The 57,671-nt window shown below is 70.9% G+C and carries 54 protein-coding genes; 48 read left to right on the top strand and 6 right to left on the bottom strand.

Annotated features, from left to right (window positions below; all coding sequences use genetic code 11):
• Positions 1–35: 35 nt before the first annotated feature.
• From pgsA to ACWGKJ_RS31170, 15 genes are all read left to right on the top strand, one after another.
• Positions 36–767, top strand: a complete 732-nt coding sequence (gene pgsA, locus ACWGKJ_RS31240; protein ID WP_385031474.1) for a phosphatidylinositol phosphate synthase — start codon at positions 36–38, stop codon at positions 765–767.
• Entirely contained in the window at positions 764–1,666 is a 903-nt protein-coding gene (locus tag ACWGKJ_RS31235; RefSeq protein ID WP_385031472.1) for a phosphatidylinositol mannoside acyltransferase, read from the top strand. The genes pgsA and ACWGKJ_RS31235 overlap by 4 nt, the downstream gene beginning before the upstream one ends.
• On the top strand, positions 1,663–2,823 hold the full coding sequence (locus ACWGKJ_RS31230) for a glycosyltransferase family 4 protein (RefSeq protein WP_385031470.1): 1,161 nt from the start codon (positions 1,663–1,665) through the stop codon (positions 2,821–2,823). Before ACWGKJ_RS31235 ends, ACWGKJ_RS31230 begins: the two co-directional genes overlap by 4 nt.
• A gap of 137 nt (positions 2,824–2,960) precedes the next feature.
• On the top strand, positions 2,961–3,518 hold the full coding sequence (locus ACWGKJ_RS31225; protein WP_385031467.1) for a hypothetical protein: 558 nt from the start codon (positions 2,961–2,963) through the stop codon (positions 3,516–3,518).
• A 302-nt stretch (positions 3,519–3,820) separates the two neighbouring features.
• Positions 3,821–4,669 (top strand): pyridoxal 5'-phosphate synthase lyase subunit PdxS, encoded by an 849-nt coding sequence (gene pdxS / locus ACWGKJ_RS31220; protein WP_385031489.1) that lies wholly within the window; start codon positions 3,821–3,823, stop codon positions 4,667–4,669.
• On the top strand, positions 4,669–5,259 hold the full coding sequence (gene pdxT / locus ACWGKJ_RS31215; RefSeq protein ID WP_385031464.1) for a pyridoxal 5'-phosphate synthase glutaminase subunit PdxT: 591 nt from the start codon (positions 4,669–4,671) through the stop codon (positions 5,257–5,259). The genes pdxS and pdxT overlap by 1 nt, the downstream gene beginning before the upstream one ends.
• Positions 5,260–5,321: 62 nt before the next feature.
• Complete coding sequence (locus tag ACWGKJ_RS31210; RefSeq protein WP_385031461.1) at positions 5,322–6,074, top strand: YebC/PmpR family DNA-binding transcriptional regulator; 753 nt, start codon at positions 5,322–5,324, stop codon at positions 6,072–6,074.
• Between the two features lie 216 nt (positions 6,075–6,290).
• Positions 6,291–6,824, top strand: coding sequence for a crossover junction endodeoxyribonuclease RuvC (ruvC, locus tag ACWGKJ_RS31205; RefSeq protein WP_385031459.1), 534 nt, complete (start codon positions 6,291–6,293; stop codon positions 6,822–6,824).
• On the top strand, positions 6,821–7,441 hold the full coding sequence (ruvA, locus tag ACWGKJ_RS31200) for a Holliday junction branch migration protein RuvA (RefSeq protein WP_385031456.1): 621 nt from the start codon (positions 6,821–6,823) through the stop codon (positions 7,439–7,441). Before ruvC ends, ruvA begins: the two co-directional genes overlap by 4 nt.
• A 14-nt stretch (positions 7,442–7,455) precedes the next feature.
• A complete protein-coding gene (gene ruvB, locus ACWGKJ_RS31195; protein ID WP_385031453.1) occupies positions 7,456–8,547 on the top strand; it encodes a Holliday junction branch migration DNA helicase RuvB in 1,092 nt (363 codons plus the stop codon).
• A 166-nt stretch (positions 8,548–8,713) separates the two neighbouring features.
• On the top strand, positions 8,714–9,202 hold the full coding sequence (gene yajC / locus ACWGKJ_RS31190; protein ID WP_385031450.1) for a preprotein translocase subunit YajC: 489 nt from the start codon (positions 8,714–8,716) through the stop codon (positions 9,200–9,202).
• Positions 9,203–9,351: 149 nt separating this feature from the next.
• Complete coding sequence (gene secD / locus ACWGKJ_RS31185; RefSeq protein WP_385031447.1) at positions 9,352–11,094, top strand: protein translocase subunit SecD; 1,743 nt, start codon at positions 9,352–9,354, stop codon at positions 11,092–11,094.
• A gap of 1 nt (position 11,095) precedes the next feature.
• Complete coding sequence (gene secF, locus ACWGKJ_RS31180; protein WP_385031444.1) at positions 11,096–12,214, top strand: protein translocase subunit SecF; 1,119 nt, start codon at positions 11,096–11,098, stop codon at positions 12,212–12,214.
• Positions 12,211–12,759: an adenine phosphoribosyltransferase gene (locus ACWGKJ_RS31175; RefSeq protein ID WP_385031441.1), complete on the top strand. Its 549-nt coding sequence runs from the start codon at positions 12,211–12,213 to the stop codon at positions 12,757–12,759. The genes secF and ACWGKJ_RS31175 overlap by 4 nt, the downstream gene beginning before the upstream one ends.
• Before the next feature lie 183 nt (positions 12,760–12,942).
• A complete protein-coding gene (locus tag ACWGKJ_RS31170) occupies positions 12,943–15,507 on the top strand; it encodes a RelA/SpoT family protein (RefSeq protein WP_385031438.1) in 2,565 nt (854 codons plus the stop codon).
• A 144-nt stretch (positions 15,508–15,651) separates the two neighbouring features.
• On the opposite strand, the gene ACWGKJ_RS31165 is transcribed toward ACWGKJ_RS31170, so the two are convergent.
• Together ACWGKJ_RS31165 and ACWGKJ_RS31160 are read right to left on the bottom strand one after the other, a co-directional pair.
• Positions 15,652–16,881, bottom strand: a complete 1,230-nt coding sequence (locus ACWGKJ_RS31165; protein ID WP_385031435.1) for a DUF349 domain-containing protein — start codon at positions 16,879–16,881, stop codon at positions 15,652–15,654.
• A 182-nt stretch (positions 16,882–17,063) separates the two neighbouring features.
• Positions 17,064–17,846: a peptidylprolyl isomerase gene (locus ACWGKJ_RS31160; protein ID WP_385031432.1), complete on the bottom strand. Its 783-nt coding sequence runs from the start codon at positions 17,844–17,846 to the stop codon at positions 17,064–17,066.
• A gap of 171 nt (positions 17,847–18,017) precedes the next feature.
• On the opposite strand from ACWGKJ_RS31160, the gene ACWGKJ_RS31155 reads away from it, so the two are divergent.
• From ACWGKJ_RS31155 to ACWGKJ_RS31140, 4 genes are all read left to right on the top strand, one after another.
• Positions 18,018–18,704: an MBL fold metallo-hydrolase gene (locus tag ACWGKJ_RS31155; RefSeq protein ID WP_266858932.1), complete on the top strand. Its 687-nt coding sequence runs from the start codon at positions 18,018–18,020 to the stop codon at positions 18,702–18,704.
• Between the two features lie 11 nt (positions 18,705–18,715).
• Positions 18,716–19,978: a histidine--tRNA ligase gene (hisS, locus tag ACWGKJ_RS31150; protein ID WP_385031428.1), complete on the top strand. Its 1,263-nt coding sequence runs from the start codon at positions 18,716–18,718 to the stop codon at positions 19,976–19,978.
• Between the two features lie 521 nt (positions 19,979–20,499).
• Positions 20,500–21,126 carry a vitamin K epoxide reductase family protein gene (locus ACWGKJ_RS31145; RefSeq protein ID WP_385020012.1) on the top strand — a complete coding sequence of 209 codons (627 nt, stop codon included), beginning with the start codon at positions 20,500–20,502 and terminating at the stop codon, positions 21,124–21,126.
• Between the two features lie 78 nt (positions 21,127–21,204).
• Positions 21,205–22,572, top strand: coding sequence for a replication-associated recombination protein A (locus tag ACWGKJ_RS31140; protein WP_385020009.1), 1,368 nt, complete (start codon positions 21,205–21,207; stop codon positions 22,570–22,572).
• Between the two features lie 64 nt (positions 22,573–22,636).
• On the opposite strand, the gene ACWGKJ_RS31135 is transcribed toward ACWGKJ_RS31140, so the two are convergent.
• On the bottom strand, positions 22,637–23,317 hold the full coding sequence (locus tag ACWGKJ_RS31135) for a DUF2470 domain-containing protein (RefSeq protein ID WP_385020149.1): 681 nt from the start codon (positions 23,315–23,317) through the stop codon (positions 22,637–22,639).
• Positions 23,318–23,503: 186 nt separating this feature from the next.
• Here ACWGKJ_RS31135 and rpsD point away from each other — a divergent pair, with 186 nt between their 5' ends.
• Positions 23,504–24,118 carry a 30S ribosomal protein S4 gene (gene rpsD / locus ACWGKJ_RS31130; RefSeq protein ID WP_164265384.1) on the top strand — a complete coding sequence of 205 codons (615 nt, stop codon included), beginning with the start codon at positions 23,504–23,506 and terminating at the stop codon, positions 24,116–24,118.
• On the opposite strand, the gene ACWGKJ_RS31125 is transcribed toward rpsD, so the two are convergent.
• A complete protein-coding gene (locus ACWGKJ_RS31125) occupies positions 24,106–26,265 on the bottom strand; it encodes an ATP-binding protein (protein ID WP_385020006.1) in 2,160 nt (719 codons plus the stop codon). The genes rpsD and ACWGKJ_RS31125 overlap by 13 nt on opposite strands.
• A gap of 169 nt (positions 26,266–26,434) precedes the next feature.
• On the opposite strand from ACWGKJ_RS31125, the gene ACWGKJ_RS31120 reads away from it, so the two are divergent.
• The 6 genes from ACWGKJ_RS31120 to ACWGKJ_RS31095 all read left to right on the top strand — a co-directional run bounded on the left by ACWGKJ_RS31120 (position 26,435) and on the right by ACWGKJ_RS31095 (position 33,192).
• A complete protein-coding gene (locus tag ACWGKJ_RS31120) occupies positions 26,435–26,863 on the top strand; it encodes a DUF948 domain-containing protein (RefSeq protein WP_385020003.1) in 429 nt (142 codons plus the stop codon).
• A gap of 7 nt (positions 26,864–26,870) precedes the next feature.
• Positions 26,871–27,185 (top strand): hypothetical protein, encoded by a 315-nt coding sequence (locus ACWGKJ_RS31115; protein WP_385020000.1) that lies wholly within the window; start codon positions 26,871–26,873, stop codon positions 27,183–27,185.
• Positions 27,185–29,854 carry an alanine--tRNA ligase gene (gene alaS / locus ACWGKJ_RS31110; protein WP_385019997.1) on the top strand — a complete coding sequence of 890 codons (2,670 nt, stop codon included), beginning with the start codon at positions 27,185–27,187 and terminating at the stop codon, positions 29,852–29,854. The genes ACWGKJ_RS31115 and alaS overlap by 1 nt, the downstream gene beginning before the upstream one ends.
• On the top strand, positions 29,854–30,318 hold the full coding sequence (gene ruvX / locus ACWGKJ_RS31105; protein WP_453315878.1) for a Holliday junction resolvase RuvX: 465 nt from the start codon (positions 29,854–29,856) through the stop codon (positions 30,316–30,318). The genes alaS and ruvX overlap by 1 nt, the downstream gene beginning before the upstream one ends.
• A 101-nt stretch (positions 30,319–30,419) precedes the next feature.
• Positions 30,420–32,372, top strand: coding sequence for an endolytic transglycosylase MltG (gene mltG / locus ACWGKJ_RS31100; RefSeq protein WP_385019990.1), 1,953 nt, complete (start codon positions 30,420–30,422; stop codon positions 32,370–32,372).
• The gene (locus ACWGKJ_RS31095) at positions 32,350–33,192 is read left to right on the top strand and encodes a shikimate dehydrogenase (protein WP_385019987.1); all 843 of its coding nucleotides are present in this window, start codon (positions 32,350–32,352) and stop codon (positions 33,190–33,192) included. Before mltG ends, ACWGKJ_RS31095 begins: the two co-directional genes overlap by 23 nt.
• Positions 33,193–33,316: 124 nt before the next feature.
• Here the strand turns inward: ACWGKJ_RS31095 and ACWGKJ_RS31090 are convergent, their stop codons facing one another.
• Positions 33,317–33,691, bottom strand: coding sequence for a hypothetical protein (locus tag ACWGKJ_RS31090; protein ID WP_385019984.1), 375 nt, complete (start codon positions 33,689–33,691; stop codon positions 33,317–33,319).
• 267 nt (positions 33,692–33,958) lie between these two features.
• Between ACWGKJ_RS31090 and aroC the strand changes: the two genes are divergently transcribed.
• The 9 genes from aroC to ACWGKJ_RS31045 all read left to right on the top strand — a co-directional run bounded on the left by aroC (position 33,959) and on the right by ACWGKJ_RS31045 (position 42,153).
• The gene (aroC, locus tag ACWGKJ_RS31085; protein WP_385019981.1) at positions 33,959–35,143 is read left to right on the top strand and encodes a chorismate synthase; all 1,185 of its coding nucleotides are present in this window, start codon (positions 33,959–33,961) and stop codon (positions 35,141–35,143) included.
• Positions 35,140–35,697: a shikimate kinase gene (locus ACWGKJ_RS31080; RefSeq protein ID WP_453315877.1), complete on the top strand. Its 558-nt coding sequence runs from the start codon at positions 35,140–35,142 to the stop codon at positions 35,695–35,697. Before aroC ends, ACWGKJ_RS31080 begins: the two co-directional genes overlap by 4 nt.
• On the top strand, positions 35,694–36,788 hold the full coding sequence (gene aroB, locus ACWGKJ_RS31075) for a 3-dehydroquinate synthase (protein WP_385019978.1): 1,095 nt from the start codon (positions 35,694–35,696) through the stop codon (positions 36,786–36,788). Before ACWGKJ_RS31080 ends, aroB begins: the two co-directional genes overlap by 4 nt.
• Complete coding sequence (gene aroQ / locus ACWGKJ_RS31070) at positions 36,785–37,225, top strand: type II 3-dehydroquinate dehydratase (RefSeq protein WP_385019975.1); 441 nt, start codon at positions 36,785–36,787, stop codon at positions 37,223–37,225. Before aroB ends, aroQ begins: the two co-directional genes overlap by 4 nt.
• A 111-nt stretch (positions 37,226–37,336) precedes the next feature.
• Entirely contained in the window at positions 37,337–38,185 is an 849-nt protein-coding gene (locus tag ACWGKJ_RS31065) for a Pro-rich N-terminal domain-containing protein (RefSeq protein WP_385019972.1), read from the top strand.
• 102 nt (positions 38,186–38,287) lie between these two features.
• A complete protein-coding gene (locus ACWGKJ_RS31060) occupies positions 38,288–39,394 on the top strand; it encodes an aminopeptidase P family protein (protein ID WP_385019969.1) in 1,107 nt (368 codons plus the stop codon).
• A gap of 51 nt (positions 39,395–39,445) precedes the next feature.
• Positions 39,446–40,012 carry an elongation factor P gene (gene efp / locus ACWGKJ_RS31055; RefSeq protein ID WP_164264558.1) on the top strand — a complete coding sequence of 189 codons (567 nt, stop codon included), beginning with the start codon at positions 39,446–39,448 and terminating at the stop codon, positions 40,010–40,012.
• A 2-nt stretch (positions 40,013–40,014) separates the two neighbouring features.
• Positions 40,015–40,443, top strand: coding sequence for a transcription antitermination factor NusB (nusB, locus tag ACWGKJ_RS31050; RefSeq protein ID WP_385019965.1), 429 nt, complete (start codon positions 40,015–40,017; stop codon positions 40,441–40,443).
• Between the two features lie 339 nt (positions 40,444–40,782).
• Complete coding sequence (locus ACWGKJ_RS31045) at positions 40,783–42,153, top strand: pyridoxal phosphate-dependent decarboxylase family protein (protein WP_385033295.1); 1,371 nt, start codon at positions 40,783–40,785, stop codon at positions 42,151–42,153.
• A 112-nt stretch (positions 42,154–42,265) separates the two neighbouring features.
• Here the strand turns inward: ACWGKJ_RS31045 and bldD are convergent, their stop codons facing one another.
• Positions 42,266–42,766 carry a transcriptional regulator BldD gene (bldD, locus tag ACWGKJ_RS31040; RefSeq protein WP_014157378.1) on the bottom strand — a complete coding sequence of 167 codons (501 nt, stop codon included), beginning with the start codon at positions 42,764–42,766 and terminating at the stop codon, positions 42,266–42,268.
• Positions 42,767–42,983: 217 nt separating this feature from the next.
• Here bldD and pyrR point away from each other — a divergent pair, with 217 nt between their 5' ends.
• The 13 genes from pyrR (at position 42,984) to metK (ending at position 57,615) form a co-directional block, all read left to right on the top strand.
• The gene (pyrR, locus tag ACWGKJ_RS31035) at positions 42,984–43,574 is read left to right on the top strand and encodes a bifunctional pyr operon transcriptional regulator/uracil phosphoribosyltransferase PyrR (protein WP_385033298.1); all 591 of its coding nucleotides are present in this window, start codon (positions 42,984–42,986) and stop codon (positions 43,572–43,574) included.
• A gap of 174 nt (positions 43,575–43,748) precedes the next feature.
• Positions 43,749–44,726, top strand: a complete 978-nt coding sequence (locus tag ACWGKJ_RS31030; RefSeq protein ID WP_385033301.1) for an aspartate carbamoyltransferase catalytic subunit — start codon at positions 43,749–43,751, stop codon at positions 44,724–44,726.
• 2 nt (positions 44,727–44,728) lie between these two features.
• A complete protein-coding gene (locus ACWGKJ_RS31025; protein ID WP_385033304.1) occupies positions 44,729–46,015 on the top strand; it encodes a dihydroorotase in 1,287 nt (428 codons plus the stop codon).
• A 29-nt stretch (positions 46,016–46,044) separates the two neighbouring features.
• Positions 46,045–46,662, top strand: coding sequence for a PH-like domain-containing protein (locus tag ACWGKJ_RS31020; RefSeq protein WP_385033319.1), 618 nt, complete (start codon positions 46,045–46,047; stop codon positions 46,660–46,662).
• Positions 46,659–47,852 carry a glutamine-hydrolyzing carbamoyl-phosphate synthase small subunit gene (gene carA, locus ACWGKJ_RS31015; RefSeq protein WP_385033307.1) on the top strand — a complete coding sequence of 398 codons (1,194 nt, stop codon included), beginning with the start codon at positions 46,659–46,661 and terminating at the stop codon, positions 47,850–47,852. The genes ACWGKJ_RS31020 and carA overlap by 4 nt, the downstream gene beginning before the upstream one ends.
• Positions 47,845–51,156: a carbamoyl-phosphate synthase large subunit gene (carB, locus tag ACWGKJ_RS31010; protein ID WP_385033310.1), complete on the top strand. Its 3,312-nt coding sequence runs from the start codon at positions 47,845–47,847 to the stop codon at positions 51,154–51,156. The genes carA and carB overlap by 8 nt, the downstream gene beginning before the upstream one ends.
• A 127-nt stretch (positions 51,157–51,283) precedes the next feature.
• On the top strand, positions 51,284–52,396 hold the full coding sequence (locus tag ACWGKJ_RS31005) for a quinone-dependent dihydroorotate dehydrogenase (protein WP_385033313.1): 1,113 nt from the start codon (positions 51,284–51,286) through the stop codon (positions 52,394–52,396).
• A complete protein-coding gene (pyrF, locus tag ACWGKJ_RS31000; RefSeq protein WP_453315876.1) occupies positions 52,393–53,241 on the top strand; it encodes an orotidine-5'-phosphate decarboxylase in 849 nt (282 codons plus the stop codon). Before ACWGKJ_RS31005 ends, pyrF begins: the two co-directional genes overlap by 4 nt.
• A 301-nt stretch (positions 53,242–53,542) precedes the next feature.
• Entirely contained in the window at positions 53,543–53,866 is a 324-nt protein-coding gene (locus ACWGKJ_RS30995) for an integration host factor (RefSeq protein ID WP_164264567.1), read from the top strand.
• Positions 53,867–53,904: 38 nt separating this feature from the next.
• Entirely contained in the window at positions 53,905–54,498 is a 594-nt protein-coding gene (gmk, locus tag ACWGKJ_RS30990) for a guanylate kinase (protein WP_385033967.1), read from the top strand.
• A gap of 25 nt (positions 54,499–54,523) precedes the next feature.
• The gene (gene rpoZ, locus ACWGKJ_RS30985) at positions 54,524–54,796 is read left to right on the top strand and encodes a DNA-directed RNA polymerase subunit omega (protein ID WP_164264569.1); all 273 of its coding nucleotides are present in this window, start codon (positions 54,524–54,526) and stop codon (positions 54,794–54,796) included.
• A 153-nt stretch (positions 54,797–54,949) separates the two neighbouring features.
• Positions 54,950–56,155 (top strand): bifunctional phosphopantothenoylcysteine decarboxylase/phosphopantothenate--cysteine ligase CoaBC, encoded by a 1,206-nt coding sequence (gene coaBC, locus ACWGKJ_RS30980; protein WP_385033971.1) that lies wholly within the window; start codon positions 54,950–54,952, stop codon positions 56,153–56,155.
• Between the two features lie 239 nt (positions 56,156–56,394).
• Positions 56,395–57,615, top strand: a complete 1,221-nt coding sequence (gene metK / locus ACWGKJ_RS30975) for a methionine adenosyltransferase (protein ID WP_385033974.1) — start codon at positions 56,395–56,397, stop codon at positions 57,613–57,615.
• The last annotated feature ends 56 nt before the right edge of the window (positions 57,616–57,671 follow it).

Raw genomic sequence — 57,671 nt, 5'->3', positions numbered from 1 at the left:
GGGCCCGGCGGTGGAGGTCCGCGGTCCTGGCTACGATGGGCCCGCCGGGTGGCCAGCGGGGCCGCGCGGCCCACCGACCCCCCGGGAAGGCCATGCTGAACAAGTACGCGCGTGCATTCTTTACGCGTGTCCTCACGCCGTTCGCCTCATTTCTGCTCCGGATCGGCGTCAGTCCCGACGCGGTGACGCTGACCGGTACGGCCGGGGTGATGGCGGGTGCGCTGGTCTTCTTCCCCAGGGGAGAGTTCTTCTGGGGCACGGTCGTCATCACGCTCTTCGTCTTCTCCGACCTGGTCGACGGCAACATGGCGCGCCAGGCCGGGGTTTCGAGCCGCTGGGGGGCCTTCCTCGACTCGACTCTCGACCGTGTCGCGGACGGGGCGATCTTCTCCGGCCTCGCCCTCTGGTACGCGGGCACCGGCGACAACAACCTGATGTGCGCGGTCACCCTCTTCTGTCTCGCCAGCGGCCAGGTGGTCTCCTACACCAAGGCCCGCGGTGAGTCGATCGGTCTGCCGGTCGCGGTGAACGGGCTGATCGAGCGGGCCGAGCGACTGGTCATCTCGCTCGTCGCCGCCGGTTTCGCGGGGCTGCACAAGTTCGGGGTGCCCGGGATCCAGATCCTGCTGCCGATCGCGCTGTGGATCGTGGCGGTGGGCAGCCTGATCACCCTGGTGCAGCGGGTCGTGACCGTACGCAGGGAGTCCGCCGAGGCCGACGCGGCGGCCGCCGCCGAAGCCTCCGCGCACGGCAGCGGGGCGGTATGAGGGAGCGGCTGACGGACGCCCTGTACGGACTCGGCTGGGGCGCGGTCAAGAAGCTGCCGGAACCGGTCGCCACCGGGCTCGGCCGGCGGATCGCGGACACGGTCTGGAGGCGGCGCGGCAAGAGTGTGCTGCGGCTTGAGTCCAATCTGGCCCGGGTGGTGCCGGAAGCCGGTCCTGCCCGGCTCGCCGAGCTGTCCCGGGCCGGGATGCGGTCGTACATGCGGTACTGGATGGAGTCCTTCCGGCTGCCCGCCTGGAGCCCCGGCCGGATCCGCGGCGGCTTCGACCCCGAGGGCCTGCACCATCTGACGGACGGGCTCGCCGCGGGCAAGGGCGTGATACTCGCCCTGCCGCACATGGGCAACTACGACCTCGCGGGCGCCTGGGTCACCACCAAGTTGGGGGTGCCCTTCACCACGGTCGCCGAGCGGCTCAAGCCGGAGACCCTCTACGACCGGTTCGTCGCCTACCGCGAGGGCCTGGGCATGGAGGTCCTGCCGCACACCGGCGGCTCCGCCTTCGGCACGCTGGCCAGGCGGCTGCGGGACGGTGGTCTGGTCTGCCTGGTCGCCGACCGCGACCTCTCCGCGTCGGGCGTCGAGGTCCGGTTCTTCGGCGAGGCGACCCGGATGCCCGCGGGCCCCGCCCTGCTCGCCCAGCAGACCGGGGCGCTGCTGCTCCCGGTCACCCTCTGGTACGACGGTTCACCCGTCATGCGCGGCCGTGTCCACCCGCCCGTCGACGTACCCGCCGCGGGCACGCGTGCCGAGAAGACCTCGGTGATGGCGCAGGCGCTCGCCGACGCCTTCGCCACCGGAATCGCCGAGCACCCCGAGGACTGGCACATGCTCCAGCGCCTCTGGCTCGCCGACCTGGAGCCCCGTCAGGAGCCCTCGTGAAGATCGGCATTGTCTGTCCGTACTCCTGGGACGTCCCCGGCGGTGTCCAGTTCCACATCAGGGACCTCGCGGAACACCTGAACGGCCTGGGCCACCAGGTGTCCGTACTGGCCCCCTCCGACGACGAGACCCCGCTGCCGCCGTACGTGGTCTCCGCGGGCCGGGCCGTCCCCGTCCCGTACAACGGCTCGGTCGCCCGGCTCAACTTCGGCTTCCTGTCCGCGGCCCGGGTGCGGCGCTGGCTGCACGACGGCACCTTCGACGTGATCCACATCCATGAGCCCACCTCGCCCTCGCTGGGGCTGCTCACCTGCTGGGCCGCGCAGGGGCCGATCGTGGCGACCTTCCACACCTCCAACCCGCGCTCCCGGGCGATGATCGCCGCGTATCCGATCCTGCAGCCCGCGCTGGAGAAGATCTCGGCCCGGATCGCCGTGAGCGAGTACGCGCGCAGGACCCTGGTCGAGCATCTGGGGGGCGACGCGGTCGTCATCCCCAACGGCGTCGACGTCGGGTTCTTCGAGCGGGCCGAGCCCAAGGCCGAGTGGCAGGGAGCGACCATCGGTTTCATCGGGCGGATCGACGAGCCGCGCAAGGGGCTGCCCGTGCTGATGCGGGCGCTGCCGAAGATCCTCGCCGAGTGCCCGGACACCCGGCTGCTGGTCGCCGGGCGGGGTGACGAGAAGGAGGCGGTCGCCTCGCTGCCCGAGGAGATGAGGCGGCGGGTCGAGTTCCTCGGCATGGTCAGTGACGAGGACAAGGCCCGGCTGCTGCGCAGCGTCGATGTCTATGTCGCGCCCAACACCGGTGGCGAGAGCTTCGGGATCATCCTCGTCGAGGCGATGTCGGCGGGTGCCCCGGTGCTCGCGAGCGACCTGGACGCGTTCGCCCAGGTCCTGGACCAGGGCGCCGCGGGCGAACTCTTCGCCAACGAGGACGCGGACGCGCTGGCCGCGTCCGCCGTGCGGCTGCTGGGCGACCGCGAGCGCCGGGAGGGGCTGCGCCGGCGGGGCAGCGCACATGTGCGGCGCTTCGACTGGTCGACGGTCGGGGCGGACATCCTGGCGGTGTACGAGACGGTGACCGACGGCGCCGCGTCGGTCGACACCGACGAACGGGTCGGCCTGCGCGCCCGGTTCGGCCTCGCCAGGGACTGACGGGGGCCGGGCCCGGACGCACCTGACGGGCCGTCAGGTTCGGTCGGCGTCGTGCGATGCCGTGGGATCCGGCTGAGCTCCCGCCGCCTCCGCCGGGGCGGGCGTCCGGGTGCGGCGGACCGGTAGCCTTTCGGCCCGTGACCGTATCCCTGATCATCTGGATCGTCCTCGCGTTCGTCGCTGTCGGTCTGTACCTGAGCTGGACCGCCGGGCGGCTCGACCGGCTGCACGCACGGATCGACGCCGCGCGCGCAGCCCTCGACGCACAGCTGCTGCGCCGCGCGTCGGTGGCCCAGGAGCTGGCCACGTCCGGGGTGCTCGACCCCGCGGCCTCGATCGTCCTCTACGAGGCGGCGCACGCGGCCCGGCAGTCCGAGGAGGAGCACCGCGAGGTGGCCGAGAGTGAACTCAGCCAGGCGCTGCGGGCCGTCTTCGGTGAGACGGCGCAGGTCGGGGCCGTACGGTCGGCGCCCGGCGGTGAAGAGGCGGCCGATGAGCTGGCCGCCGCCGTCCGGCGGGTGCCGATGGCCAGGCGCTTCCACAACGACGCGGTGCGGGCCGCCCGGGCCCTGCGCACCCACCGTAAAGTCCGCTGGTTCCGGCTCGCGGGGCACGCGCCGTTCCCGCTGGCCTTCGAGATGGACGACGAGCCCCCGGCGGCGCTGGCCGACCGGCCGGGCAGCCAGGCGTACTGACGCGCGGCGTCGCCGGCGCGGCCGGCGGGCGGACGGCCGGGCGCGGTGTGGCACGGCAGCAGGCTTCCGGACAGTCCGGTCCACGGCACGTACTCCTCATGGCGCGTACTTTTCACTGAACGTTCTTGTGGAACGATCCACCGGCTGCTCATTGGCCCTTGCAGTGGACTGGTCCCCAGGGGTTACCTCACTGGAGCAAGAACTCTCTTCCCCGAGTGAGGTAGCCCGTGTCCAGCAGTACGCACTCCACCACTTCCCCCGCCGAGACCCCGGCGACCGGCACCGCGCGCGTCAAGCGCGGTATGGCCGAGCAGCTCAAGGGCGGCGTGATCATGGACGTGGTCGACGCCGAGCAGGCGAAGATCGCCGAGGACGCCGGCGCCGTGGCCGTCATGGCCCTGGAGCGGGTTCCCGCCGACATCCGCAAGGACGGCGGAGTGGCCCGGATGTCCGACCCGAACATGATCGAGGAGATCATCTCGGCCGTCTCCATCCCGGTCATGGCCAAGTCGCGCATCGGCCACTTCGTCGAGGCCCAGGTGCTGCAGTCGCTCGGCGTCGACTACATCGACGAGTCCGAGGTGCTGACCCCGGCCGACGAGGTCAACCACAGCGACAAGTTCGCCTTCACGACGCCGTTCGTCTGCGGTGCCACCAACCTGGGCGAGGCCCTGCGCCGGATCGCCGAGGGCGCGGCCATGATCCGCTCCAAGGGCGAGGCCGGCACCGGCAACGTCGTCGAGGCCGTCCGTCACCTGCGCCAGATCAAGAACGAGATCGCCCGGCTGCGCGGCTACGACAACAACGAGCTGTACGCGGCGGCCAAGGACCTGCGCGCCCCGTACGAGCTGGTCAAGGAGGTCGCCGGGCTCGGCAGGCTGCCCGTCGTGCTCTTCTCGGCGGGCGGCGTCGCCACCCCGGCCGACGCGGCGCTGATGCGTCAGCTCGGCGCCGAGGGCGTCTTCGTCGGCTCCGGCATCTTCAAGTCCGGTGACCCGGCCAAGCGGGCCGCCGCCATCGTCAGGGCCACCACCTTCTTCGACGACCCGAAGGTCATCGCCGACGCCTCGCGCAACCTGGGCGAGGCCATGGTCGGCATCAACTGCGACACCCTGCCCGAGACCGAGCGTTACGCGAACCGGGGCTGGTGATGGACGTTCCCGTCATCGGTGTCCTCGCTCTCCAGGGCGATGTACGGGAGCACCTGGCCGCGATCGCCGCAGCGGGCGCCCGGGGCACCCAGGTCCGGCGCCCCGATGAGCTCGACGCGGTCGACGGCCTGGTCGTCCCGGGCGGCGAGTCCACCACCATGTCCAAGCTGGCCGCCCTGTTCGGCATGGTGGAGCCGCTGCGCGAGCGGATCGCGGCCGGGCTGCCGGTGTACGGGACCTGCGCCGGGATGATCATGCTCGCCGACAAGATCCTCGACCCGCGCTCGGGCCAGGAGACCTTCGGCGGGATCGAGATGATCGTCCGGCGCAACGCCTTCGGACGCCAGAACGAGTCCTTCGAGGCGGCCGTCGAGATCCCCGAGATCCCGGGCGGGCCCGTCGACGGCGTCTTCATCCGGGCCCCCTGGGTCGAGTCGGTGGGCGCCGGGGTCCAGGTGCTCGCGGAGCACGGCGGCCATATCGTCGCGGTGCGCCAGGGCCGCGTCCTGGCCACGTCGTTCCACCCGGAGCTGACCGGCGACCACCGGCTGCACCGGTACTTCGCGGACATGGTGCGGGACGCCGGGTGACCGGCGCCCGGTAGGATCTCTGGCGTTCGTCCAGGAAATGGTTACGCGAAGGAGACAGGCAGATGTCCGGCCACTCTAAATGGGCTACGACGAAGCACAAGAAGGCCGTGGTTGACGCCAAGCGCGGCAAGCTCTTCGCGAAGATGATCAAGAACATCGAGGTCGCGGCCCGCACGGGCGGCGCCGACGTGTCCGGCAATCCGACCCTCTTCGACGCCATCCAGAAGGCCAAGAAGAGCTCGGTGCCGAACAAGAACATCGACTCCGCGGTCAAGCGCGGCGCCGGTCTCGAAGCCGGTGGCGCCGACTACGAGACGATCATGTACGAGGGCTACGGACCGAACGGCGTCGCGGTGCTCATCGAGTGCCTCACGGACAACCGCAACCGCGCCGCGTCGGACGTGCGCGTCGCGATGACCCGCAACGGCGGCAGCATGGCCGACCCGGGCTCCGTGTCGTACCTGTTCAACCGCAAGGGCGTCGTGGTCGTCCCCAAGGCCGGGCTCACCGAGGACGACGTCCTGGGGGCGGTGCTCGACGCCGGAGCCGAGGAGGTCAACGACCTGGGCGAGGCCTTCGAGGTGCTCTCCGAGGCCACCGACATGGTCGCGGTCCGCACCGCGCTCCAGGAGGCGGGCATCGACTACGACTCGGCCGAGGCCAACTTCATGCCGACCATGCAGGTCGAGCTGGAGGAAGAGGGCGCCCGCAAGATCTTCAAGCTGATCGACGCGCTGGAGGACAGCGACGACGTGCAGAACGTCTTCGCCAACTTCGATGTCTCGGACGAGGTCATGGAGAAGATCGACGCCTGACGGGCGTTCAGCACCACGGTACGTACGGACGGGCCGCCGGGGACACACCCCCGTCGGCCCGTACGTGTTCCCTCTGTTGTCGGTGCCACCCGATAGCCTGCGACAACGCAGGAACACATGGTCGAACGGCGCTGTTTGTTCGGCAGGCAGCAGCCAGGCAGCAGCCAGGCAGCAGGCATGGCGGCAGGCATGAGGGAGCATGAAGGAGGGGGCACCGTGCGGGTACTCGGCGTGGACCCGGGGCTGACACGCTGTGGCGTCGGCGTCGTCGAGGGGGTGGCGGGCCGCCGGCTGACCATGCTCGGGGTGGGGGTCGTCCGGACGCCCGCCGATGCCGAGCTGGGGCCGCGGCTGGTCGCCATCGAGCGCGGCATCGAGGAGTGGCTGGACGAGCACCGGCCCGAAGTCGTCGCCGTGGAGCGGGTGTTCAGCCAGCACAACGTCAGCACGGTGATGGGCACCGCACAGGCCAGCGCGGTCGCGATGCTCTGTGCGTCCCGTCGCGGCATCCCCGTCGCGCTGCACACCCCCAGCGAGGTCAAGGCCGCCGTCTCCGGCAGCGGCCGGGCCGAAAAGGACCAGGTCGGGGCGATGGTGACCCGGCTGCTGCGGCTGGACGCGCCGCCCAGACCGGCCGACGCCGCCGACGCGCTGGCACTCGCCATCTGCCACATCTGGCGGGCCCCCGCCCAGAACAGGCTCCAGCAGGCCGTCGCCGCCCACCGCACGCTGAAAGGCCGTACCGCATGATCGCCTTCGTCTCCGGACCTGTGGCCGCCCTGGCCCCGGCCACCGCCGTCATCGAGGTCGGCGGGATCGGTATGTCGGTCCAGTGCACCCCGGACACCCTGTCCACGCTGCGCATCGGCCAGCAGGCCAGGCTCGCCACCTCGCTCGTGGTGCGGGAGGACTCCCTCACGCTCTACGGCTTCGCCGACGACGACGAACGTCAGACCTTCGAGCTCCTCCAGACCGCGAGCGGCGTCGGCCCCCGGCTCGCCCAGGCCATGCTCGCGGTGCACTCGCCGGACGCCCTGCGGATCGCCGTGGCCGGCGGTGACGAGAGAGCGCTGACCGCCGTCCCCGGCATCGGCAAGAAGGGCGCCCAGAAGCTCCTCCTCGAACTCAAGGACCGGCTCGGAGCCCCGCTCGGCACCAGCACCGCCCACCTCGCAGCGCAGCGCACCGCATCCGGACCCGCGCCGTGGAGCGAGCAGCTGCACTCGGCGCTGGTCGGCCTCGGCTACGCGCCGCGTGACGCGGAGGAGGCCGTCGCCGCCGTCACCCCGCAGGCCGAGGCCACCGGCGAGCCGAACGTGGGCGCACTCCTCAAGGCCGCCCTGCAGACCCTCAACCGCGCCCGCTGATCGAGAGACCCGCCATGCTGCCTCCCCAGAACGAGTGGGACGACACCGCCCCCGGCGCCGAAGAGCGCCTGGTGGGAGCCGCCGCCGACGGTGAGGACCAAGCCGTCGAGGCCGCGCTGCGCCCCAAGGGCCTGGACGAGTTCGTGGGACAGGAGAAGGTCAGGCTCCAGCTCGACCTGGTCCTGCGGGCCGCCAGGCAGCGCGGCGCCACCGCCGACCACGTCCTGCTCTCCGGCGCCCCCGGCCTGGGCAAGACCACTCTTTCGATGATCATCGCCGCCGAGATGGGCGCTCCCATCCGGATCACGTCCGGCCCCGCCATCCAGCACGCCGGAGATCTCGCGGCGATCCTCTCCTCCCTCCAGGAGGGCGAGGTCCTCTTCCTCGACGAGATCCACCGGATGTCCAGGCCGGCCGAGGAGATGCTCTACATGGCGATGGAGGACTTCCGGGTCGACGTCATCGTCGGCAAGGGCCCCGGGGCCACCGCCATCCCGCTGGAACTGCCGCCCTTCACCCTGGTCGGCGCCACCACCAGGGCGGGTCTGCTCCCGCCGCCGCTCCGCGACCGCTTCGGCTTCACCGGGCACATGGAGTTCTACGAACCGGCCGAGCTGGAGCGCGTCGTCCACCGCTCGGCCCGGCTGCTCGACGTCGAGATCGGCGAGGACGGCGCAGCCGAGATCGCCGGACGCTCCCGGGGCACCCCCCGGATCGCCAACCGGCTGCTGCGCCGGGTCCGCGACTACGCCCAGGTCGAGGCCGACGGAGTGATCACCAGAGAGATCGCCCGTACGGCGCTCGCGGTGTACGAGGTTGACGCCCGCGGGCTCGACCGGCTGGACCGGGCGGTGCTCCAGGCCCTGCTCAAGCTGTTCGGCGGCGGGCCGGTGGGGCTCTCCACCCTGGCCGTCGCCGTGGGCGAGGAGCGTGAGACGGTCGAGGAGGTCGCCGAGCCGTTCCTGGTCCGCGAAGGGCTGCTGGCCCGCACCCCGCGCGGCCGGGTCGCCACCCCGGCGGCCTGGGCGCATCTGGGACTCGTACCCCCGCAGGGGGGCGCGGGAGGCGCCCCGGGAAAGGGACAAGCGGGTCTGTTCGGGACGTGAGAAGACGCGGGGATGCCCGGAGCGGAACCCGGGTGCCATGCTGGGCGTTGTTCCATTGATGCGGACTCGCTTAGACTCCGCCGATGCCGCCCTTCCAGGACGGCATGCCCCGCCCCCGAAGATCAGGCCGCGATCCAGCGCGGTCGTGCGAAGGAAGTTCCCTCCCGTGAGTCTCGTGACCCTCCTCCCCTTCATCGTGCTCATCGGGGCCATGTTCCTGATGACCCGGTCCGCCAAGCGGAAGCAGCAGGCGGCTGCGACGATGCGCAATGAGATGCAGCCCGGCACCGGCGTCCGGACGATCGGGGGCATGTACGCCACCGTCAAGGAGATCAACGAAGACTCGGTCCTCCTGGAGATCGCGCCCGGCGTCCACGCCGTCTACGGCAAGAACGCGATCGGCGCGGTCCTCGACGACGCCGAGTACAACCGCATCGTCCACGGTGAGACCGCCATCGTTCCCGACGACGCCTCCTCGCTGACCGAGCTCGACGACGCCAAGGTCGACCTGGGCAAGCACGAGACCCCGGACACCGACGCCGACGCGTCCGACGACACCGACGAGGCCGCCGCCGCGTCCGAAGGCAAGGCCGACAAGGCCGGCGAGAGCGACAAGTCCGAGAAGAAGAACGACGGCGAGGGCGAAGCGAAGTAGCACCGACGGGGACCGCCGGTGGAGCCCGCGGGCTCCACCGGCGATCCCCGAGACCGTGCACTGCTACAGCGGAGCAGGTCCCCCCATCACTTCGTGGCCGCTCACAGCGCATACCCGGCGCGGGCGGTAGGACAGGGAGAATCGACAAGGTGGCAGCACCGAACAAGGGCCGAAGGCAGACGGGAGCCCAGGGCAAGCCCGGGCGGTCCCTGGCCCTGATCCTGATCGCCATGGTTGCGCTCGTCGGCGGGATGTTCTGGTCGAAGCAGGTCACGCCGCGTCTCGGCATCGACCTCGCGGGCGGTACGAGCATCACGCTCCAGGCGAAGCCCCAGCCGGGCAAGCCCAACGCGATCAACCAGAAGAACATGAACACCGCGGTCAGCATCATCGAGCGCCGTGTCAACGGACTCGGCGTCTCCGAGGCCGAGGTCCAGACGCAGGGCAAGGACCACATCGTCGTCAACATCCCCAAGGGGACGAACGAGAAGCAGGCGAGGCAGCAGGTCGGCACCACCGCCCAGCTGTACTTCCGCCCTGTGGTCACGGTCGCCGCCGGGAAGCCGACGCCCGCGGGCAAGCCCTCCACCACGCCCTCCCCGAGCGCCTCGTCGAAGGCCAAGGACAAGTCGTCCTCGTCCTCGAAGAACACCGCTTCGCCCTCCTCATCCACCCAGGGCCGTGCGGTCACCGACGCGCTGAAGTCCGGGCCCACGCCCGACCCGTCGTCGTCCAAGTCCACGTCCGACGCCACCCCGTCGCCCGCCGACACCGCGGCCGCCGCCAAGCTCCAGAAGAAGTTCGCGGCGCTGGACTGCTCCACCAAGGCCGGACGTGCCAAGGCCGGCGGCGACAACGTCAAGCCCAGCGACCCGACCGTGGCGTGCAGCGACACCGGTGACGCGAAGTACATCCTCGACGCAGCGGCCGTCGACGGCACCGACGTCTCCGGTGCCAAGGCGGTCATCGACCAGCAGCAGGGCCAGTGGATCGTCCAGATGGACTTCACCGGCAAGGGCTCGAAGAAGTTCCAGGCGATCACCAGCAAGCTCTCGAAGCAGCAGCAGCCGCAGAACCAGTTCGCCATCGCGCTCGACGGCTCCGTGGTCTCCGCGCCCAGCGTGAGCCAGACGCTCAGCGGCAGCGCCCAGATCTCCGGCAGCTTCACCCAGCAGTCGGCCGAGGACCTGGCCAACGTGCTCTCCTACGGTGCGCTCCCGCTCTCCTTCAAGGAGGAGACCGTCACCACGGTGACCGCGGCGCTCGGTGGCGAGCAGCTCCAGGCCGGCCTGATCGCCGGTGCGATCGGCCTCGCGCTGGTCATCGTCTACCTGGTGGCCTACTACCGCGGCCTCTCGTTCATCGCGATCCTCAGCCTCCTGGTCTCCGCGATCCTCACGTACACACTGATGGCGCTGCTCGGCAAGGGCATCGGCTTCGCACTCAACCTGCCCGCGGTGTGTGGTGCGATCGTTGCGATCGGTATCACCGCGGACTCGTTCATCGTCTACTTCGAACGCATCCGTGACGAGATCCGCGAAGGCCGTACCCTGCGGCCCGCCGTCGAGCGCGCCTGGCCGCGCGCCCGCCGCACCATCCTGGTGTCGGACTTCGTGTCGTTCCTCGCCGCGGCCGTGCTGTACATCGTGACCGTCGGCAAGGTGCAGGGCTTCGCGTTCACGCTGGGTCTGACCACGCTGCTCGACATCGCGGTGGTCTTCCTCTTCACCAAGCCGGTCATGACCCTGCTGGCCCGGAGGAAGTTCTTCTACAGCGGCCACCCGTGGTCCGGCCTCGACCCGAAGCGGCTCGGCGCCAAACCCCCGCTCCGCCGCTCCCGCGGTGGTTCCACCGCCGCCTCCTCCGCTCCCACCGACCCGAAGGAGGCGTGACATGTCGCGACTCGGCAGCATGGGCGCCCGGCTGTACCGCGGCGAGGTCGGCTACGACTTCGTGGCCAAGCGCAGGATCTGGTACGGCATCTCCATCCTCATCACCATCACGGCCATCGTCGGCCTGGCGGTACGGGGTCTGAACCTGGGCATCGAGTTCCAGGGCGGCGCGGTCTTCACCACCACCCAGAGCACCAGCGTCTCCGTGGAGCACGCCCAGGACTCGGCGGAGAAGCTCTCCGGACATGACGCGACCGTCCAGAAGCTGGGCAACGGCGGTATCCGGATCCAGGTCTCCGGGATCGGCACCGGCACGGCCGACAAGATCCACGACTCGCTCGCCAAGGAACTGAACCTCCCGGTCGACAAGATCGCCGCCGATGTGGTCGGCCCCAGCTGGGGCGAGACGATCGCCAACAAGGCCTGGGAGGGCCTGGCGATCTTCATGGTGCTCGTCGTGGTCTATCTGGCCATCGCCTTCGAGTGGCGGATGGCCCTCGCCGCCCTGGTCGCCCTGATCCACGACCTCACCATCACGGTCGGGATCTACGCGCTCGTCGGCTTCGAGGTCACCCAGGGCACCGTGATCGGACTGCTGACCATCCTCGGTTACTCCCTCTACGACACCGTCGTCGTCTTCGACGGTCTCAAGGAGGCATCGAAGGACATCAGGAAGCAGACCCGCTTCACCTACAGCGAGATCGCCAACCGCAGCCTCAACGGCACCCTGGTGCGTTCCATCAACACCACGGTCGTCGCCCTGCTCCCGGTGGCGGGCCTGCTCTTCATCGGCGGCGGCTTCCTCGGCGCCGGCATGCTGAACGACATCTCGCTCGCCCTGTTCGTCGGTCTCGCGGCCGGTGCGTACTCCTCGATCTTCATCGCCACCCCGCTCGTCGCCGACCTCAAGGAACGCGACCCGGCGATGAAGGCCCTCAAGAAGCGCGTGCTCGCCAAGCGGGCCGCCGCAGCCAAGGCCGACCCGGCCGGCCGGGACGGCGACGGCGCGGAGCCGCAGGACGACGTCCCCGGCACCCCGGCCCCGGCCGGCGCCGTGGCCGGCAGCCGGCGCCCGCCCGCCCCGCGGGGCCGCGGCCGCACCCAGGGGAAGCGACGATGACCAGCACGGAGAGTCTCCAGGACCTGCTGCTCAGCAGGATCAGGGATGTGCCGGACTATCCGCAGCCGGGAGTGGTGTTCAAGGACATCACCCCGCTCCTCGCGGATCCGGTGGCCTTCACGGCGCTGACCGGCGCCCTCGCGGAGCTCTGTCTGCGCCACGGCGCCACGAAGATCGTCGGCCTTGAGGCACGCGGCTTCATCCTGGCCGCACCGGTCGCGGTCCGCGCCGGAATCGGCTTCATCCCGGTCCGAAAGGCCGGGAAGCTGCCGGGCGCGACGCTCTCCCAGACGTACGAGCTGGAGTACGGCAGCGCCGAGATCGAGGTGCATGCCGAGGACCTCAGCGCCGACGACCGCGTCATGGTCATCGACGACGTGCTCGCCACCGGCGGCACAGCCGAGGCCTCGCTCGGCCTGATCCGGCGGGCCGGCGCACAGGTCGTCGGGGTGTCCGTACTGATGGAGCTGGGCTTCCTCGACGGGCGTGCCCGGCTGGAGCCGGCCCTCCACGGAGCCCCGCTGGATGCCCTGATCACGGTCTGATCAGTACGCCGTACCCCTGAGGCGGGCCCCCGGAATGCCGGGCGGTCCGCCTCTCGCGTACGGTGCCCGCACCGGCCCGGGGCGAGCCGATCGCCGGGGATCGTTACCATGGGCTTCCGGACCGAACACCGGGACCCGGACTCTCCCCCAGGCTCCGTCCGGGGGACCCCCAGAGGAGCGCCCTTGCCAGACGAGGACCGGCCCGCAGCCGCCGCACAGCCCGAGAAGCAGGACCAGAAGGCCGCGGCGGCCCCAGCGACGCCCGAGAAGCCACCGGCCGGGCAGCCGAAGCCCTCGGCCCCCGTGGTGCGCCCCGGCGGCGCGGCTCCCCTCTCGACGCCCAAGCCCGCCACCCAGGCCCCGGCGCCTGGGCAGGCCGCGCAGGGCGCCACCGCCCGCCCGGCACCGCAGAGCCCCACACCGCAGAGCCCCGCAGCACGCTCCGGTGGCTCGTCCAACCGGGTCAGGGCCAGGCTCGCCCGGCTGGGCGTACAGCGCTCGTCGCCGTACAACCCGGTGCTCGAACCGCTGCTGCGGGCCGTACGCGGCAACGACCCCAAGATCGAGTCCGCGACCCTGCGGCAGATCGAGCGTGCCTACCAGGTGGCCGAGCGCTGGCACCGCGGGCAGAAGCGCAAGAGCGGCGACCCGTACATCACCCACCCGCTCGCCGTCACCACGATCCTCGCCGAGCTGGGCATGGACCCGGCGACCCTGATGGCGGGGCTGCTGCACGACACCGTCGAGGACACCGAGTACGGCCTGGACACCCTGCGCCGCGACTTCGGCGACCAGGTCGCCCTCCTCGTCGACGGCGTCACCAAGCTCGACAAGGTCAAGTTCGGTGAGGCCGCGCAGGCCGAGACCGTACGCAAGATGGTCGTCGCCATGGCCAAGGACCCGCGGGTCCTGGTCATCAAGCTCGCCGACCGGCTGCACAACATGCGCACCATGCGGTACCTCAAGCGGGAGAAGCAGGAGAAGAAGGCCCGCGAGACGCTGGAGATCTACGCTCCGCTCGCCCACCGCCTGGGCATGAACACCATCAAGTGGGAGCTGGAGGACCTCGCCTTCGCGATCCTCTACCCCAAGATGTACGACGAGATCGTGCGGCTGGTCGCCGAGCGGGCGCCCAAGCGCGACGAGTACCTCGCCATAGTGACCGACGAGGTCCAGGCCGATCTGCGCGCCGCCCGCATCAAGGCCACCGTCACCGGGCGGCCCAAGCACTACTACAGCGTCTACCAGAAGATGATCGTGCGGGGCCGCGACTTCGCCGAGATCTACGACCTGGTGGGCATCCGTATCCTCGTCGACACCGTCCGCGACTGCTACGCGGCGCTCGGCACCGTCCATGCCCGGTGGAACCCGGTCCCGGGGCGGTTCAAGGACTACATCGCGATGCCCAAGTTCAACATGTACCAGTCGCTGCACACCACGGTGATCGGTCCCAGCGGCAAGCCCGTCGAGCTCCAGATCCGCACCTTCGACATGCACCGCCGCGCCGAGTACGGCATCGCCGCGCACTGGAAGTACAAGCAGGAGGCCGTTGCGGGCGCGTCCAAGGTACGCACCGACGCCCCGAAGAGCTCCGGCAAAGGTTCCCGCCAGGACACCGTCAACGACATGGCCTGGCTGCGCCAGCTGCTCGACTGGCAGAAGGAGACCGAGGACCCCAGCGAGTTCCTGGAGTCGCTGCGCTTCGACCTGTCGCGCAACGAGGTCTTCGTGTTCACGCCGAAGGGCGATGTCATCGCGCTGCCCGCCGGGGCGACCCCGGTGGACTTCGCGTACGCCGTCCACACGGAGGTCGGCCACCGGACGATAGGGGCCCGGGTCAACGGGCGGCTCGTCCCGCTCGAATCGACCCTGGACAACGGTGACCTGGTCGAGGTCTTCACCTCCAAGGCCGCCGGCGCCGGACCCTCCAGGGACTGGCTCGGCTTCGTCAAGTCGCCCCGGGCGCGCAACAAGATCCGCGCCTGGTTCTCCAAGGAGCGCAGGGACGAGGCGATCGAGCAGGGCAAGGACTCCATCGCGCGGGCCATGCGCAAGCAGAACCTGCCGATCCAGCGCATCCTCACCGGCGACTCGCTCGTCACGCTGGCACACGAGATGCGTTACCCGGACATCTCCTCGCTGTACGCGGCGATCGGCGAGGGCCATGTCGCGGCGCAGGGCGTCGTACAGAAGCTGGTGCAGGCGCTCGGCGGCGAAGAGGCGGCCAACGAGGACATCGCCGAGAGCACACCGCCGTCGCACGGCCGCAGCAAGCGGCGCGCCAACGCGGACCCCGGGGTGGTCGTCAAGGGCGTCGACGACGTCTGGGTGAAGCTCGCCCGGTGCTGCACGCCCGTCCCCGGCGACCCCATCATCGGGTTCGTGACCCGGGGGAGCGGGGTCTCCGTGCACCGTGCCGACTGCGTCAATGTCGACTCGCTCTCACAGCAGCCCGAACGGATCCTCGACGTCGAGTGGGCCCCGACCCAGTCCTCGGTCTTCCTGGTCGCCATCCAGGTCGAGGCGCTGGACCGCTCCCGGCTGCTCTCGGACGTCACCCGCGTCCTCTCCGACCAGCACGTGAACATCCTGTCGGCGGCGGTCCAGACCTCCCGCGACCGGGTGGCCACCTCACGCTTCACCTTCGAGATGGGCGACCCGAAGCACCTCGGACACGTCCTGAAGGCGGTACGGGGTGTGGAGGGCGTCTACGACGTCTACCGGGTGACATCGGCCCGCAGGCCCTGACAGCCCGCACACCCTGACCACTCGCAGGCCCTGACAAACCGCAGCCCGGAGTCGGCCCGGGACAGCAGACGGACACGGGGTACGGCGAAGGGCCCTCCGCCCGATGCGGAGGGCCCTTCGCTCATGACCAGGTTCGGGTGCTGCTCAGCCCCCGAACTCCTCCAGGCCCTTCATCGCCTGGTCGAGCAGCGCCTGCCGGCCCTCCAGCTCACGCGCGAGCTTGTCGGCCTTGGCGTTGTTGCCCGCCGCACGCGCGGTGTCGATCTGCTTGCGCAGCTTGTCGACCGCGTCCTGCAGCTGACCCGTCAGACCCGCGGCGCGCGCCCGCGCCTCCGGGTTGGTGCGCCGCCACTCGGTCTCCTCGGCCTCCTGGAGCGCGCGCTCCACCGTGTGCATCCGGCCCTCGACCTTCGGCCGGGCGTCACGCGGTACGTGGCCGACGGCCTCCCAGCGCTCGTTCAGCGCCCGGAAAGCGGCCCTCGCCGACTTGAGGTCCCGCACCGGGAGCAGCTTCTCGGCCTCGGCCGCGAGCTCCTCCTTCAGCTTGAGGTTCTCGGACTGCTCGGCGTCCCGCTCGGCGAAGACCTCGCTGCGGGCCGCGAAGAAGACGTCCTGGGCGCCGCGGAAGCGGTTCCACAGATCGTCCTCGGCCTCGCGCTGAGCGCGGCCCGCGGCCTTCCACTCGGTCATCAGATCGCGGTAACGGGCCGCGGTGGCACCCCAGTCGGTCGAGCCGGAGAGCGACTCCGCCTCGGTGACCAGCTTCTCCTTGGCCTTGCGGGCGTCCTCGCGCTGGGCGTCCAGCGAGGCGAAGTGCGCCTTGCGCCGCTTGGAGAACGCCGACCTGGCGTGCGAGAAGCGGTGCCACAGCTCGTCGTCGGACTTGCGGTCGAGCCGGGGAAGGCCCTTCCAGGTGTCCACCAGCGCCCGCAGCCGCTCACCCGCGGACCGCCACTGGTCGCTCTGCGCCAGCTCCTCGGCCTCCGCGACCAGGGCTTCCTTGGCGTGCTTCGCCTCGTCGGTCTGCCTGGCCTTCTGGACCTTGCGCTCCTCGCGGCGCGCCTCGACGGTCGAGACCAGCCCGTCCAGCCGCACCCGCAGGGCGGCGAGGTCGCCGACGGCATGGTGCTCATCGACCTGCCCGCGCAGGTGGTCGATGGCGGTCTGGGCGTCCTTGGCCGACAGGTCGGTGGTCTTCACCCGGCGTTCGAGGAGGCCGATCTCGACGACCAGGCCCTCGTACTTGCGCTCGAAGTAGGCCAGGGCCTCCTCGGGAGAGCCTGCCTGCCAAGAGCCGACGACCTTCTCGCCGTCGGCCGTCCGCACGTATACGGTGCCGGTCTCGTCGACACGGCCCCACGGGTCGCTGCTCACAGCGCCTCCATCCACATGATGCCTGCGGAGACTTGTGGGCCCCCGGACATCGTCCACAGTTTCTTCGGCAGGGCTGCCTGCCGCCCCGCACCCCGCCAACATAGGCGAACGGCGGGGCGGCTGTCCGCATCCGGCCCGTCCCAATATCCCTGCATCCCCACGGGAACGGCCCGCGGCCGGGCTCAGTCCTTGGTGACGGTGGCCTTCGAGATGGTGACGGCCTTCTTGGGCGCACCGTCCTGGCTCCCGCCGGCCACTCCGGCCGCTGCCACCGTCTTCACCGTCTTCAGCCCGGCCGCGTCCATCGTCCCGAACGGGGTGTAGCTCGGGGGCAGTTTGCTGTCCTTGTAGACGAGGAAGAACTGGCTGCCGCCGGTGTGCTGCTGGCCGGTGTTGGCCATCGCCACCGTGCCGGCCGGGTAGGTCACGCTACCGTCGCTGCCCGCCTTGCCGAGCGCGGTGAGGTTCTCGTCCGGGATGGTGTAGCCGGGCCCGCCCGTACCGTTGCCCTTGGGGTCGCCGCACTGGAGCACGTAGATCCCGCTGGTGGTGAGGCGATGGCACTTGGTCTTGTCGAAGAAGCCCTTGTCGGCGAGGGACTTGAAGGAGTTCACCGTGTGCGGGGTCTTCGCGGCGTCCATGACCAGGGAGACGGCGCCCTGGTTCGTCTTGAGCGCGAAGGTGTACTTGGCCTTCTTGTCGATCTTCATCGCGGGCTCGGGGGGCCCGGAGCTGCTCGCCGATGGCGACGGGTCCGCCGCCTTGGCCGGGGTCGCCTTGCCGTCGTCGCCCTTGAAGGCTCCGGCGCCCCAGGCGATACCGCCCGCCACGACCACCACGGCGAGCGCCGAGGCGATCACCGCGTTGCGGCGGCGTGCGTTGCGCCGGGCCGTGATGCGGCGCTCCTGCTGCCGCTCGAACTTTTCCCTGGCGAGCTGCCGCCGCCGCTGATCGCTGCTGACCACCGGTGTTCTCCCTCGTCCGTATGCACGCGTGAGGTGCGCGCGTGTCGTCTGCCTGTCCGGCCCAGGCCGTACCGTATATGGGTTCGCTGTGGGATGAGGGGCGCCGGTAGGCTCTGATCTGCCGCATTGATCTGCTGCATTCTTCCGCTGGACCGACATTTAAGGACGATCGTGCTCATTGCCGGGTTCCCCGCCGGGGCCTGGGGGACCAACTGTTATCTGGTCGCCCCCGCCGCCGGTGAGGAGTGCGTGATCATCGACCCGGGCCACCAGGCGGCCCAGGGAGTCGAGGACGCCCTCAGGAAGCATCGGCTCAAGCCCGTGGCGGTCGTCCTCACCCATGGCCACATCGACCATGTGGCGTCGGTCGTCCCGGTGTGCGGGGCGCACGACGTCCCGGCGTGGATCCACCCCGCGGACCGCTTCATGATGAGCGACCCGGAGAAGGGCATCGGGCGCTCCATCGGGATGCCGCTGATGGGCGAACTGACCGTGGGCGAGCCGGACGACGTCAAGGAGCTGGCCGACGGCAGCGAACTGACCCTGGCCGGGCTGGAGTTCGCCGTCTCGCACGCACCCGGCCATACCAAGGGGTCGGTGACGTTCAGGATGCCCGAGGCGGCGGACATTCCGCAGATCCTCTTCTCGGGCGACCTGCTCTTCGCCGGCTCCATCGGCCGCACCGACATGCCCGGCGGCGACCACGCCGAGATCCTTGAGTCGCTGGCCCGTGTGTGCCTGCCGCTCGACGACTCCACCGTGGTCCTGCCCGGTCACAACGAGCAGACGACCATCGGCCGTGAGCGCGCCACCAACCCGTATCTGCGGGGCCTGGCCGCTCCCCGACGAGGAATGTGACGACTTTTTCCGTGAGTACTTTCCAGGCCCCCAAGGGCACGTACGACCTGCTGCCGCCCTCCTCCGCGACGTTCCTCGCGGTGCGCGCGGCACTCGCCGCCCCGCTGCGCGACTCCGGCTACGAGTACATCGAGACGCCCGGCTTCGAGAACGTCGAGCTCTTCTCGCGCGGGGTCGGCGAATCCACCGACATCGTCTCCAAGGAGATGTACGTCTTCGAGACGCGCGGCGGCGACCGGCTCGCGCTGCGCCCCGAGGGCACCGCGTCGGTTCTGCGTGCCGCCCTGGAGGCCAACCTCCACAAGGCGGGAAACCTGCCGGTCAAGCTCTGGTACTCCGGCTCGTACTACCGCTACGAGCGCCCGCAGAAGGGCCGCTACCGCCACTTCTCGCAGGTGGGCGCCGAGGCGATCGGTACCGAGGACCCCGCGCTCGACGCAGAGATGATCATCCTCGCCGATCAGGCCTACCGTGCGCTGGGCCTCCGGCAGTTCCGCATCCTGCTCAACTCGCTCGGGGACCGGGAGTGCCGTCCGCTCTACCGCGACGCGCTCCAGACCTTCCTGCGCGGTCTCGACCTGGACGAGGACACCCGGCGGCGGGCCGAGATCAACCCGCTGCGGGTACTCGACGACAAGCGGGCCGACGTACAGAAGCAGCTGACCGGTGCGCCGATGCTGCGGGACTACCTGTGCGAGGCGTGCAAGGCGTACCACGAGGAGGTCCGCACCCTGCTGACCGCCGCGGGCGTCGCGTACGAGGACGATGTGAAGCTGGTCCGCGGGCTCGACTACTACACCCGCACCACCTTCGAGTTCGTCCACGACGGACTCGGCTCGCAGTCCGCCGTGGGCGGCGGCGGCCGTTACGACGGTCTCTCCGAGATGATCGGCGGTCCCGCGCTGCCGTCGGTGGGCTGGGCGCTCGGCGTGGACCGTACGGTGCTGGCGCTGGAGGCGGAGGGCGTCGAGCTCGAACTGCCCGCCACCACCAGCGTGTTCGCGGTGCCGCTCGGCGAGGAGGCCCGGCGGGTGCTGTTCGGGGTGGTCACCGAGTTGCGCAGGGCGGGTGTCGCCACCGACTTCGCGTTCGGCGGGCGCGGCCTCAAGGGCGCGATGAAGAGCGCCAACCGCAGCGGGGCCCGTTTCACGGTGGTCGCGGGGGAGCGGGATCTCGCCGAAGGCGTCGTCCAGCTCAAGGACATGGAGTCCGGCGAGCAGAGCGCGGTGCCGCTCGACGACCTCGTCGCCGAGGTCCGTACCCGGCTGGGCTGATCCCGGTCCGCTGATCCCGGCCCCCCCGCCGAGGCGGGCCCATCGCCGGTCCCGGCCCGCGGCCCGGACGGAGACGCTCCGTCCGGGCCGCGGACGTCAACCCGGTGAGTCCGGTCCATCCGTCCGGGGAATTGCTACGCATGATCGCCGGGTACGGTTTCACGGCGGCCGGACCGGTCCCCGCACCGGGTGGCCCGGCCGCGCACCGGAAGCGGCGCTCCGTGCCCGCGCACCGGAACCTCCGGCGCCGGCTCCTCGGACGCCCGCCGCCCCGGAGGGCTGCTCCGCCACGAAAGCCCAGGTCGCACCGGGTCGGGTCGGCCCGACCGCGACGACACCGCCGTACCGCGGGACCGCCGGCGGCCCCCGGCCGTACGCCTCACCGCACTGCGGAGCCACGGGCCGGGCGGCCCGCTCCGTACGGGTACGCGCGTCTCCTTATCTCTATCGAACAGTGCGGACCCCGTGCGGTGCGGCACAATGAGCCTGCCCACAGGCCACAGGAGCGATGGATCGGCATGATGACGACGACAGTGGTTGATGACGTGTCCGCGAAGCAGGACGGGAAGACCGGCGCGAGCCGTGCCTTCGGCTGGCTCCTGGTGATCTCCGGTGCCGCCGGTCTCCTGGCGGCGTGGGTCATCACCCTCGACGAGTTCAAGCTCCTGAAGAACCCGAACTTCACCCCCGGCTGCAGCCTCAACCCGGTGGTGTCCTGCGGCAACGTGATGAAGAGCGCGCAGGCCTCCGTCTTCGGCTTCCCCAATCCGATGCTGGGGCTCGCCACCTACGCCGTGGTGATCGCCGTCGGGATGAGCCTGATCGCGGGCGGGCGCTACAGCCGCTGGTACTGGCTGACGTTCAACGCGGGCTGCCTCTTCGGCGTCGGATTCGTCAGCTGGCTCCAGTACCAGTCCCTGTACAACATCAACTCGCTCTGCCTCTGGTGCTGCCTGGCCTGGGTGGGCACGATCACCCTCTTCTGGTACGTCACCTCGCACAACATCCGGCACGGCCTGCTGGCCGCCCCCGGCTGGCTGCGGAGCTTCTTCGGCGAGTTCACCTGGGTGCTCCCCGTCCTGCACATCGGGATCATCGGCATGCTGATCCTCACCCGCTGGTGGGACTTCTGGACCGGGGCGCACTGACCTCGGCGGACACGGCGGCGGGCGGGCCGGTCACCGGCCCCGGCGGCGTTGTCAGTGGGGTGACATAGGGTTTTCTCCGTGGAACCCGATCTGTTCACCGCCGCGGCCGAAGAGCGCCAGGAGAAGGACCCGTCCAGCAGCCCCCTGGCTGTACGGATGCGCCCGCGCACCCTGGACGAAGTAGTGGGGCAGCAGCATCTGCTCAAGCAGGGTTCACCGCTGCGACGGCTCGTCGGCGAGTCCGGCGGCGGGCCCGCCGGGCCCTCGTCGGTGCTGCTCTGGGGGCCGCCGGGCATCGGCAAGACGACCCTCGCCTATGTCGTGAGCCAGGCCACCAAGAAGCGGTTCGTCGAGCTCTCCGCCATCACCGCGGGCGTCAAGGAGGTGCGTGCCGTCATCGACGGCGCGCGCCGGGCCTCGGGGGGTTACGGCAAGGAGACCGTCCTCTTCCTCGACGAGATCCACCGCTTCAGCAAGGCCCAGCAGGACTCACTGCTCCCCGCGGTGGAGAACCGCTGGGTCACGCTGGTCGCCGCGACCACCGAGAATCCGTACTTCTCGATCATCTCGCCGCTGCTCTCCCGGTCCCTGCTGCTCACACTGGAACCGCTCACCGACGACGATCTGCGCGCGTTGCTGCACCGGGCGCTCTCCGAGGAGCGCGGACTCGGCGGCGCCGTCACGCTGGCCCCCGAGGCCGAGACCCATCTGCTGCGGATCGCCGGCGGTGACGCCCGCCGCGCTCTCACCGCGCTCGAAGCGGCAGCCGGCGCCGCGATGGCCAAGTCCGATCAGGAGATCACGCTCGCCACGCTGGAGGAGACGGTCGACCGCGCCGCCGTGGCGTACGACCGGGACGGCGACCAGCACTACGACGTGGCGAGCGCCCTGATCAAGTCGATCCGGGGCTCGGACGTGGACGCGGCCCTGCACTATCTGGCCCGGATGATCGAGGCGGGGGAGGACCCGAGGTTCATCGCCAGGCGGCTGATGATCTCCGCGAGCGAGGACATCGGTCTCGCCGATCCCACCGCGCTGCCGACCGCGGTCGCCGCCGCCCAGGCGGTCGCGCTGATCGGTTTCCCCGAGGCCGCGCTCACCCTCAGCCATGCCACGATCGCGCTGGCGCTCGCCCCGAAGTCCAATGCCGCGACCACTGCTATCTCCGCCGCCCGCGCCGATGTGCGCGCCGGTCTGGTCGGCCCGGTCCCGGCCCATCTGCGCGACGGGCACTACAAGGGCGCTGCCAAGCTCGGCCACGCCCAGGGCTACGTCTATCCGCACGACGTCCCGGGCGCCATCGCCGCCCAGCAGTACGCCCCGGACTCCGTGCGGGGCAAGCGCTACTACGAGCCCACCCGGTACGGCGCCGAGGCGCGCTACGCGGACGTGGTCGAGAAGGTGCGGGAGCGGCTGTCGGGCGAGGGCGGGGACGGGCGCCGGTGAGGGCGGGCCGTCAGGCCGGCCTCAGTGCGGACGGCGGCCCGGGCCTGTGACAGGCGCGCCGGTCTCACTCCGCCGCCGCGTCGAAGAGCGTGTGCATGGCCCGGCGCAGTCCGGTCACATCGCTCACCGGCTCGGGGAAGTCGAAGCGCGCGTCGAAGCACCGCGTCCCGGTGAACCGCACCCGCAGCCCGAACCGGTCGAGCGCCAGCGGTACCGCTGCCGTCCCGTCCGGGACCCGGTCGCCGAGCAGCCGCCCCAAGCCGCTCACCTGGCCGCCGTGGGCGGAGTGCAGATGCTGGAGCAGCTCGGCCTCATGGCCGGCGAGCGGATCGGCCACGGCCTCCGCGAACTCCTCGGGCTCCGCGCTCCCGTGCCCCCAGAGGTCGTCCACGTACACCTCCCCGACCTCCAGCCGCAGCATCATCCGGCCGGGAGCCGCCATACCGGGTACGGAGGTGAGCCAGCCGGAGACCCAGGCCCGGCCGCGGATCCGGTGGGGCACGGAGACCGGCGCGACATCTGTGATCTCCAGCACCGCGGACAGCTCGTCGTCCTGCGCGTGGGTCGCCGCCCGGACGGCGGGCGAGGCGGCGGGGAAGAGCAGATACAGCTCCCCGTCGGGGCCTGTGCTGCGGGTGAGCGGGACCAGCTGGTCGCTGAGGGCCGCTTCGACCCCGGTCACCAGCAGTACCGCGGAGCAGGTACTCTGTACGAGAGTTCGTGTGCGCTCGGCTGCTGACGGCATCCGGGCGGTTTCAAGTCCGCTGGGACGCGGCTGACCACGATCTGATCGGACCTCCGTCGCGTCGACGCCCAGAGCGTCGGCCTTCTTTGTGCTGTCCGTGATGTGACTGGTGTTCCCCGGACGAGACATGCGATCTCCTTGAGTAAGGTGAGCCTAACCTAACCCAACCATGGAGGTTTGGAGAACGTGCCTAACCAGTCGCGTCCCAAGGTCAAGAAGTCGCGCGCGCTCGGTATCGCGCTGACGCCGAAGGCTGTCAAGTACTTCGAGGCCCGTCCGTACCCGCCGGGCGAGCACGGCCGTGGCCGCAAGCAGAACTCGGACTACAAGGTCCGTCTGCTGGAGAAGCAGCGTCTGCGCGCCCAGTACGACATCAGCGAGCGCCAGATGGCCCGCGCCTACGACCGCGCCAAGAAGGCCGAAGGCAAGACCGGCGAGGCGCTGGTCGTCGAGCTGGAGCGCCGTCTCGACGCCCTGGTCCTGCGTTCGGGCATCGCCCGCACCATCTACCAGGCCCGCCAGATGGTCGTCCACGGTCACATCCAGGTCAACGGCGGCAAGGTCGACAAGCCGTCGTTCCGCGTCCGTCCCGACGACGTCGTGATGGTCCGCGAGCGCAGCCGCGAGAAGGTCCCCTTCCAGGTCGCCCGTGAGGGTGGCTACGACACCGAGGGCGAGACCCCGCGCTACCTCCAGGTGAACCTGAAGGCCCTGGCCTTCCGCCTGGACCGCGACCCGAACCGCAAGGAAATCCCGGTCATCTGCGACGAGCAGCTGGTCGTCGAGTACTACGCCCGCTGATCCGGACGTACCTCGCGCTTCACCGCTTCGGCCCGTCGTTCCCTCGCTCCTCGCGGAGCAGGGGGCGGCGGGTCTTCGCGTGCCGCGGGGCCGTGCAGTGCACGCGCCACCGCGGCTTCCCGGCCCAGCCGTGCGCCCCGGGCCAGGAAACTCTCGTACACCTCGGGACCCAGCTTGGTGCGGGACCCCTCCTCGCACCGCTGGTGGGACGCGTTGAAGTGCGCCGAGCCGAAGAGCGGCAGCCCCACCGACGTCCAGAGCCGCCCCGCCGCGCCCTGCAGCAGCGCGGCCTCCGTGGCCTCGCCGCGCTCCAGGGTGAGCAGCGCCATCAGTTCCAGCGCGAGTACCGTGCCCAGCTGATCGTGGAAGGTGTTGCTGATGGCCAGGCACTCCGCGAGCAGCTCGCGGGAGCGTGCGGACCGGCCGCCGGACCAGGCTTCGAAGGCCAGCACATACAGCGCGTACGCCCGCGCCCAGCGCTCCCCGTGGTCCTCGCAGACCGTCACGACGTCCTCGCAGATGGCGGCCGCCTCGGCGAGCCGGCCGCGGAAGCACACCGCCATCGCCAGCTCCACCTGCCCCATCAGGACATTGCTGTTGAGCTCGCCGAGCTCCTGGTACCGGCCGATCGCCTCGCGCAGCAACTCCTCGGCGCGCGGCATGTCATCGGTGACCAGCGCCAGACAGCCGGTCCTGTGCAGCGCGTACGCCGCCGCCACCGCGTCATCGGTGTGCTGCGCCCCCTCGTGGCACTCCTGCAATGCGGCCACCGCGGCCACCGCGTCCCCCTGGAGCACCGCCACGTACCCCAGGACCCAGAGCGCCTTGAGCCGCGCGCCGTCGTGCCCGCCGTCCGGGCCCAGCACATGGTCCAGCCAGTGCCGGCCCTCGGCGAGGCGGCCGCAGCCCACCCAGTAGAACCAGAGCGTGCCCGCCAGGTACTGCGCCAGATGTACGTCCTGCGGGTGTTCCAGCGAGAACTCCAGTGCGCCCCGCAGACTGGGCAGTTCACTGTCCACCCGGGCCGCGATCGCGGCCTGCCGGGGGCTGAACCAGTCCAGCTCGCACCAGGTGGCAAGGCCCAGGAACCAGTCGCGGTGGCGCCGTCTGAGCCGCTCGGTGTCCCCGGTACCGGCGAGCCACTGCGCCCCGTAGTCACGGATCGTGCCGAGCATCCGGTAGCGCACGCCCGCCGGGGTGTCCTCCCGTACCAGCACGGACTGGGCGAGCAGTTCGTCCAGCACCTCCAGGACGGAGTCGGACGGCAGTTCCGGGCCGCCGCAGATGTACTCGGCCGCCTCCAGGTCGAACGGCCCGGGGAAGACGGAGAGCCGCGCCCAGAGCAACCGCTGTTCCGCGGTGCAGAGTTCATGGCTCCAGCCGATGGCCGTGCGCAGCGTCCGGTGGCGCGGCAGTACCCCCCTGCCGCCGCCGGTCAGCAGTCTGAACCGGTCGTCGAGCCTGGCCAGCACCTGCTCGGCCGAGAGGGCCCGCATCCGCCCCGCCGCCAGCTCCAGCGCAAGCGGGATCCCGTCCAGCCGCCTGCAGATCTCCGCCACCCGCGCGGTGTCCTCCCGGGCGAACCGGAACCCCGGCCGCCCGGCCGAGACACGGTCGGTGAAGAGCCGTACGGCATCCCGCTCCCGCATCGGCGCCAGCGGGAGGGTCAGCTCGCCCTCGATCTCCAGGGGCCGCCGGCCGACCGCGATCACCCGCAGCCCCGGTGCGCCGCGCAACAGCCCGAGGAGCAGTTCGGCGCACGCGTCGACCAGGAATTCGAAGCCGTCGACCACGAACAGCAGCTCGCGGCCCGCGAGATGGCCGGCCAGCACCTCGCGCGGCGGCCTGCTCGTGTGGTCGGTCAGCCCCAGCGCCTCGACCAGGGTGTGCTCGATCAGCTCCGGGTCGCGCAGCGCGGACAGCTCGGCCATCCGCACCCCATCGCAGAACCGTTCCTGCAGAGTCCTGGCCACCTGCGTCACCAGCCGTGTCTTGCCCACGCCGCCGACGCCGACCACGGTGACCAGCCGGGAGGATCCGATGAGTTTTTTCAGCTCGGCAGCCTCGGCCCTGCGCCCCACGAACCGGTTGAGCTCTGCGGGAAGGCTTCCGGGAACGGCCCGCTGGCCGGTCGAGTCGCGTTGCATAGAACACGGAGAGTACGTGGAGGGCAGCACTACGTACAATCCGATGCCGGAACCCCGGGCACGCACAGCGGATATCCGGTACAGGGGCGCAGTCCCGGCGCGATAGGCTCGGAGACCACAATCGACGTGACCAACGACGTGACTTCCGACGACCAGAGAGCGGTGCAACGTGTCCGGTGGAGAGGTGGCCGGCATCCTGGTGGCCGTCTTCTGGGCGATCCTGGTCTCCTTCCTCGCCGTGGTGCTGGTGAGGCTGGCCCAGACGCTCAGGACGACCACCAAGCTGGTGGCGGACGTGACGGAGCAGGCGGTGCCGCTGCTCGCCGACGCCTCGAATGCCGTCCGTTCGGCGCAGACCCAGCTGGAGCGGGTCGACGCCATCGCGACCGACGTCCAGGAGGTCACCTCCAACGCGTCGGCGCTCTCCACGACCGTCGCATCGACCTTCGGCGGACCGCTGGTGAAGGTGGCGGCCTTTGGCTACGGCGTCCGCCGGGCCCTCGGGCGCAAGACCGAGGCGGAGCCGGAGATCCGGCGCGGCCCGGTGATCGCCGGCCGCACGGTACCGGCCGCCCGGCGCAGGAAGCGGAAGGGCTGACGCTGCAATGTTCCGCCGTACGTTCTGGTTCGCCACCGGCGCCGCAGCCGGTGTGTGGGCCACCACCAAGGTCAACCGCAAGATCAGGCAGCTGAGCCCGGAGAGCCTCGCGGCGCAGGCGGCCAACAAGGCCGTCGACGCGGGGAACCGCCTGAAGGACTTCGCCGTCGACGTGCGGGCCGGCATGGTCCAGCGCGAGGCGGAGCTGGGGGAGGTCCTCGGTATCGACGCCCCGCCCGGACCGGCCCAGCTTCCCGCGCGGCGACGTCTCGCCGCCATCGAACACACCAAGCACTCGCACAACCGGAATGAGGACCACTGATGGAGTCGGCTGAAATTCGCCGCCGCTGGCTGAGCTTCTTCGAGGAGCGCGGGCACACCGTCGTCCCTTCGGCGTCGCTCATCGCGGACGACCCGACTCTGCTGCTCGTGCCCGCGGGCATGGTCCCGTTCAAGCCGTACTTCCTCGGCGAGGCCAAGCCGCCCGCCCCGCGCGCCACCAGCGTGCAGAAGTGTGTGCGCACGCCGGACATCGAAGAGGTCGGCAAGACCACCCGGCACGGCACGTTCTTCCAGATGTGCGGGAACTTCTCCTTCGGCGACTACTTCAAGGAAGGCGCCATCCAGTACGCCTGGGAGCTGCTCACCAGCTCCGTGGCGGACGGTGGCTACGGCCTCGACCCGGAGCGGCTCTGGATCACCGTCTACCTGGACGACGACGAGGCCGAGCAGATCTGGCGCGAGAAGATCGGCGTACCGGCCGAGCGCATCCAGCGGCTGGGCAAGCAGGACAACTTCTGGTCCATGGGCGTCCCCGGACCCTGCGGACCGTGCTCCGAGATCAACTACGACCGCGGCCCGGAGTTCGGCGTCGAGGGCGGCCCGGCCGTCAACGACGAGCGGTACGTGGAGATCTGGAACCTGGTCTTCATGCAGTTCGAGCGCGGCGCGGGCGACGGGAAGGAGGACTTCCCGATCCTCGGCGACCTGCCGTCCAAGAACATCGACACCGGCCTCGGCCTGGAACGCCTGGCGATGATCCTCCAGGACGTCCCCAACCTGTACGAGATCGACACCTCCCGGGTCGTCATCGACAAGGCCACCGAGCTGACCGGCGTCAGGTACGGCCAGGCCGGGCACTCGGACGTCTCGCTGCGCGTCGTCACCGACCACATGCGTACCTCCGTGATGCTCATCGGGGACGGCGTGACCCCCGGCAACGAGGGCCGCGGCTACGTCCTGCGCCGCATCATGCGCCGGGCCATCCGCAACATGCGGCTCCTCGGCGCCACCGGACCGGTCGTCGCCGAGCTGGTCGACACCGTGATCAACACCATGGGCCACCAGTACCCGGAGCTGGTCACCGACCGCAAGCGCATCGAGACCGTCGCCCTCGCCGAGGAGGCCGCCTTCGTCAAGACGCTGAAGGCCGGCACCAACATCCTCGACACCGCCGTCAGCGAGACCAAGGCGGCCGGCGGCGCGGTACTCGCCGGTGACAAGGCGTTCCTGCTCCACGACACCTGGGGCTTCCCGATCGACCTCACGCTGGAGATGGCCGCCGAACAGGGCGTCTCCGTGGACGAGGACGGCTTCCGGCGGCTGATGAAGGAACAGCGCGAGCGCGCCAAGGCCGACGCCAGGTCCAAGAAGACCGGCCACGCCGACCTCTCCGCCTACCGCGCCGTCGCCGACCGCTCGGGCGCCACCGAGTTCACCGGATACACCTCGACCGAGGGCGAGTCGACCATCGTCGGACTGCTCGTCGACGGGGTACCGTCGCCCGCCGCCACCGAGGGCGACGAGGTCGAGATCGTCCTCGACCGGACCCCGTTCTATGCCGAGGGCGGCGGCCAGCTCGCCGACACCGGCCGGATCAGGCTCGACTCGGGTGCCGTCGTGGAGGTCCGTGACGTCCAGCAGCCGGTCCCCGGGGTCTCCGTGCACAAGGGTTCGGTCCAGGTGGGCGAGGTGACGGTCGGGGCCTCCGCCTACGCCGCCATCGACCAGCGCCGCCGCCGGGCCATCGCCCGCGCCCACAGCGCCACCCACCTCACCCACCAGGCACTGCGGGACGCCCTCGGCCCGACGGCCGCCCAGGCCGGTTCGGAGAACTCGCCCGGCCGCTTCCGCTTCGACTTCGGTTCGCCCAACGCCGTGCCCGGCACGGTCCTCACCGATGTCGAGCAGAAGATCAACGACGTCCTCTCCCATGAACTCGACGTCCAGGCCGAGGTCATGTCCATCGACGACGCCAAGAAGCAGGGCGCCATCGCCGAGTTCGGCGAGAAGTACGGCGAGCGCGTCCGGGTCGTCACCATCGGGGACTTCTCCAAGGAGCTCTGCGGCGGTACGCATGTCCACAACACCGCCCAGCTGGGGCTGGTGAAGCTGCTCGGTGAGTCCTCGATCGGCTCCGGAGTGCGCCGTATCGAGGCCCTGGTCGGGGTCGACGCGTACAACTTCCTGGCCCGTGAGCACACGGTCGTCGCCCAGCTCCAGGAGCTGGTCAAGGGCCGCTCCGACGAGCTGCCCGAGAAGATCTCCGGCATGCTCTCGAAGCTCAGGGACGCCGAGAAGGAGATCGAGAAGTTCCGCGCCGAGAAGGTCCTCCAGGCCGCCGCCGGGCTCGCCGCCGGGGCCAAGGACGTACGCGGTGTCGCCCTGGTCACCGGGCAGGTCCCGGACGGCACGGGCGCGGACGACCTGCGCAGGCTGGTTCTCGACGTACGGGGCCGTATCCAGGGCGACCGCCCCGCCGTGGTGGCCCTCTTCACCACGGCCAACGGCCGCCCGCTGACGGTCATCGCCACCAACGAGGCCGCCCGCGGCCGGGGTCTCAAGGCCGGTGAGCTGGTCAGGGCCGCCGCCAAGACTCTCGGCGGCGGCGGGGGCGGCAAGCCGGACGTCGCCCAGGGCGGCGGGCAGAACCCGGAGGCCATCGGCGACGCCGTGGCCGCCGTGGAGCGCCTGGTCGGAGAGACCGCCTGATGCGACGTGGCCGCCGGCTCGCGATCGATGTCGGGGACGCCAGGATCGGGGTCGCCTCGTGCGACCCCGACGGGGTTCTCGCCACCCCGGTGGAGACCGTTCCGGGACGTGATGTCCCGGCCGCGCACCGCCGGTTGAGGCAATTGGTCACCGAGTACGAACCGATCGAGGTCGTGGTCGGCCTTCCCCGTTCCCTGAATGGGGGAGAGGGCCCGGCGGCCGCCAAAGTCCGCGGATTCGCCCAGGAACTCGCTCGTGGTATTGCGCCCATTCCGGTGCGATTGATCGACGAGAGGATGACCACAGTGACAGCGGGTCAGAGTCTGCGCGCCTCAGGGGTAAAGTCCCGGAAGGGCCGTTCTGTCATCGACCAGGCGGCCGCCGTTGTCATCCTGCAGAATGCCCTGGAGTCCGAACGGACGTCAGGCGTTGCTCCAGGTGAGGGCGTCGAAGTGGTTGTCTGATCGCTGTACGGTAACGTTCCGCGCCACGCGGCGGTTTTCGAACGGCTGTCGCACTGCACAAGAGGCGGACCGTCCGGAGGCCTCGCGGCTCTAGGGGACCGATGACTGAGTATGGCCGGGGCGCAGGCTCCGAACCTTGGCATCCCGAGGATCCGTTGTACGGGGATCAGGGATGGGGAGGTCAGCAGGACGCCACCGGCCGGACGCCGTACGACGGTCAGGGACAGGGGCACACCGGGGCGCCCCAGTACGACCAGTACGGCAACCCGCTGTACAGCCGGCCGCAGGACCCGTACCAGCAGCAGTACCCGCAGCAGCACGGGCAGTACCCGCAGGGGCCGGAGCAGCACGGCGCGGACTCCGGCCAGTACGGAGTCCAGCAGGACCCGTACGGCGGAGGCGTGTACGGGCAGGACCAGGGCCAGTACGCCCGGGACCGGCAGGCGTATCCGCAGGACCCGGACCAGCAGCCGTACGCGCAGAATTCGAACGCCCAGCAGTATCCGCAGCAGGGGTACCAGCAGCAGGCCCCGTACCAGCAGCAGTATGCGCAGCCCCCGTACCAGCAGGAGCCGTATCCGCAGCAGGGCCCGCCCCAGCAGAACGGCGGCTGGGAGGGCGGGGCGCAGACCGGTGGGGCACAGGCCGGTGTGGCGTACGGGCCCGATCCGTACCCGCCGTACGGTGGCCAGCCGGTGCACCACCACGGGGAGAACCCCGATTTCTACCGGACGCCGGATGCCTATCCGCCGCCGCAGCCTCCCGGCCGCCGGGACGCGTGGCAGCAGGAGCCGCCGGCGGAGCCCGAGGCCGAGCCGGAGCCCCGGCACGAACCCGAGACGCATCCTTTCTTCACCGGAGCCGAAGCCCCGCTCGGCGGCGGCGATGACGACGACCCCGACCACTCCGACTACTCGGACGACCCCGACGAGAAGAGCGACGGTACCCGCGACCGCCGGGGCAGGACGGGGAAGCCCAAGCGCCGCAACGGCTGTGCCTGCCTCGTGATCTCCCTGGTCATGGTCGGCGGCCTCGCCGGTGCGGGTTATGTGGGCTACGGCTTCTACCAGGACCGCTACGCCCCGCCGCCGGACTACACCGGTGTGGGCAGCACCCCCGTCGAGGTCGAGGTCCCGCGGGGCACCGGGCTCGGCGGGATCGGCCGGCTGCTGAAGCAGAAGGGGATCGTCAAGAGCGTCCAGGCCTTCGTCACAGCGGCCGGGAAGAACCCGAAGGGCAAATCGCTCCAGGCGGGTGTGTACAGCCTCAACCAGCGGATGTCCGCGGAGAACGCCGTCATCGCGATGGTGGACCCGAACAGCCTGAGCCAGCTGATCATCCCGCCGGGCTGGCGGAACGCCACCGTGTACGCGGCCATCGACAAGCGGCTGGAACTGAAGGCCGGTACCACCGCCGGTATCGCCAAGTCGCAGGGCGGCAAACTGGGGCTGCCGGCCTGGGCCGAGGGGCACAAGAACCTCAAGGACCCCCTGGAGGGTTTCCTGGCCCCGGCGAGCTATCCGATCGCCAAGGGGATGAAGCCCGAGGACCTGCTCAAGAAGATGGTCGGCCAGGCGGACAAGGTGTACGGCGACGACAACCTGTCCGCCGCGGCGAGACGGCTGGGGCTCAAGGACCAGTTCCAGGTCGTCACCGTGGCGAGCCTCGTCCAGGCCGAGGGCAAGACCAAGGATGACTTCCGTCGCATGGCGGAGGTCATCTACAACCGCCTGAAGATCGGCAATTCACAGACCAATCAATTCCTCCAGTTCGACTCGACCTACAATTATCTGAAGAAGCAGAACAAGATCAATATCGGTGAAGCGGAAATCCACAAGAACATGGATCCGTACAACACCTATACGCAGCGCGGACTTCCGCCCGGACCCATTGGAAGCCCTGGCCCCGACGCACTCGCTGCTGCCCTGAATCCGACGAAGGACGGTTATCTCTACTTCGTATCGGTCGACGGACACCGAACCGGATTCACCAAGACCTATGCGGAGTTCATGAAATTGAAGAATCAGTTCAATGACAACCAGAATGGTGGCTGAGCCCCGCAGGGCGGCCGTTCTCGGCTCGCCCATCGCGCACTCGCTCTCGCCGGTGCTGCACCGCGCCGCGTACCGGGAACTCGGTCTGGACGACTGGTCGTACGACCGTTTCGAGGTGGACGAGGCGGCCCTGCCCGCATTCGCGGACGGGCTGGACGCGTCCTGGGCGGGGCTCTCGCTGACCATGCCGCTCAAACGGGCGGTCATCCCCCTGCTCGACGAGGTGACCGCGACGGCCGCTTCCGTCGAGGCGGTCAACACGGTGGTGTTCACATCCGACGGGCGCCGGGTCGGTGACAACACCGACATCCCCGGGATGATCGCCGCGATGCGGGAGCGCGGGGTCGAGAAGGTCGAGTCCGCCGCGGTGCTCGGCGCGGGTGCCACCGCCTCGTCCGCGCTGGCGGCACTCTCCCTCATCTGTACGGGCCCGGTCACCGCCTATGTCCGCAGCGCCGCCCGCGCCCAGGAGATGCGCGGCTGGGGCGAGCGGCTGGGGGTCGACGTACGGACGGCGGACTGGGCGGACGCCGCCGGCGCGCTCGACGCGCCGCTGGTCATCGCGACCACCCCGGCCGGTGCCACCGACACGCTCGCCGCCGAGGTCCCCGCCGCGCCCGGCACGCTCTTCGACGTGCTGTACGAACCGTGGCCGACGCCCCTCGCCACCGCCTGGCGGTCCCGCGGCGGAGCCGTCGTCGGGGGGCTCGATCTGCTGGTGCATCAGGCGGTGCTCCAGGTCGAGCAGATGACCGGATGTACGCCCGCGCCGCTGGCCGCGATGCGGGAAGCGGGGGAGCGGGCGCTCACCGCGCGGTGAGGACGGGCCGCTCCCGGGAGGCCGACGCCGGGCCCGCGGACCGGCGCGGCGGCTGCCCCCTGACCGGTGGCACGTACCGTCCGGGCCGGGGCACGTACCGATCCTGTGTCCGGTGGCGCGGGGGTCAGCCACGGCGCCGGAGGGCGATCCCCGTGCCGGCCGCGTAGTCCTGGGTCCAGCTGCGGCCTGCTCCGGATCTCCAGGTGACCTCGACGGAGTCGCCCAGGGCCCTGACCCGCTCCACCGTCATGGAGCGGTCGCCGTCCCTGACATCGCCGCGGCGCAGCTCCCGCGCCTCCACCGTGACCCGCTCGGCGGGCTCCGCACGCTCCGCCTCGTCCGCCGCCCGTACCAGCGCGGCGGCCAGCTCCCTGGCCTGCCCGGGGGAGCAGTGCAGCACGGTCCGCGCGCCCTGCGGCGACGGCCACGCGGTGAGCCGTACCCCTGCGGGACCCGCCGACAGGGCCATCCCCGCGCCGTCCCCGAGCTCCAGTTCCATGTGTTCTCCGCCTCTCCCGGGCAGCCCGGTCCGGAGCCGCCCCCGGCGCCGGCCGCCCACCTGCTCTCCGCATTGGAGCACACCGCACTTCCCGCACCCACACGCCGTGCGCCGGACCGGGCGGCGCCCGGACGGGCGGCAGCGGAGTCCGCCAGCTGGACCCGTGACCGTCCCGGGGTCCGGCCGTGGGAGGATCGGGTCAGGCGGGCCAGGGCCGCGCACCCGGTCGCGCCGTCGCAGATCGAGGCGCGAGCATGAGGAGCACCGTTGAGCAGGTTGCGTTGGCTGACCGCGGGGGAGTCGCACGGACCCGCACTGGTGGCGACGCTGGAGGGGCTTCCCGCCGGCATTTCGGTCACCACGGACATGGTGGCGGACGCGCTCGCCCGGCGGCGGCTCGGATACGGCCGCGGCGCCCGGATGAAGTTCGAGAAGGACGAGGTCACCTTCCTCGGCGGGGTCCGGCACGGGCTGACCATGGGCGGCCCGGTCGCCGTCATGGTCGGCAACACCGAGTGGCCCAAGTGGGAGAAGGTCATGTCGGCCGACCCGGTCGACCCCGACGAGCTGGCCCAGCTGGCCCGTAACGCCCCGCTGACCCGGCCCCGCCCCGGCCATGCCGACCTCGCGGGCATGCAGAAGTACGCACTGGACGAGGCCCGGCCGATCCTGGAGCGCGCCAGCGCCCGGGAGACGGCGGCCCGTGTCGCGCTGGGCACGGTGGCCCGCTCCTACCTGAAGGAGACCACCGGCATCGAGCTGGTCTCGCACGTGGTGGAGCTGGCCGGGGCGAAGGCTCCGTACGGTGTCGTGCCGGTCCCCGCCGACGAGGCGCGGCTGGACGAGGACCCGGTGCGCTGTCTGGACGCGGACGCGTCGAAGGCGATGGTCGCCGAGATCGACCAGGCCCACAAGGACGGTGACACCCTCGGCGGTGTGGTCGAGGTGCTCGCCTACGGCGTACCGGTCGGCCTCGGCTCGCACGTCCACTGGGACCGCAGGCTCGACGCCCGGCTCGCCTCCGCGCTGATGGGGATCCAGGCCATCAAGGGCGTCGAGGTCGGCGACGGCTTCGGCCTGGCCCGTGTGCCCGGCTCGCAGGCTCACGACGAGATCGTGCCGACCGCGGACGGTGTACGCCGCACATCCGGCCGCTCCGGCGGTACCGAGGGCGGTATGTCCACCGGTGAACTGCTGCGCGTACGGGCCGCGATGAAGCCGATCGCGACCGTGCCCCGTGCGCTCGCCACCATCGACGTGGCCACCGGTGAGGTCGCCGCCGCCCACCACCAGCGCTCGGACGTCTGCGCGGTGCCCGCCGCCGGTATCGTCGCCGAGGCCATGGTCGCGCTGGTCCTCGCCGACGCGGTCGCGGAGAAGTTCGGCGGCGACAGCGTGGGCGAGACCCGCCGCAACGTCCGGTCGTTCCTCGACAGCCTGCAGATCCGATGAGCGGGCCGCTGGTCGTCCTCGTCGGCCCGATGGGCGTCGGCAAGTCCACCGTCGGCGAGCTGCTCGCCGAGCGGCTCGGCACGGGCTACCGCGATACCGACGCCGACATCGTGGCGGCCGAGGGACGCTCCATCGCCGACATCTTCGTCGACGACGGCGAGGACCACTTCCGCGCCCTGGAGCGCGCCGCGGTGCGTGCGGCGGTCACCGGCCACACCGGCGTACTGTCGCTCGGCGGCGGCGCCGTCCTCGCCCCGTCCACCCGCGAACTCCTCGCGGGCCACCCCGTCGTCTACCTCTCCATGGACGTGGACGAAGCGGTCAAGCGCGTCGGACTCAACACCGCGCGCCCACTGCTCGCCGTCAACCCGCGCCGTCAGTGGCGCGAGCTGATGGACGCGAGGCGGCCCCTGTACACCGAAGTCGCCCGGGCCGTCGTAGCCACCGACGGCCGTGTCCCCGAAGAGGTCGCGGAGGCGGTCCTCGACGCCCTGGAGCTGCGGCTCCCCGCAGGGGACCCCACCCCGCCCCCCGGCCAGGAGAAGACCGTATGACGCAGGACGCCCCCATCCGTATCCAGGTCGGCGGCACCGACGGCCACGATCCGTACGAGGTGCTGGTCGGCCGTCAGCTTCTGGGCGAGCTGCCCACGCTGATCGGTGAACAGACCAGGCGAGTCGCCGTACTGCATCCCGAGGCGCTGGCCGAGACCGGCGAGGCGGTCCGCCAGGACCTCGCCGACCAGGGGTACGAGGCCATCGCGGTCCAGCTGCCCAATGCGGAGGAGGCCAAGACCGCCGAGGTCGCCGCCTACTGCTGGAAGGCGCTGGGCCAGACCGGATTCACCCGTACCGACGTCATCATCGGGGTGGGCGGCGGCGCCACCACCGACCTCGCCGGGTTCGTCGCGGCGACCTGGCTGCGCGGTGTGCGCTGGATCGCCGTGCCGACCACCGTGCTCGGCATGGTGGACGCGGCGGTCGGCGGCAAGACCGGCATCAACACCGCCGAGGGCAAGAACCTGGTCGGCGCCTTCCACCCGCCCGCCGGGGTGCTCTGCGACCTCGCCGCACTGGACTCGCTGCCGGTCAACGACTACGTCTCCGGGATGGCCGAGATCATCAAGGCCGGCTTCATCGCCGACCCGGCCATCCTCGACCTGGTGGAGTCCGACCCCGAGGGCGCCCGTACACCCGCGGGACCGCACACGGCCGAGCTGATCGAGCGCTCCATCCGGGTCAAGGCCGAGGTCGTCTCGAACGATCTGAAGGAGTCCGGGCTGCGGGAGATCCTCAACTACGGGCACACCCTCGCCCACGCCATCGAGAAGAACGAGCGCTACAAGTGGCGGCACGGCGCCGCCGTCTCGGTCGGCATGGTGTTCGCCGCCGAACTGGGGCGGCTCGCGGGCCGCCTGGACGACGCGACCGCCGACCGGCACAGCGCCGTACTGGCCTCCGTCGGTCTGCCGCTGACCTACCGGGGCGACCAGTGGCCGAAGCTGCTTGAGACGATGAAGGTCGACAAGAAGTCCCGGGGCAACGTCCTGCGCTTCATCGTCCTCGACGGACTCGCCAAGCCGACCGTCCTGGAGGGCCCCGACCCGGCCGTCCTGCTCGCCGCGTTCGGCGAGGTCTCCGCGTGAGCGCCCGCGTCCTCGTCCTCAACGGCCCGAACCTGGGCCGGCTGGGCTCCCGCGAGCCCGATGTCTACGGCGCGACCTCCTACGCGGGCCTCGTCGAGGCCTGCACCCTGCTGGGCAAGGAGCTCGGTCTCGATGTCGAGGTGCGCGAGACCAACGACGAGGGGGAGATGATCCGCTGGCTGCACGAGGCGGCCGACGGAGCGCTGCCCGTCGTCATCAACCCCGGTGCGTTCACGCACTATTCGTACGCGATGCGGGACGCTGCGGCCCAGCGCACCGCCCCGCTCATCGAGGTGCACATCTCGAATCCGTACGCCCGTGAGGAGTTCCGTCACAACTCCGTCATCGCCGCGGTCGCCAGCGGCACCGTCGCGGGCTTCGGGATCGGCTCCTACCGGCTCGCCCTGCGGGCGCTGGCGGGGGAACTCGCGGGCTGAGGAAGCCAGGTGGCCCTCACCGGCCCTCCCCGGCCGGTCACACGGTGCGGGCCGGGGAGGGTACCGTTCGGTACGGCAGACAGTCGGCTGAGCGAGACGGAGTGGCACCGGATGCAGCACGCTGTGGGAGCTCCGCTGCCGCCGCCCCCGCCGGGCGCCGCGGGCTGGGGCCAGAGCGCCCAGCAGGCCGGCGGCCCGCCGGGCTGGGTGGCACCGAACCAGCCCGTAACACCGAACCAGCCCGTGGCCCCGACCGGGCCGCCGCCCCCGCCGGGTGCGCCGCTCTCCCAGCCGCCGCCCGCGCCGCCGTCCATGGAGACGACCGGGCACGTCCAGCTGCCGCCCGGCGGTCCGGTGCCGCTGCCAGCCCCGCCCGCGGCCAGCGCACCGGCCGACACCGGGAACACCACGCTCGCCGTCCTCCTCATAGGACCGGCGGGCGCGGGCAAGACCACGGTCGCCCGGCACTGGGCGCGCAGCCGCCGGATGCCCACGTCGCACATCAGCCTCGATGACGTACGTGAGTGGGTCTGCTCCGGCTTCGCCGACCCCCAGACCGGCTGGAACGAGCACTCCGAAGCGCAGTACCGGCTGGCCCGCCGCACCTGCGGATTCGCCGCGCGCAACTTCCTGGCCAACGGCATCTCCTGCATCCTCGACGACGCGGTCTTCCCGGACCGCCCGGTCGTCGGCCTCGGCGGCTGGAAGCGCCATGTCGGCCCCGGTCTGCTGCCCGTCGTGCTCCTGCCCGGCCTGGAGGTCGTCCTGGAGCGCAACGCCGCCCGCAGCGGCAACCGCCGCCTCGGCGACGAGGAGGTCGCCCGGATCCACGGCCGGATGGCCGGCTGGTACGGCTCGGGGCTGCCGATCATCGACAACTCGGGTTACGACGTGGAGACCACGGCCCAGGTGCTCGACGACGTACTCGCCCGCTCCATCGCCTCCCCTCCGGCCTGGTGAAGCCCCTTTCCGGCCCGGTGAACCCTCCTCCCGCCCGGTGAAGCTCCACGGTCGGACGCGCTCGAACGGCCGAAAGCCGCTGCCGCTCCTAGGCTCGGAACCATGGCAGAGGTGTTTGCGGTCCGCCGGGCACGACTGCGCGACCGGTGCCTGGCAGCGGGCAGCGGCGCCGCACTGGTCTCCCGGCCGGCCAACGTCCGGTATCTCGCCGGTGCGGCCCCGGCGGGCGCGGTCCTGCTGCTGGGCCCCGAGGGCGATGTGCTCCTCTGCCCCGCCGGACCCACCCGCGACCCCCAGGAAGGCCGCCCCGACGAGAATCTGCGGATCACCGAGCTTCCCGCGCCGGGCGGCGACCCCGCGGTGGCCGCCGCCGGCCTGCTCACATCGGCGGGCGCCGTCTCGCTGGCGGTGGAGGAGCACCATCTGACCGTCGCCCGGCACCGGGCCCTGCACTCGGTGGCACCGCGGCTGCGTCTCGCCGATCTCGCCCGCGCCGTGGAGCAGCAGCGGATCATCAAGGACGAGGACGAGATCGGCTGTCTGCGCACCGCCGGGGAGATCACCGACCAGGCCCTCGGCGAGCTGCTCGAATCGATCCTCGTCGGGCGCACCGAGCGCCATCTCGCGTTGGAGCTGGAGCGCCGTCTCATCGACCACGGCGCCGCCGGGCCGGCTCTCCCGACCTCGGTCGCCACCGGACCCAACGCCGGGCTCGACGGCCACCGCCCGTCCGACCGCCGGGTCGAGGAGGGGGATCTGCTCTCCGTACGGCTCGGGGCCGTCTACCGCGGATACCGATGTGAGATCGGCCGGACGTTCGTCATCGGGACCGCACCGGCGGACTGGCAGATCGAGCTGTACGAGCTGGTCTTCGCGGCACAACGGGCAGGTCGGGAGGCTCTTGTGCCCGGTGCGGCCTGCCGGGACGTGGACCTCGCGGCACGCCATGTGCTGGAGGCCGCGGGCCATGGCGGGACCCTCGGTCCGTCGACCGGGCACGGTGTGGGGCTCGAAATCGATGAGGACCCGCAGCTGGCACCTGCGGCCATGGGTAAACTGGACGCTTGCGTGCCGGTCACCGTCGAACCGGGGGTCCACCTCCCTGGCCGGGGCGGAGTCCGGATCGATGACACGCTCGTCGTGCGCCCTGAGGCGGACGGCGGACCCGAGCTACTCACCATTACGACCAAGGAGCTGCTCGCCCTCTAGTGGCGTGCACCCGCGGTCCCACACACGCTGCAGTCCAGGAGAACCTCAACCGTGGCTTCCACGAACGACCTCAAGAACGGCCTGGTGCTCAAGCTCGACGGGGGCCAGCTCTGGTCCGTCGTCGAGTTCCAGCACGTCAAGCCCGGCAAGGGCCCGGCTTTTGTGCGCACCAAGCTCAAGAACGTGCTTTCCGGCAAGGTCGTCGACAAGACGTTCAACGCCGGCGTGAAGGTCGAGACGGCCACCATCGACCGGCGCGACATGCAGTTCTCGTACATGGACGGCGAGTACTTCGTCTTCATGGACATGGACACCTACGACCAGCTGATGGTCGACCGCAAGTCGGTCGGTGACGCGGCCAACTTCCTCATCGAGGGCTTCACCGCCTCCGTCGCCCAGTACGAGGGCGAGGTGCTCTACGTCGAGCTCCCGGCCGCGGTCGAGCTGACGATCCAGCACACCGACCCGGGCGTCCAGGGCGACCGCTCCACCGGCGGCACCAAGCCCGCCACCCTGGAGACCGGTTACGAGATCGGTGTCCCGCTGTTCATCACGACCGGCGAGAAGATCAAGGTCGACACGCGATCCGGTGATTATCTCGGCCGGGTGAACAGCTAACCGTGGCCGCCCGGAACACGGCGCGCAAGCGCGCCTTCCAGATCCTCTTCGAGGCCGACCAGCGCGGGGCTTCCGTGCAGACGGTCCTCGCGGACTGGATCCGTCTCGCCCGGACCGACGACCGGCAGCCACCGGTCAGTGAGTACACGATGGAGCTGGTCGAGGGGTACGCGGAGCACGCGGACCGTATCGACGAGCTCATCGCCACCTACGCGGTGGGCTGGACCCTCGACCGGATGCCGGTCGTCGACCGCAACATCATCAGGCTCGGCGCCTATGAGCTGGTGTGGGTCGACGGGACGCCGGACGCGGTCGTGATGGACGAGGCGGTGCAGCTCGCCAAGGAGTTCTCCACCGACGAGTCGCCCGCCTTCATCAACGGTCTGCTCGGCCGGTTCAAGGACCTCAAGCCGAGCCTGCGGCGCGGCTGACCGCGGCGTACGGAGCCCCGGTTCACTGCTCACAGAGGCCCGGAGCGGAAGATGAACAATCTTCCGCTCCGGGCCTGGTGCGTTCCGCGGGCCGTGGCCTAGGTTGCGCGCATGGCCGACCCCGGTGGACAGATCAGCGAGCCAGGAACCCCAGGAACCCCAGGAACCCCAGGAACCCCAGGAACCCCAGGAACCCCAGGAACCCCAGGAACCCCAGGAACCCCAGGAACCCCAGGGACTCCCGCGGCGACAATCCGGGGCTCGACGGCCGACCGGCGGATCCTGGACCGGCTCGGCGCTCTGCGCGCTGCGGACCTCCCCGTCAGGGGCGGACGCACCATGGCGTACGTCTACGACTCGGGCCTGCCGGGCATCGAGGAGCTGGCATCCGCGGCGGCAGCGGCGTTCGCGGGCGTCAACGGCCTCGACATGACCGCCTTCCCGAGTGTGGTCTCCCTGGAGAACGACATCGTGGGGCGTACCGCCCGGCTGCTCGGCGGCGGCCCGGAGACCGTGGGCACCTTCACCAGCGGCGGTACGGAGAGCTGTCTGCTGGCCGTCCTCACCGCACGCGAACACGCGCTGCGGACCAGGGGCGTCACCGCACCCGAACTGGTGCTCCCGGAGACCGCCCACGCGGCCTTCCACAAGGCCGCCGCGCTCTTCGGGCTCAGGGCCGTGGTGGTCCCCGTGGATCCGCTGACCCACCGGGTGCGCGCCGCCGACCTGGCGTCGGCCCTCTCCGACCGCACCGCGCTGGCGGTGGTCTCCGCGCCCTCGTACGCCCACGGGGTGATCGACCCGGTCGCCGAAGCCGCCGCCGTGGCGGCCAGGCGCGGTGTGCTCTGTCATGTCGACGCGTGCATCGGCGGCTGGTACCTCGGGCATCTGCGGCTCGGGGCTGGAGCGCCACCCGTGCCGCCCTTCGACCTCGCCGTGCCCGGTGTCACCTCGCTCTCGGTGGACCTGCACAAGTACGCGTACACGCCCAAGGGCGCCTCCGTCCTGCTGTTCAGGGACGCCGGACTCCGCAGGCACGGCTGGTTCGCCCACGCCTCGTGGCCCGGCTACCCGGTGGTCAACGCCACCCTCCAGGGCACCAAGCCGGCCGGACCGCTGGCGGCGGCCTGGGCGGTACTGGAGCGGATCGGCACCGACGGGTACACCGCGCTGTCGCTGCGCGTCCACGCCGCGGTGACGGCGCTCGTGGCGGGGGTCGGGGAGATCGACGGGCTGCGTGTGCTCGGGACCCCGGACGCCTCGCTGCTCGCGGTCGCCGCCGACGGGCCGGGCATCGACCCGCTCGTGGTGGCCGACGAGATGCGCCGTCTCGGCTGGTACGTACAGCCGCAGCCCGCCTACGCCGGCTCACCGGCCAATCTGCACCTCACCGTGACAGCGGCGATGGCGGACGGCGAGACCGTACGGAAACTGCTCGACGCGCTGGCCGAAGCGACCGCGGCGGCGGCCTCGGCCGGGCCCGCCGACGCGGACCCCGCGGTACTGGAGGCAGCCGCGGCGCTCGACCCGGACACCCTGACCCCCGAGGAGGCGGCGGTGGCGCTCGCCTTCGCCGGGGTGGGGGAGCGGGGGGAGCTGCCCGAGCGGATGGCGCCCGTCCTCGCGGTGCTCCAGGGGCTGCCGCCGAAGCTCGCCGAGCGGCTGCTGCCGGAGCTCGTCGGCCTGCTCTACCGGCCGGCGGAAGCCTGACGCCGAGGGGCACGGCCGTGCCCGAGTCCGGAAAGCCCGAGGGCGGCCCCGGCATATGCGGGGCCGCCCTCAGGACGAGACGTTTCTTCTGTTGAACAATCCGTGAGGGGGCTCAGCCCTCGTCGTGCGCGACCGCGCGACGGGCGTCCGCGTCCAGCACACCCCAGCTGATCAGCTGCTCGGTGAGGACCGAAGGGGACTGGTCGTAGATGACGGCGAGTGTGCGCAGGTCGTCCTGGCGGATCGACAGCACCTTGCCGTTGTAGTCGCCGCGCTGGCTCTGGATCGTGGCCGCGTAACGCTGGAGCGGTCCGGCCTTCTCCGGCGGGACGTGGGCGAGGCGCTCCAGGTCCAGGACGAGCTTCGGCGGCGGCTCGGCGGCTCCGCCCGGCGTCGTGCCCGGCAGCAGCTCCTGCACCGGAACCCCGTAGAAGTCCGCCAGCTCGGCCAGGCGCTGGACGGTCACGGCGCGGTCGCCACGCTCGTACGAACCCACCACCACGGCCTTCCACCGGCCCTGGGACTTCTCCTCGACACCGTGGAGGGAAAGGCCCTGCTGGGTGCGGATGGCACGGAGCTTGGCCCCGAGCTGTTTTGCGTATTCGCTGGACATATGGCTCCCCGGACGCTGAGATGACCTGCGGCTCCGCCGCGCGGCTGGTAACTCACTGTGAGGTTACGCAGCGTTACTTGGATGCGTCAAGCCGAATGGTCCGGACCGCCCCCGGACCAGGGCGGCAGGCCCCTGTGGGGCCCTGGTAAGGTGGTTTCCGTAATTCCGACGTCCTTTAAGGTCCGTCCCGTGAGGCGGAGAAGGAGGTCCGTTTCGTATGGACACCAGTAGTGCACAAGCCGGCGGTGGATCCGACGCGCGCCCCGTCCTGGAGGCCCCGGACATCGCACGGGTGCTGACCCGTATCGCCCACGAGATCGTCGAACGCGCCAAGGGCGCCGAAGATGTCGTACTCCTCGGCATCCCGACCCGCGGTGTGTTCCTCGCCCGCAGGCTCGCGGCCAAGCTGGCGGAGATCACCGGCCGCACGGTCCCGGTCGGCTCCCTGGACATCACCATGTACCGCGACGACCTGCGGATGCGGCCCGCCCGCGCGCTGGCCCGTACGGACATCCCCGCGGACGGTGTCGACGGACGCCTGGTCGTCCTCGTCGACGACGTGCTCTTCTCCGGCCGCACGATCCGCGCCGCGCTCGACGCCCTGGGCGACATCGGCCGCCCGCGCGCCGTGCAGCTCGCGGTCCTCGTCGACCGCGGCCACCGCGAACTCCCGATCCGCGCCGACTACGTCGGCAAGAACCTCCCGACGTCGCTGCGCGAGACGGTCAAGGTCCAGCTCGCCGAGGAGGACGGCCGCGACACGGTCCTGCTCGGCACCGAGCGGACCGTCCCGGCCGGCGGCAGCTAGCCGGGTCCGAGCGGTCGTGTCCAGGCCTCTCCCGGGCGAGGACGCGACCCGGCGGCCCCGGCCGCCCATTCGTACGCCCTGACCCGGGCCGCCGGGCCGTGCCCTCCTGCCCGGCCGCCCTGCCCGAATCCGCTCGACCTCCGCGCCCTCCCCGCGAACATGGAGCACACCCAGATGGAGCGCCACCTCATCTCGGCCGCCGATCTCACCCGCGACGACGCCGTCCTGATCCTCGACACCGCCGAGGAGATGGCCCGGATCGCCGACCGGCCGGTCAAGAAGCTTCCGACCCTGCGCGGCCGCACCGTCGTCAACCTCTTCTTCGAGGACTCGACCCGGACCCGCATCTCCTTCGAGGCGGCGGCCAAGCGGCTCTCCGCCGACGTCATCAACTTCTCCGCGAAGGGGTCGTCGGTCTCCAAGGGCGAGTCCCTCAAGGACACCGCGCTGACCCTGGAGGCGATGGGCGCCGACGCCGTCGTCATCCGCCACGGATCGTCCGGCGCCCCCTACCGGCTCGCCACATCGGGCTGGATCGACGGCGCCGTCGTCAACGCGGGCGACGGCACCCACGAACACCCCACCCAGGCGCTCCTCGACGCCTTCACCATGCGCCGCAGGCTCGTCGGGGCCGACACCGGCACCGGGCGCGACCTGGAAGGCCGCCGCATCACCATCGTCGGCGACGTGCTGCACAGCAGGGTCGCCCGGTCCAACGTCCATCTGCTGCACACCCTGGGCGCCCGGGTGACGCTGGTCGCACCGCCCACCCTGGTGCCGATCGGCGTCGAGCACTGGCCCTGCGAGGTCTCGTACGACCTCGACCGGGTGCTCCCCGAATCCGACGCCGTCATGATGCTGCGCGTCCAGCGCGAGCGGATGAACGCGGCCTTCTTCCCCACCGAACGCGAGTACGCGCGCCGCTACGGCCTGGACGGCGACCGCATGGCGCGGATGCCCGGCGACTCCATCGTCATGCACCCCGGACCGATGAACCGCGGGATGGAGATCACCGCCGACGTCGCCGACTCCGGCCGCTGCACCGCGGTCGAGCAGGTCGCCAACGGCGTCTCCATCCGGATGGCCGTCCTCTATCTGCTGCTGGGCGGCTCCGAGCCCGCCACGACTTCCCGTACCGAGGAGAGCAAGTAACCATGAGCAAGACCCTGATCCGTGGTGCGAAGGTGCTCGGCGGCGAGCCGCAGGACGTCCTGATCGACGGTGAGACCATCGCGGCGGTGGGCACCGGACTGTCCGCCGACGGCGCCGATGTCATCGAGGCGGACGGCCGGATCCTGCTGCCCGGCCTGGTCGACCTGCACACCCATCTGCGCGAGCCGGGCCGCGAGGACTCCGAGACCGTGCTGACCGGTACCAAGGCCGCTGCCGTCGGCGGATTCACCGCCGTCCACGCCATGGCGAACACCTTCCCCGTCGCCGACACCGCCGGCGTCGTGGAGCAGGTCTGGCGCCTGGGCAAGGAGTCCGGCTACTGCGACGTACAGCCCATCGGCGCCGTCACCGTCGGCCTGGCGGGCAAGCAGCTCGCCGAACTCGGCGCCATGCACGAGTCGGCCGCCGGGGTCCGCGTCTTCTCGGACGACGGCAAGTGCGTGGACGACGCCGTGATCATGCGCCGCGCCCTGGAGTACGTGAAGGCCTTCGACGGTGTCGTGGCCCAGCACGCCCAGGAGCCCCGGCTCACCGAGGGCGCCCAGATGAACGAGGGCGTTGTCTCCTCCGAGCTGGGCCTCGGCGGCTGGCCCGCAGTGGCCGAGGAGTCGATCATCGCCCGCGATGTGCTGCTCGCCGCCCATGTCGGCTCCCGGGTGCACATCTGCCACCTGTCCACGGCGGGCTCGGTGGAGATCGTCCGCTGGGCCAAGTCCAAGGGCTGGAACGTGACGGCCGAGGTGACCCCGCACCACCTCCTCCTCACCGACGAGCTGGTCCGTACGTACAACCCGGTCTACAAGGTCAACCCGCCGCTGCGCACCGAGGCCGATGTGCTGGCCCTGCGCGAGGCGCTCGCCGACGGCACGATCGACTGCGTCGCCACCGACCACGCCCCGCACCCGCACGAGGACAAGGACTGCGAGTGGGCCGCGGCCGCCATGGGCATGGTGGGCCTGGAGACCGCGCTCTCCGTCGTCCAGCAGACGATGGTCGACACCGGGCTCGTCGACTGGGAGACCGTCGCCGACCGGATGTCCTTCCGCCCGGCGGCCATCGGCCGTCTCGCGGGCCACGGCCGCCCGGTCGCCGCCGGTGAGCCCGCGAACCTCACGCTGGTCGATGCCGCTTACCGTGGAGAGGTGGACCCCGCGGGCTTCGCCTCCCGCAGCCGCAACACCCCGTACGAGGGCCGTGAGCTGCCGGGACGCGTCACCCACACCTTCCTGCGGGGCAGGGCAACGGTCGTGGACGGGAAGCTGGCGTGACACCTCTCATCAATCTTCACCCCGCATATCTGCACCTCGCAGCGGAGCAGAAGTCGGCGGACGTCACCGACTGGTCGGGCCGTATCGGCTGGATCGTCGGTCTGCTGCTCTTCGTCGTACTCGTCTACTGGCTGATGCGCGAGGGCTGGAAGTGGCGCGGCACGCTCCAGAGCGACCTCCCCGGGCTTCCGGCCGCGCCGGACGCGCCGGGCACCGTCAGACTGGAGATGAGCGGCCGCTACCACGGCTCGACCACCGCCGGGCAGTGGCTCGACCGGATCGTCGCCCACGGCCTGGGCACCCGCAGCAGGGCCGAGGTGACTCTCACGGACGCGGGGGTGGACGTCGTACGCCCCGGGGCGCGCGACTTCTTCATCCCCGCGGCGCAGCTCCGCGAGGCCCGGCTCGACAAGGGCATCGCGGGCAAGGTCCTCACCGAGGGCGGCCTGCTGATCATCACCTGGCAGCACGGCGACAAGCTGATCGACTCCGGCTTCCGCTCCGACCGGGCGGCCCAGCACGCCTCCTGGACCGAGGCCGTCAACGCCATGAGCCGCCCCGCCGCAACGGCCGCGGACACGGCCCCCGCCGACAGCACCACCGGCACCACGCACCACCCGATCACGACGGAAGGCACCGCACGATGACGACCTCAAGGCCGGGGAACGCCCCGGAGAGGAAGGCGGCGTCCCCCGCCGTACTCGTCCTGGAGGACGGCCGGATTTTCCACGGCCGCTCCTACGGGGCCACCGGGGAGACCTTCGGTGAAGCGGTGTTCAACACCGGGATGACCGGTTACCAGGAGACCCTCACCGACCCCTCGTACCACCGCCAGGTCGTCGTGATGACCGCCCCGCACGTGGGCAACACCGGCGTCAACGACGAGGACGACGAGTCCGCGAAGATCTGGGTCGCCGGCTATGTCGTACGCGACCCCGCCCGCATCCCGTCGAACTGGCGCTCCCGCCGTACCCTCGACGACGAGCTGACGGCGCAGGGCATCGTCGGCATCAGCGGCGTCGACACCCGCGCGCTCACCCGCCATCTGCGCGAGCGGGGCGCGATGCGCGTCGGCATCTTCTCCGGCAACGCCGTGGCCGACGAGGGCACGCTCATCGCCAGGGTCCGGCAGGCGCCCGAGATGAACGGCGCCGACCTCTCCGCCGAGGTCGCCACCGCCGAGGCGTACGTGGTCCCGGCGGTCGGCCCCGACGGCGAAACCGTCCCGCTGGGTGCCGCGAAGTTCACCGTCGCCGCGATCGACCTCGGCATCAAGGGCATGACCCCGCACCGGATGGCCGAGCGCGGCATCGAGGTGCACGTCCTGCCCGCCACCGCCACCGTCGACGAGGTGTACGCGGTCGCCCCCGACGGAGTGTTCCTCTCCAACGGCCCCGGCGACCCGGCCACCGCCGACCTGACGGTCATCAAGGCCGTCCTGGAGCGGAAGACCCCGCTCTTCGGCATCTGCTTCGGCAACCAGCTCCTCGGCCGCTCGCTCGGCTTCGGCACCTTCAAGCTCAAGTACGGCCACCGCGGCATCAACCAGCCGGTCCAGGACCGTGCGACCGGCAAGGTCGAGGTCACCGCGCACAACCACGGCTTCGCCGTGGAGGCGCCGCTCGACCGGGTATCCGACACGCCCTACGGCCGCGCCGAGGTCTCCCACGTCTGCCTCAACGACAACGTGGTCGAAGGGCTCCGGCTGCTCGACCAGCCGGCCTTCAGCGTCCAGTACCACCCCGAGGCAGCCGCGGGCCCGCACGACGCCGCGTACCTCTTCGACCGCTTCACGTCTTTGATGAACACAGCCCAGATGGAGGGCCAGCGTGCCTAAGCGCACCGATATCCAGTCCGTCCTGGTCATCGGGTCAGGACCGATCGTCATCGGCCAGGCCGCCGAGTTCGACTACTCGGGCACCCAGGCCTGCCGGGTGCTCAAGGCCGAGGGCCTGCGGGTCATCCTGGTCAACTCCAACCCGGCCACGATCATGACCGACCCGGAGATCGCCGACGCCACCTACGTCGAGCCGATCACCCCGGAGTTCGTCGAGAAGATCATCGCCAAGGAGCGCCCGGACGCCCTGTTGCCGACCCTCGGCGGGCAGACCGCGCTCAACACCGCCATCTCCATGCACGAGGGCGGTGTGCTCGACAAGTACGGCGTCGAGCTGATCGGCGCCAACGTCGAGGCGATCAACAAGGGCGAGGACCGCGACCTCTTCAAGGGCGTCGTCGAGGCCGTACGCGGGAAGATCGGCCACGGCGAGTCCGCCCGTTCGGTCATCTGCCACTCGATGGACGACGTCATCAACGGCGTCGGTGAACTCGGCGGCTACCCGGTCGTCGTCCGCCCCTCCTTCACCATGGGCGGCGCCGGCTCCGGCTTCGCCCACGACGAGGAGGAGCTGCGCCGGATCGCCGGACAGGGCCTCATGCTCTCGCCGACCACCGAGGTGCTCCTGGAGGAGTCCATCCTCGGCTGGAAGGAGTACGAGCTGGAGCTGATGCGCGACAAGCACGACAACGTCGTGGTGGTCTGCTCCATCGAGAACTTCGACCCGATGGGCGTGCACACCGGGGACTCGATCACCGTCGCCCCGGCGATGACGCTGACCGACCGCGAGTACCAGCGGCTGCGCGACATCGGCATCGCGATCATCCGTGAGGTCGGGGTCGACACCGGCGGCTGCAACATCCAGTTCGCCGTCAACCCCGAGGACGGCCGGATCATCGTCATCGAGATGAACCCGCGGGTCTCGCGCTCGTCCGCGCTGGCCTCCAAGGCCACCGGATTCCCGATCGCGAAGATCGCGGCCAGGCTCGCCGTCGGATACACGCTGGACGAGATCCCCAACGACATCACGGAGAAGACCCCGGCGTCCTTCGAGCCGACGCTCGACTATGTCGTCGTGAAGGTGCCGCGATTCGCCTTCGAGAAGTTCCCGGCCGCCGACGCCACCCTCACCACCACCATGAAGTCGGTGGGCGAGGCCATGGCGATCGGCCGTAACTTCACCGAGGCGCTCAACAAGGCGCTGCGCTCGCTGGAGAAGAAGGGCTCGCAGTTCACCTTCGTGGGCGAGCCAGGCGACAAGGCCGCGCTCCTGGAGACCGCGAAGGTCCCCACCGACGGCCGGATCAACACCGTCATGCAGGCCATGCGGGCCGGCGCCACCCCGCAGGAGGTCTTCGACGCGACGAAGATCGACCCGTGGTTCGTCGACCAGCTGTTCCTGATCCTGGAGCACGCCGACGAACTGGCCGCCACCGAGAAGCTGGACCCCCGGCTGCTCGCCGACGCCAAGCGCCACGGCTTCTCGGACGCCCAGATCGCCGCCATCCGCGGTCTGCGCGAGGACGTCGTCCGCGAGGTGCGGCACGCGCTCGGGGTGCGCCCGGTCTACAAGACGGTCGACACCTGCGCCGCCGAGTTCGCCGCGAAGACCCCGTACTTCTACTCCTCGTACGACGAGGAGAGCGAGGTCGCACCCCGCGAGAAGCCCGCCGTGATCATCCTCGGCTCCGGCCCCAACCGCATCGGCCAGGGCATCGAGTTCGACTACTCCTGTGTCCACGCCTCCTTCGCGCTCGGCGACGCGGGCTACGAGACCGTGATGGTCAACTGCAACCCCGAGACGGTCTCCACCGACTACGACACCTCCGACCGGCTCTACTTCGAGCCGCTCACCCTGGAGGACGTCCTGGAGATCGTGCACGCCGAGACGCTGGCCGGACCCGTCGCCGGTGTCGTCGTCCAGCTCGGCGGCCAGACCCCGCTGGGCCTGGCGCAGGCGCTCAAGGACAACGGCGTGCCCGTGGTCGGCACGCCCCCGGAGGCGATCCACGCCGCCGAGGACCGCGGCGCCTTCGGCCGGGTGCTCGCCGAGGCCGGGCTGCCCGCGCCGAAGCACGGCACCGCCACCACCTTCGACGAGGCCAAGGCCATCGCCGACGAGATCGGCTACCCGGTCCTGGTCCGCCCGTCGTACGTGCTCGGCGGCCGGGGCATGGAGATCGTCTACGACGAGACCCGGCTCGCGGCGTACATCGCGGAGTCCACCGAGATCAGCCCCACCCGCCCGGTGCTGGTCGACCGCTTCCTGGACGACGCGATCGAGATCGACGTCGACGCGCTCTACGACGGCACCGAGCTCTACCTCGGCGGCGTCATGGAGCACATCGAGGAGGCCGGTATCCACTCCGGCGACTCGGCCTGCGCGCTGCCCCCGATCACGCTCGGCGGCTTCGACATCAAGCGGCTGCGGACCTCCACCGAGGCCATCGCCAAGGGGGTCGGCGTCCGCGGACTGATCAACATCCAGTTCGCGCTGGCCGGCGACATCCTCTACGTCCTGGAGGCCAACCCGCGCGCCTCCCGTACGGTCCCCTTCACATCGAAGGCCACCGCGGTCCCGCTGGCCAAGGCCGCGGCCCGTATCTCGCTGGGCGCGACCGTCGCCGAACTGCGCGCCGAGGGCATGCTCCCGGCGACCGGCGACGGCGGCACCCTGCCGCAGGACGCGCCGATCTCCGTCAAGGAGGCCGTGATGCCGTGGTCGCGCTTCCGCGACATGCACGGCCGCGGCGTCGACACCGTGCTCGGCCCCGAGATGCGGTCCACCGGCGAGGTCATGGGGATCGACTCGGTCTTCGGCACCGCGTACGCCAAGTCGCAGGCCGGGGCGTACGGGCCGCTGCCCACCAAGGGCCGCGCCTTCATCTCGGTCGCCAACCGGGACAAGCGCTCGATGATCTTCCCGGCCCGTGAGCTGGTCGCACACGGCTTCGAGCTGCTCGCCACCTCCGGCACCGCCGAGGTGCTGCGCCGCAACGGCATCAATGCCACCGTGGTCCGCAAGCTCAGCGAGGGCGAGGGGCCGGGCGGTGAGCGGACCATCGTCCAGCTCATCCACGACGGCGACGTCGACCTCATCGTCAACACCCCGTACGGCACCGGCGGCCGGCTCGACGGTTACGAGATCCGCACCGCGGCCGTGGCCCGCGCGGTGCCCTGCCTCACCACGGTCCAGGCGCTCGCCGCGGCCGTCCAGGGCATCGACGCGCTCAACGGCGGCGATGTCGGCGTCCGCTCCCTCCAGGAACACGCACGCCATCTGACCGCCGCACGCGAGGTCTAGCCCACGAGGGGGACACCGGTTCCGGTGTCCCCCTCTTCATGGGTTCCCGTCCATCTCTTCATGAGTTCCCGTTCATGAGCTCCCGTTCATGAGTTCCCGCCCGGGAGCCCGCCATCAGGAAAGCCGGATGTACAGACTCTTCTTCGACCTGGTCTTCAAGCGGATGGACCCCGAGCGCGCCCACCATCTGGCCTTCCGCTGGATCCGCGCCGCAGCCCGGGTCCCGGTCCTGCGCACCTTCGCCGCCGCCGCGCTCGCGCCGCGCCACCGGGAGCTGCGCACCGAGGCGCTCGGGCTGCGGATGCACGGCCCCTTCGGCCTCGCGGCCGGCTTCGACAAGAACGCGGTCGCGATCGACGGCATGACCATGCTCGGCTTCGACCACGTCGAGATCGGCACGGTCACCGCCCGGCCCCAGCCCGGCAACCCCCCGAAGCGGCTCTTCCGCCTGGTGGCGGACCGCGCGCTCATCAACCGCATGGGCTTCAACAACGAGGGCTCGGCGGCCGTGGCGGCCCGTCTGGCGGCCCGTAACCCCGTCTTCAGGACCACGGTCGGCGTCAACATCGGCAAGACCAAGGTGGTTCCCGAGGAGGAGGCCGTCGGTGACTACGTCGAGTCGACCGAGCGGCTGGCCCGGCACGCCGACTACCTGGTCGTCAATGTGTCGTCGCCGAACACCCCCGGCCTGCGGAACCTCCAGGCCACCGAGGCGCTGCGCCCGCTGCTGACCGCCGTGCGCGAGGCAGCCGACCGCACCGTCACGGACCGCCGGGTGCCGCTCCTGGTGAAGATCGCTCCCGACCTCGCCGACGAGGACGTGGACGCCGTCGCCGACCTGGCGGTCGAGCTGGGGCTCGACGGCATCATCGCCACCAACACCACCATCGCCCGCGACGGCCTCGGCCTGCGGTCCGCCGCCGCGCTCACCGCCGAAACCGGCGGCCTCTCCGGCGCCCCGCTCAAGGAACGCTCCCTGGAGGTGCTGCGCCGGCTGTACGCCCGGGTGGGCGGCGATCTCGTCCTCATCGGGGTCGGCGGCATCGAGACGGCGGAGGACGCCTGGCAGCGGATCCTGGCGGGGGCCACGCTGGTCCAGGGCTACAGCGCCTTCATCTACCAGGGCCCTTTCTGGGCCCGCGCGGTCCACAAGGGCCTCGCGGCCCGGCTGCGCACCAGCCCGTACGCCACGCTCGCCGAGGCCGTCGGCGCGGAGACCAGGAAGACGGTGGTCCGATGACACCCCCGCAGCCGCCCGAACCGTTCGGCACCCGGCTCAGGCGGGCCATGGACACCCGCGGGCCGCTCTGCGTCGGCATCGACCCGCACGCCTCCCTGCTGACCGCCTGGGGGCTCGGCGACGACATCGCCGGTCTGGAGCGCTTCACCCGCACGGTCGTGGAGGCGCTGGCCGACCGGGTCGCCGTGCTCAAGCCGCAGTCCGCGTTCTTCGAGCGGTTCGGCTCGCGCGGCATCGCCGTCCTGGAGAAGGCCGTCGCCGAGGCCCGGTCGGCCGGGGCGCTGGTGCTGATGGACGCCAAGCGCGGTGACATCGGCTCGACCATGGGCGCCTACGCCGCGACCTACCTGGACCCGGAGTCGCCGCTCTTCTCGGACGCGGTGACGCTCTCGCCGTACCTCGGCTTCGGCTCGCTGCGGCCGGCCCTGGACGCGGCGGTGCTCAGCGGTGCGGGTGTCTTCGTGCTCGCGCTGACCTCCAACCCGGAGGGCGCCGAGGTCCAGCGGGCCACCGCGTCCGACGGCCGGACGCTGGCCCGGCTGATGCTCGACCACATGGCGGCCGAGAACGAGGGCGCCGACCCGCTGGGCTCGGTGGGCGCCGTCGTCGGGGCGACGCTCGGCGACCCCGGCGTACGTCTGGACATCAACGGGCCGCTCCTCGCCCCCGGTATCGGCGCCCAGGGCGCGACGCCCGCGGATCTGCCCCGGGTGTTCGGCTCGGCGGTCGGCAACGTGGTGCCGAGTGTCAGCCGGGGCGTCCTGCGGCACGGTCCCGACAGCGCGGCCCTGCGTGATTCGGCCGCCCGCTTCGCCGACGAGGTGCGTACGGCGGTCACCGGCTGAGGAGCCTCCGGCCGATCGGCGAGGTCCGGGGCCGGGCGGCCCCGGAAACCCGGAGGCGGACGGTCAGAATCAGCCAGTTGACGTCAGGCAGGCCGAAAACCGGGGTGTTATGCCCTAAATATCCCCTCCGGCCAAGGCTGACCAGGACTTTTCGTCTGTTCTCGCTGACTGGAGCGGCCCTGGCCGCTAGTCTCCGTCGAGAGCCGACGCGCAATTCTGTTGCTCGTCGCTCCGCAGGTGGGGGGCGATCAGTTCCTCACCGGTCCGTATCCGACAGTTCGACATCCGAGGTGACGTAGGCGTGGCTCTTCCGCCCCTTACCCCTGAACAGCGCGCAGCCGCGCTCGAAAAGGCCGCCGCGGCTCGCCGGGAGCGGGCCGAGGTCAAGAATCGACTCAAGCACTCCGGCGCCTCCCTCCACGAGGTCATCAAGCAGGGCCAGGAGAACGGCGTCATCGGGAAGATGAAGGTCTCCGCCCTCCTTGAGTCCCTGCCCGGTGTGGGCAAGGTCCGCGCCAAGCAGATCATGGAGCGGCTCGGCATCTCCGAGAGCCGCCGGGTGCGCGGTCTCGGCTCCAATCAGATCGCCTCTTTGGAGCGCGAGTTCGGCGGCGGCTCTGCCTGACGTCCCGGGCACCCCCGGGAAGCTGGAATAATCGCCGTATGGCTGCAACACCCCGGGGGACGACCCCCGTACCCCCGGACCCCCATCCGCGGTTGACCGTGCTCTCCGGCCCCTCCGGGGTCGGCAAGAGCACGGTCGTCGCCCATATGCGCAAGGTTCACCCCGAGGTCTGGCTCTCGGTGTCGGCGACGACCCGCAAGCCGCGCCCCGGTGAGCGCCACGGCGTCCAGTACTTCTTCGTGGACGACGAGGAGTTCGACAAGCTCGTCGCCAACGGCGAGCTGCTTGAATGGGCCGAATTCGCGGGCAACCGGTACGGCACCCCGCGCCGGGCCGTCCTGGACCGCCTGGAGGCGGGGGAGCCGGTGCTCCTGGAGATCGACCTCCAGGGGGCCCGGCTCGTACGGAATTCCATGCCCGAGGCCCAGCTGGTCTTCCTGGCCCCGCCCAGCTGGGACGAGCTGGTCCGCCGGCTCACCGGACGCGGGACCGAACCGCCCGACGTCATCGAACGCAGGCTGGCGGCCGCCAGGATCGAACTGGCCGCGGAGTCCGAGTTCGATACGACTCTTGTCAATACCTCCGTCGAGGACGTGGCCCGCGAGCTGCTAGCCTTGGTGAAGGTTCTTTGATTTTCACTCCATCGGAAGGCAGAGAGTGTCCTCTTCCATCACCACGCCCGAGGGCATCATCAACCCGCCGATTGATGAGCTCCTTGAGGCAACCGACTCCAAGTACAGCCTCGTGATCTACGCCGCCAAGCGCGCGCGCCAGATCAACGCGTACTACTCCCAGCTGGGCGAGGGCCTGCTGGAGTACGTCGGTCCGCTGGTGGACACTCACGTCCACGAGAAGCCCCTCTCGATCGCGCTCCGCGAGATCAACGCGGGTCTGCTGACCTCCGAGGCCATCGAAGGCCCCGTGCAGTAACGCAGACAGTGAGTTCTTTCACTCCGGGCCCGGCAGCACCGCTGCCGGGCCCGGAGCGTTTCCCGGGGTCCCCCGGAGCGCCACCCCCGGGGTGATGCAGCATGGGGGTGTACGAATTCCGAATGCGGAGCCGGAAGCCGGGGAGACGTGGACGTGGCGCAGAAGCCGAAGGTCGTACTGGGGGTCAGCGGGGGCATCGCCGCGTACAAGGTGTGCGAGGTGCTGCGCAGGCTGACCGAGTCCGGCCATGACGTACAGGTCGTACCGACCGAGTCCGCGCTCCACTTCGTCGGCGCCGCGACCTGGTCGGCGCTCTCCGGACACCCCGTGTCCACCGAGGTCTGGTCCGACGTCCACGAGGTCCCCCATGTGCGGACCGGACAGGGCGCCGACCTGGTGCTGGTCGCCCCCGCCACCGCCGACCTGCTCGCGAAGGCCGCCCACGGGCTCGCCGACGACCTGCTGACCAACACACTGCTCACCGCCCGGTGTCCGGTGGTCTTCGCCCCGGCGATGCACACCGAGATGTGGGAGCACCCCGCCACCCGGGAGAACGTGGCGACGCTGCGCCGCCGCGGCGCCGTCGTGATCGAACCGGCGGTCGGGCGTCTCACCGGTGTGGACACGGGCAAGGGCAGGCTCCCCGACCCCGGCGAGATCTTCGAGACCTGCCGCCGGGTGCTCGCCCGCGGGGCGACGGTGCCCGACCTGGCGGGCCGCCATGTGGTGGTCAGCGCCGGCGGCACCCGGGAACCGCTCGACCCGGTCCGCTATCTGGGCAACCGCTCATCGGGCAAACAGGGGTACGCCCTCGCCCGTACGGCTGTGGCCCGCGGCGCCCGGGTGACGCTGATCGAGGCCAACACCGGGCTGCCCGCGCCGGCCGGGGCCGATGTGGTGCACGTGGGCACGGCGGTGCAGCTGCGGGAGGCGGTCCTGAAGGCCGCGGCCGACGCCGACGCGGTGGTCATGGCCGCCGCGGTGGCCGACTTCCGGCCCGCCGCCTACGCCCAGGGCAAGATCAAGAAGCGGGACGGCCAGGAACCCGCACCGATCGCGCTGGTCCGCAACCCGGACATCCTCGCCGAGATCTCCCAGGACCGCGCCACGCCCGGACAGGTCGTCGTCGGATTCGCGGCCGAGACGGACGACGTGCTCTCCAACGGGCGTCAGAAACTGCGGCGCAAGGGCTGTGATCTGCTCGTCGTCAACGAGGTCGGGGAGCACAAAACGTTCGGCTCCGAGGAGAACGAGGCAGTCGTCCTCGCGGCCGACGGAGGCGAGACCGCCGTGCCGTACGGCTCCAAGGAAGCCCTTGCCGATACCGTCTGGGATCTGGTGGTACCACGGTTCGGATGAAAATCTGGTGACATCCACCGGGCCGGAGGAGACCGGTGGAAGCCGCTTTCCACCCCGTCCCGGCGGTCCGAAGGCCGTACCGCCGGAGCAGTGCCTCAGGTCACAGGGCTCCCACGGAGCGAGACACGTGCCCCGTTGACCGGAGGCGACCGATAAACTGGTCGCGGAATGAGCCGGGCGCAGCCCCCGGCCACTCCACCCGCGATCAGCCAGCAGCCGCTGCAACCCCAGGGAGCGTTGTGTCCCGTCGTCTGTTCACCTCGGAATCTGTCACCGAGGGCCACCCCGACAAGATCGCTGACCAGATCAGCGACACGATTCTCGACGCGCTTCTGCGTGAGGACCCCGCCTCCCGTGTCGCCGTGGAGACCCTGATCACCACGGGCCAGGTGCACGTGGCGGGCGAGGTCACCACCAAGGCGTACGCCCCGATCGCGCAGCTCGTGCGCGACAAGATCCTCGACATCGGCTACGACTCGTCGAAGAAGGGCTTCGACGGCGCGTCCTGCGGTGTGTCGGTGTCCATCGGCGCGCAGTCCCCCGACATCGCCCAGGGTGTCGACACCGCCTACGAGAAGCGGGTGGCCGCCGCCGGGGGCACCGAGGACGACGACCTCGACAAGCAGGGCGCCGGCGACCAGGGCCTGATGTTCGGCTACGCCTGCGACGAGACGCCTGAGCTGATGCCGCTCCCCATCCACCTGGCCCACCGGCTCTCGCGCCGTCTCTCCGAGGTCCGCAAGAACGGGACCATCCCGTACCTGCGCCCCGACGGAAAGACCCAGGTCACCATCGAGTACGACGGTGACAAGGCGCTCCGGCTCGACACGGTCGTGGTCTCCTCGCAGCACGCGAGCGACATCGACCTGGACTCGCTGCTCGCCCCCGACATCCGCGAATTCGTCGTCGAGCACGTGCTGAAGCAGCTGATCGACGACGGCATCAAGCTGGACACCGAGGGCTACCGCCTCCTGGTCAACCCGACCGGCCGCTTCGAGATCGGCGGCCCGATGGGCGACGCGGGTCTGACCGGCCGCAAGATCATCATCGACACCTACGGCGGCATGGCCCGGCACGGCGGTGGCGCCTTCTCGGGCAAGGACCCGTCGAAGGTGGACCGCTCCGCCGCGTACGCCATGCGCTGGGTCGCCAAGAACGTGGTGGCCGCGGGCCTCGCCACCCGCTGCGAGGTCCAGGTCGCGTACGCGATCGGCAAGGCCGAGCCGGTGGGCCTGTTCGTGGAGACCTTCGGTACGGCCGCCACGGACGTCGAGAAGATCGAGCAGGCCATCTCCGAGGTCTTCGACCTCCGCCCGGCCGCGATCATCCGCGACCTGGACCTGCTGCGCCCGATCTACGCCGAGACCGCCGCGTACGGCCACTTCGGCCGCGAACTCCCGGACTTCACCTGGGAGCGGACCGACCGCGTGGACGCACTGCGGAAGGCCGCGGGGCTGTAGACCCGCACCACCTTCTTGGTACGGCGCTGCCCGGCTCCCTGGTGGGGGCCGGGCAG

The sequence above is a fragment of the Streptomyces sp. NPDC054757 genome, assembly GCF_053612185.1.
The sequence above is the reverse complement of the archived record's forward strand: the minus strand, read 5'-3'. Positions and strand labels throughout refer to the sequence as shown.

Bases quoted from the DNA above. Each gene is read 5' to 3' on its own strand.
- ACWGKJ_RS31210 (WP_385031461.1), top strand. From the start codon at position 5,322: ATGTCCGGCCACTCTAAATGGGCTACGACGAAGCACAAGAAGGCCGTG.
- ACWGKJ_RS31060 (WP_385019969.1), top strand. From the start codon at position 38,288: ATGGCAGAGGTGTTTGCGGTCCGCCGGGCACGACTGCGCGACCGGTGC.
- pdxT (WP_385031464.1), top strand. From the start codon at position 4,669: ATGGACGTTCCCGTCATCGGTGTCCTCGCTCTCCAGGGCGATGTACGG.
- ACWGKJ_RS31095 (WP_385019987.1), top strand. From the start codon at position 32,350: ATGACAACCAGAATGGTGGCTGAGCCCCGCAGGGCGGCCGTTCTCGGC.
- ACWGKJ_RS31090 (WP_385019984.1), bottom strand. From the start codon at position 33,691: ATGGAACTGGAGCTCGGGGACGGCGCGGGGATGGCCCTGTCGGCGGGT.
- ACWGKJ_RS31065 (WP_385019972.1), top strand. From the start codon at position 37,337: ATGCAGCACGCTGTGGGAGCTCCGCTGCCGCCGCCCCCGCCGGGCGCC.
- ruvA (WP_385031456.1), top strand. From the start codon at position 6,821: ATGATCGCCTTCGTCTCCGGACCTGTGGCCGCCCTGGCCCCGGCCACC.
- pdxS (WP_385031489.1), top strand. From the start codon at position 3,821: ATGGCCGAGCAGCTCAAGGGCGGCGTGATCATGGACGTGGTCGACGCC.
- ACWGKJ_RS31125 (WP_385020006.1), bottom strand. From the start codon at position 26,265: ATGCAACGCGACTCGACCGGCCAGCGGGCCGTTCCCGGAAGCCTTCCC.
- ACWGKJ_RS31115 (WP_385020000.1), top strand. From the start codon at position 26,871: ATGTTCCGCCGTACGTTCTGGTTCGCCACCGGCGCCGCAGCCGGTGTG.
- gmk (WP_385033967.1), top strand. From the start codon at position 53,905: ATGGCTGCAACACCCCGGGGGACGACCCCCGTACCCCCGGACCCCCAT.
- carA (WP_385033307.1), top strand. From the start codon at position 46,659: ATGACGACCTCAAGGCCGGGGAACGCCCCGGAGAGGAAGGCGGCGTCC.
- ruvX (WP_453315878.1), top strand. From the start codon at position 29,854: ATGCGACGTGGCCGCCGGCTCGCGATCGATGTCGGGGACGCCAGGATC.
- ACWGKJ_RS31175 (WP_385031441.1), top strand. From the start codon at position 12,211: ATGACCAGCACGGAGAGTCTCCAGGACCTGCTGCTCAGCAGGATCAGG.
- ACWGKJ_RS31030 (WP_385033301.1), top strand. From the start codon at position 43,749: ATGGAGCGCCACCTCATCTCGGCCGCCGATCTCACCCGCGACGACGCC.
- bldD (WP_014157378.1), bottom strand. From the start codon at position 42,766: ATGTCCAGCGAATACGCAAAACAGCTCGGGGCCAAGCTCCGTGCCATC.
- ACWGKJ_RS31235 (WP_385031472.1), top strand. From the start codon at position 764: ATGAGGGAGCGGCTGACGGACGCCCTGTACGGACTCGGCTGGGGCGCG.
- ACWGKJ_RS31045 (WP_385033295.1), top strand. From the start codon at position 40,783: ATGGCGTACGTCTACGACTCGGGCCTGCCGGGCATCGAGGAGCTGGCA.
- mltG (WP_385019990.1), top strand. From the start codon at position 30,420: ATGACTGAGTATGGCCGGGGCGCAGGCTCCGAACCTTGGCATCCCGAG.
- ACWGKJ_RS31080 (WP_453315877.1), top strand. From the start codon at position 35,140: ATGAGCGGGCCGCTGGTCGTCCTCGTCGGCCCGATGGGCGTCGGCAAG.
- ACWGKJ_RS31135 (WP_385020149.1), bottom strand. From the start codon at position 23,317: ATGCCGTCAGCAGCCGAGCGCACACGAACTCTCGTACAGAGTACCTGC.
- ACWGKJ_RS31005 (WP_385033313.1), top strand. From the start codon at position 51,284: ATGTACAGACTCTTCTTCGACCTGGTCTTCAAGCGGATGGACCCCGAG.
- secF (WP_385031444.1), top strand. From the start codon at position 11,096: ATGTCGCGACTCGGCAGCATGGGCGCCCGGCTGTACCGCGGCGAGGTC.
- ACWGKJ_RS31025 (WP_385033304.1), top strand. From the start codon at position 44,729: ATGAGCAAGACCCTGATCCGTGGTGCGAAGGTGCTCGGCGGCGAGCCG.
- ACWGKJ_RS31145 (WP_385020012.1), top strand. From the start codon at position 20,500: ATGACGACGACAGTGGTTGATGACGTGTCCGCGAAGCAGGACGGGAAG.
- pgsA (WP_385031474.1), top strand. From the start codon at position 36: ATGGGCCCGCCGGGTGGCCAGCGGGGCCGCGCGGCCCACCGACCCCCC.
- aroB (WP_385019978.1), top strand. From the start codon at position 35,694: ATGACGCAGGACGCCCCCATCCGTATCCAGGTCGGCGGCACCGACGGC.
- ruvB (WP_385031453.1), top strand. From the start codon at position 7,456: ATGCTGCCTCCCCAGAACGAGTGGGACGACACCGCCCCCGGCGCCGAA.
- alaS (WP_385019997.1), top strand. From the start codon at position 27,185: ATGGAGTCGGCTGAAATTCGCCGCCGCTGGCTGAGCTTCTTCGAGGAG.
- pyrF (WP_453315876.1), top strand. From the start codon at position 52,393: ATGACACCCCCGCAGCCGCCCGAACCGTTCGGCACCCGGCTCAGGCGG.
- pyrR (WP_385033298.1), top strand. From the start codon at position 42,984: ATGGACACCAGTAGTGCACAAGCCGGCGGTGGATCCGACGCGCGCCCC.